56 protein-coding genes (2 of these 56 cut by a window edge) are annotated in these 57,671 nt (G+C 39.6%); 31 read left to right on the top strand and 25 right to left on the bottom strand.

The features are described from left to right. From nanQ to HMPREF3129_RS12295, 5 genes are all read left to right on the top strand, one after another. A protein-coding gene (gene nanQ / locus HMPREF3129_RS12315) for an N-acetylneuraminate anomerase (protein WP_017827144.1) crosses the window boundary here: on the top strand, positions 1 to 345 show its 3' portion. 129 nt of this gene lie to the left of the window's left edge; only the last 345 of its 474 coding nucleotides appear in the window; its start codon lies off the left edge, out of view; it ends in the stop codon at positions 343 to 345. Positions 346 to 535: 190 nt separating this feature from the next. Next, entirely contained in the window at positions 536 to 1,423 is an 888-nt protein-coding gene (locus HMPREF3129_RS12310) for a MurR/RpiR family transcriptional regulator (protein ID WP_004246688.1), read from the top strand. 173 nt (positions 1,424 to 1,596) lie between these two features. Further along, positions 1,597 to 2,490 (top strand): dihydrodipicolinate synthase family protein, encoded by an 894-nt coding sequence (locus tag HMPREF3129_RS12305; RefSeq protein ID WP_004250016.1) that lies wholly within the window; start codon positions 1,597 to 1,599, stop codon positions 2,488 to 2,490. 178 nt (positions 2,491 to 2,668) lie between these two features. Next, positions 2,669 to 3,364, top strand: coding sequence for a hypothetical protein (locus tag HMPREF3129_RS12300; RefSeq protein ID WP_036919340.1), 696 nt, complete (start codon positions 2,669 to 2,671; stop codon positions 3,362 to 3,364). 161 nt (positions 3,365 to 3,525) lie between these two features. Continuing rightward, positions 3,526 to 4,470, top strand: a complete 945-nt coding sequence (locus HMPREF3129_RS12295; protein ID WP_052124575.1) for a DUF3427 domain-containing protein — start codon at positions 3,526 to 3,528, stop codon at positions 4,468 to 4,470. Positions 4,471 to 4,574: 104 nt separating this feature from the next. Here HMPREF3129_RS12295 and HMPREF3129_RS12290 read toward each other — a convergent pair whose 3' ends face one another. Genes HMPREF3129_RS12290 through HMPREF3129_RS12280 form a run of 3 tightly spaced genes read right to left on the bottom strand, consistent with a single transcriptional unit; the run spans position 4,575 to position 7,409 of the window. Then, positions 4,575 to 5,288: an MgtC/SapB family protein gene (locus HMPREF3129_RS12290; RefSeq protein ID WP_004249022.1), complete on the bottom strand. Its 714-nt coding sequence runs from the start codon at positions 5,286 to 5,288 to the stop codon at positions 4,575 to 4,577. A 38-nt stretch (positions 5,289 to 5,326) separates the two neighbouring features. Continuing rightward, a complete protein-coding gene (locus tag HMPREF3129_RS12285; protein WP_004249023.1) occupies positions 5,327 to 6,574 on the bottom strand; it encodes an MFS transporter in 1,248 nt (415 codons plus the stop codon). 13 nt (positions 6,575 to 6,587) lie between these two features. Further along, the gene (locus HMPREF3129_RS12280) at positions 6,588 to 7,409 is read right to left on the bottom strand and encodes an MBL fold metallo-hydrolase (protein WP_004249024.1); all 822 of its coding nucleotides are present in this window, start codon (positions 7,407 to 7,409) and stop codon (positions 6,588 to 6,590) included. A 344-nt stretch (positions 7,410 to 7,753) separates the two neighbouring features. Between HMPREF3129_RS12280 and HMPREF3129_RS12275 the strand changes: the two genes are divergently transcribed. Beyond that, entirely contained in the window at positions 7,754 to 9,955 is a 2,202-nt protein-coding gene (locus tag HMPREF3129_RS12275) for an extracellular solute-binding protein (RefSeq protein WP_036919337.1), read from the top strand. A 71-nt stretch (positions 9,956 to 10,026) separates the two neighbouring features. Here HMPREF3129_RS12275 and HMPREF3129_RS12270 read toward each other — a convergent pair whose 3' ends face one another. From HMPREF3129_RS12270 to HMPREF3129_RS12260, 3 genes are read right to left on the bottom strand one after another with little or no spacing between them, the layout of a single operon-like run. After that, positions 10,027 to 10,926 (bottom strand): dimethyl sulfoxide reductase anchor subunit family protein, encoded by a 900-nt coding sequence (locus tag HMPREF3129_RS12270; protein WP_012368569.1) that lies wholly within the window; start codon positions 10,924 to 10,926, stop codon positions 10,027 to 10,029. Then, complete coding sequence (locus HMPREF3129_RS12265) at positions 10,923 to 11,564, bottom strand: DMSO/selenate family reductase complex B subunit (RefSeq protein WP_004246705.1); 642 nt, start codon at positions 11,562 to 11,564, stop codon at positions 10,923 to 10,925. Before HMPREF3129_RS12265 ends, HMPREF3129_RS12270 begins: the two co-directional genes overlap by 4 nt. Next, entirely contained in the window at positions 11,561 to 13,978 is a 2,418-nt protein-coding gene (locus HMPREF3129_RS12260; protein ID WP_036919334.1) for a DMSO/selenate family reductase complex A subunit, read from the bottom strand. Before HMPREF3129_RS12260 ends, HMPREF3129_RS12265 begins: the two co-directional genes overlap by 4 nt. Positions 13,979 to 14,354: 376 nt before the next feature. Between HMPREF3129_RS12260 and HMPREF3129_RS12255 the strand changes: the two genes are divergently transcribed. Next, a complete protein-coding gene (locus HMPREF3129_RS12255; RefSeq protein ID WP_004246707.1) occupies positions 14,355 to 15,125 on the top strand; it encodes an AraC family transcriptional regulator in 771 nt (256 codons plus the stop codon). Positions 15,126 to 15,149: 24 nt separating this feature from the next. Here HMPREF3129_RS12255 and HMPREF3129_RS12250 read toward each other — a convergent pair whose 3' ends face one another. Further along, complete coding sequence (locus HMPREF3129_RS12250; RefSeq protein WP_004249028.1) at positions 15,150 to 16,649, bottom strand: MFS transporter; 1,500 nt, start codon at positions 16,647 to 16,649, stop codon at positions 15,150 to 15,152. A 91-nt stretch (positions 16,650 to 16,740) separates the two neighbouring features. Between HMPREF3129_RS12250 and HMPREF3129_RS12245 the strand changes: the two genes are divergently transcribed. Further along, on the top strand, positions 16,741 to 17,304 hold the full coding sequence (locus HMPREF3129_RS12245; RefSeq protein ID WP_175437870.1) for a TetR/AcrR family transcriptional regulator: 564 nt from the start codon (positions 16,741 to 16,743) through the stop codon (positions 17,302 to 17,304). A 57-nt stretch (positions 17,305 to 17,361) separates the two neighbouring features. Here HMPREF3129_RS12245 and HMPREF3129_RS12240 read toward each other — a convergent pair whose 3' ends face one another. From HMPREF3129_RS12240 to HMPREF3129_RS12225, 4 genes are read right to left on the bottom strand one after another with little or no spacing between them, the layout of a single operon-like run. Further along, on the bottom strand, positions 17,362 to 18,117 hold the full coding sequence (locus HMPREF3129_RS12240) for an iron ABC transporter ATP-binding protein (RefSeq protein ID WP_004246710.1): 756 nt from the start codon (positions 18,115 to 18,117) through the stop codon (positions 17,362 to 17,364). Position 18,118: 1 nt separating this feature from the next. Beyond that, positions 18,119 to 19,126, bottom strand: a complete 1,008-nt coding sequence (locus HMPREF3129_RS12235; RefSeq protein ID WP_004249038.1) for an iron chelate uptake ABC transporter family permease subunit — start codon at positions 19,124 to 19,126, stop codon at positions 18,119 to 18,121. After that, positions 19,113 to 20,075, bottom strand: a complete 963-nt coding sequence (locus HMPREF3129_RS12230; RefSeq protein WP_004246712.1) for an ABC transporter permease — start codon at positions 20,073 to 20,075, stop codon at positions 19,113 to 19,115. Before HMPREF3129_RS12230 ends, HMPREF3129_RS12235 begins: the two co-directional genes overlap by 14 nt. Before the next feature lie 9 nt (positions 20,076 to 20,084). Beyond that, on the bottom strand, positions 20,085 to 21,044 hold the full coding sequence (locus HMPREF3129_RS12225) for a siderophore ABC transporter substrate-binding protein (protein WP_004249039.1): 960 nt from the start codon (positions 21,042 to 21,044) through the stop codon (positions 20,085 to 20,087). A gap of 453 nt (positions 21,045 to 21,497) precedes the next feature. Here HMPREF3129_RS12225 and HMPREF3129_RS12220 point away from each other — a divergent pair, with 453 nt between their 5' ends. The 6 genes from HMPREF3129_RS12220 (at position 21,498) to chbG (ending at position 26,850) form a co-directional block, all read left to right on the top strand. Further along, a complete protein-coding gene (locus HMPREF3129_RS12220; protein ID WP_004246718.1) occupies positions 21,498 to 21,824 on the top strand; it encodes a PTS sugar transporter subunit IIB in 327 nt (108 codons plus the stop codon). Positions 21,825 to 21,913: 89 nt separating this feature from the next. Beyond that, on the top strand, positions 21,914 to 23,272 hold the full coding sequence (chbC, locus tag HMPREF3129_RS12215; protein WP_070487051.1) for a PTS N,N'-diacetylchitobiose transporter subunit IIC: 1,359 nt from the start codon (positions 21,914 to 21,916) through the stop codon (positions 23,270 to 23,272). Between the two features lie 61 nt (positions 23,273 to 23,333). Next, positions 23,334 to 23,681 (top strand): PTS N,N'-diacetylchitobiose transporter subunit IIA, encoded by a 348-nt coding sequence (gene chbA, locus HMPREF3129_RS12210; protein ID WP_004249042.1) that lies wholly within the window; start codon positions 23,334 to 23,336, stop codon positions 23,679 to 23,681. Positions 23,682 to 23,689: 8 nt separating this feature from the next. Then, complete coding sequence (gene chbR, locus HMPREF3129_RS12205; protein WP_004246722.1) at positions 23,690 to 24,538, top strand: transcriptional regulator ChbR; 849 nt, start codon at positions 23,690 to 23,692, stop codon at positions 24,536 to 24,538. A gap of 160 nt (positions 24,539 to 24,698) precedes the next feature. Continuing rightward, a complete protein-coding gene (locus HMPREF3129_RS12200) occupies positions 24,699 to 26,051 on the top strand; it encodes a 6-phospho-beta-glucosidase (RefSeq protein WP_004246723.1) in 1,353 nt (450 codons plus the stop codon). Between the two features lie 37 nt (positions 26,052 to 26,088). Beyond that, positions 26,089 to 26,850, top strand: coding sequence for a chitin disaccharide deacetylase (chbG, locus tag HMPREF3129_RS12195; RefSeq protein WP_004250027.1), 762 nt, complete (start codon positions 26,089 to 26,091; stop codon positions 26,848 to 26,850). A 107-nt stretch (positions 26,851 to 26,957) separates the two neighbouring features. On the opposite strand, the gene HMPREF3129_RS12190 is transcribed toward chbG, so the two are convergent. Next, positions 26,958 to 27,524: an Ail/Lom family outer membrane beta-barrel protein gene (locus tag HMPREF3129_RS12190; RefSeq protein ID WP_036919324.1), complete on the bottom strand. Its 567-nt coding sequence runs from the start codon at positions 27,522 to 27,524 to the stop codon at positions 26,958 to 26,960. 201 nt (positions 27,525 to 27,725) lie between these two features. Next, entirely contained in the window at positions 27,726 to 28,421 is a 696-nt protein-coding gene (locus HMPREF3129_RS12185) for a hypothetical protein (RefSeq protein ID WP_036919319.1), read from the bottom strand. A gap of 434 nt (positions 28,422 to 28,855) precedes the next feature. Between HMPREF3129_RS12185 and HMPREF3129_RS12180 the strand changes: the two genes are divergently transcribed. The 6 genes from HMPREF3129_RS12180 (at position 28,856) to HMPREF3129_RS12155 (ending at position 34,671) form a co-directional block, all read left to right on the top strand. After that, positions 28,856 to 29,635 carry a class I SAM-dependent methyltransferase gene (locus HMPREF3129_RS12180; protein WP_036919317.1) on the top strand — a complete coding sequence of 260 codons (780 nt, stop codon included), beginning with the start codon at positions 28,856 to 28,858 and terminating at the stop codon, positions 29,633 to 29,635. A 21-nt stretch (positions 29,636 to 29,656) separates the two neighbouring features. Continuing rightward, on the top strand, positions 29,657 to 31,234 hold the full coding sequence (gene nikA / locus HMPREF3129_RS12175) for a nickel ABC transporter substrate-binding protein (RefSeq protein ID WP_004246728.1): 1,578 nt from the start codon (positions 29,657 to 29,659) through the stop codon (positions 31,232 to 31,234). Between the two features lie 62 nt (positions 31,235 to 31,296). Continuing rightward, positions 31,297 to 32,223 carry a nickel/cobalt ABC transporter permease gene (opp1B, locus tag HMPREF3129_RS12170; RefSeq protein ID WP_004249045.1) on the top strand — a complete coding sequence of 309 codons (927 nt, stop codon included), beginning with the start codon at positions 31,297 to 31,299 and terminating at the stop codon, positions 32,221 to 32,223. A gap of 2 nt (positions 32,224 to 32,225) precedes the next feature. Continuing rightward, positions 32,226 to 33,095 (top strand): nickel/cobalt ABC transporter permease, encoded by an 870-nt coding sequence (gene opp1C / locus HMPREF3129_RS12165; RefSeq protein ID WP_004249047.1) that lies wholly within the window; start codon positions 32,226 to 32,228, stop codon positions 33,093 to 33,095. Continuing rightward, positions 33,073 to 33,882 carry an ABC transporter ATP-binding protein gene (locus tag HMPREF3129_RS12160; RefSeq protein WP_004246731.1) on the top strand — a complete coding sequence of 270 codons (810 nt, stop codon included), beginning with the start codon at positions 33,073 to 33,075 and terminating at the stop codon, positions 33,880 to 33,882. The genes opp1C and HMPREF3129_RS12160 overlap by 23 nt, the downstream gene beginning before the upstream one ends. 36 nt (positions 33,883 to 33,918) lie before the next feature. Further along, positions 33,919 to 34,671 carry an ABC transporter ATP-binding protein gene (locus tag HMPREF3129_RS12155; RefSeq protein WP_004246732.1) on the top strand — a complete coding sequence of 251 codons (753 nt, stop codon included), beginning with the start codon at positions 33,919 to 33,921 and terminating at the stop codon, positions 34,669 to 34,671. A gap of 51 nt (positions 34,672 to 34,722) precedes the next feature. Here the strand turns inward: HMPREF3129_RS12155 and HMPREF3129_RS12150 are convergent, their stop codons facing one another. Beyond that, positions 34,723 to 35,151 carry a hypothetical protein gene (locus tag HMPREF3129_RS12150; protein WP_004249048.1) on the bottom strand — a complete coding sequence of 143 codons (429 nt, stop codon included), beginning with the start codon at positions 35,149 to 35,151 and terminating at the stop codon, positions 34,723 to 34,725. A 436-nt stretch (positions 35,152 to 35,587) separates the two neighbouring features. Between HMPREF3129_RS12150 and HMPREF3129_RS12145 the strand changes: the two genes are divergently transcribed. From HMPREF3129_RS12145 to HMPREF3129_RS12105, 9 genes are all read left to right on the top strand, one after another. After that, positions 35,588 to 37,174 (top strand): FGGY-family carbohydrate kinase, encoded by a 1,587-nt coding sequence (locus tag HMPREF3129_RS12145; RefSeq protein ID WP_004249050.1) that lies wholly within the window; start codon positions 35,588 to 35,590, stop codon positions 37,172 to 37,174. A gap of 50 nt (positions 37,175 to 37,224) precedes the next feature. Beyond that, a complete protein-coding gene (locus HMPREF3129_RS12140; protein ID WP_036919315.1) occupies positions 37,225 to 38,871 on the top strand; it encodes a signal transduction protein in 1,647 nt (548 codons plus the stop codon). Positions 38,872 to 38,881: 10 nt separating this feature from the next. Continuing rightward, positions 38,882 to 39,811 (top strand): dihydrodipicolinate synthase family protein, encoded by a 930-nt coding sequence (locus HMPREF3129_RS12135; protein ID WP_004249052.1) that lies wholly within the window; start codon positions 38,882 to 38,884, stop codon positions 39,809 to 39,811. Between the two features lie 22 nt (positions 39,812 to 39,833). Then, the gene (locus HMPREF3129_RS12130; RefSeq protein ID WP_036919313.1) at positions 39,834 to 40,886 is read left to right on the top strand and encodes a sialidase family protein; all 1,053 of its coding nucleotides are present in this window, start codon (positions 39,834 to 39,836) and stop codon (positions 40,884 to 40,886) included. Positions 40,887 to 40,906: 20 nt separating this feature from the next. Further along, positions 40,907 to 41,881: a tripartite tricarboxylate transporter substrate binding protein gene (locus HMPREF3129_RS12125; RefSeq protein WP_004249054.1), complete on the top strand. Its 975-nt coding sequence runs from the start codon at positions 40,907 to 40,909 to the stop codon at positions 41,879 to 41,881. Positions 41,882 to 41,938: 57 nt separating this feature from the next. Next, positions 41,939 to 42,400 (top strand): tripartite tricarboxylate transporter TctB family protein, encoded by a 462-nt coding sequence (locus tag HMPREF3129_RS12120; RefSeq protein ID WP_004246739.1) that lies wholly within the window; start codon positions 41,939 to 41,941, stop codon positions 42,398 to 42,400. Positions 42,401 to 42,419: 19 nt separating this feature from the next. Continuing rightward, entirely contained in the window at positions 42,420 to 43,934 is a 1,515-nt protein-coding gene (locus HMPREF3129_RS12115) for a tripartite tricarboxylate transporter permease (RefSeq protein WP_004246740.1), read from the top strand. A 60-nt stretch (positions 43,935 to 43,994) separates the two neighbouring features. Then, on the top strand, positions 43,995 to 44,999 hold the full coding sequence (locus HMPREF3129_RS12110) for a LacI family DNA-binding transcriptional regulator (protein ID WP_004249055.1): 1,005 nt from the start codon (positions 43,995 to 43,997) through the stop codon (positions 44,997 to 44,999). 690 nt (positions 45,000 to 45,689) lie between these two features. Beyond that, positions 45,690 to 46,280: a DUF4291 domain-containing protein gene (locus tag HMPREF3129_RS12105; RefSeq protein ID WP_004246743.1), complete on the top strand. Its 591-nt coding sequence runs from the start codon at positions 45,690 to 45,692 to the stop codon at positions 46,278 to 46,280. A gap of 48 nt (positions 46,281 to 46,328) precedes the next feature. On the opposite strand, the gene metF is transcribed toward HMPREF3129_RS12105, so the two are convergent. Next, positions 46,329 to 47,228 (bottom strand): methylenetetrahydrofolate reductase, encoded by a 900-nt coding sequence (metF, locus tag HMPREF3129_RS12100; RefSeq protein WP_004246744.1) that lies wholly within the window; start codon positions 47,226 to 47,228, stop codon positions 46,329 to 46,331. A gap of 287 nt (positions 47,229 to 47,515) precedes the next feature. Between metF and HMPREF3129_RS12095 the strand changes: the two genes are divergently transcribed. Then, complete coding sequence (locus tag HMPREF3129_RS12095; protein ID WP_004249056.1) at positions 47,516 to 47,872, top strand: DUF488 domain-containing protein; 357 nt, start codon at positions 47,516 to 47,518, stop codon at positions 47,870 to 47,872. Between the two features lie 132 nt (positions 47,873 to 48,004). Here HMPREF3129_RS12095 and glpD read toward each other — a convergent pair whose 3' ends face one another. The 6 genes from glpD to HMPREF3129_RS12065 all read right to left on the bottom strand — a co-directional run bounded on the left by glpD (position 48,005) and on the right by HMPREF3129_RS12065 (position 53,289). After that, complete coding sequence (gene glpD / locus HMPREF3129_RS12090; protein ID WP_004246748.1) at positions 48,005 to 49,498, bottom strand: glycerol-3-phosphate dehydrogenase; 1,494 nt, start codon at positions 49,496 to 49,498, stop codon at positions 48,005 to 48,007. Positions 49,499 to 49,795: 297 nt separating this feature from the next. Further along, complete coding sequence (locus HMPREF3129_RS12085) at positions 49,796 to 50,554, bottom strand: DeoR/GlpR family transcriptional regulator (protein ID WP_004246753.1); 759 nt, start codon at positions 50,552 to 50,554, stop codon at positions 49,796 to 49,798. A gap of 38 nt (positions 50,555 to 50,592) precedes the next feature. Further along, positions 50,593 to 51,432, bottom strand: a complete 840-nt coding sequence (glpG, locus tag HMPREF3129_RS12080) for a rhomboid family intramembrane serine protease GlpG (protein WP_004246754.1) — start codon at positions 51,430 to 51,432, stop codon at positions 50,593 to 50,595. 18 nt (positions 51,433 to 51,450) lie between these two features. Continuing rightward, complete coding sequence (gene glpE, locus HMPREF3129_RS12075; protein ID WP_004246755.1) at positions 51,451 to 51,777, bottom strand: thiosulfate sulfurtransferase GlpE; 327 nt, start codon at positions 51,775 to 51,777, stop codon at positions 51,451 to 51,453. 180 nt (positions 51,778 to 51,957) lie between these two features. Beyond that, positions 51,958 to 52,536, bottom strand: a complete 579-nt coding sequence (gene nfuA / locus HMPREF3129_RS12070) for a Fe-S biogenesis protein NfuA (RefSeq protein WP_036919309.1) — start codon at positions 52,534 to 52,536, stop codon at positions 51,958 to 51,960. Between the two features lie 60 nt (positions 52,537 to 52,596). Next, complete coding sequence (locus HMPREF3129_RS12065; RefSeq protein WP_017827133.1) at positions 52,597 to 53,289, bottom strand: DNA utilization protein GntX; 693 nt, start codon at positions 53,287 to 53,289, stop codon at positions 52,597 to 52,599. A gap of 39 nt (positions 53,290 to 53,328) precedes the next feature. Between HMPREF3129_RS12065 and bioH the strand changes: the two genes are divergently transcribed. Then, positions 53,329 to 54,114, top strand: coding sequence for a pimeloyl-ACP methyl ester esterase BioH (gene bioH, locus HMPREF3129_RS12060; protein ID WP_036919306.1), 786 nt, complete (start codon positions 53,329 to 53,331; stop codon positions 54,112 to 54,114). Positions 54,115 to 54,139: 25 nt separating this feature from the next. Here the strand turns inward: bioH and HMPREF3129_RS12055 are convergent, their stop codons facing one another. The 4 genes from HMPREF3129_RS12055 to feoA all read right to left on the bottom strand — a co-directional run. Then, a complete protein-coding gene (locus HMPREF3129_RS12055; protein ID WP_004246759.1) occupies positions 54,140 to 54,586 on the bottom strand; it encodes an OsmC family protein in 447 nt (148 codons plus the stop codon). A gap of 217 nt (positions 54,587 to 54,803) precedes the next feature. Further along, on the bottom strand, positions 54,804 to 55,037 hold the full coding sequence (locus HMPREF3129_RS12050) for a FeoC-like transcriptional regulator (protein ID WP_004246761.1): 234 nt from the start codon (positions 55,035 to 55,037) through the stop codon (positions 54,804 to 54,806). A gap of 20 nt (positions 55,038 to 55,057) precedes the next feature. Beyond that, positions 55,058 to 57,388 (bottom strand): Fe(2+) transporter permease subunit FeoB, encoded by a 2,331-nt coding sequence (feoB, locus tag HMPREF3129_RS12045; protein ID WP_012368551.1) that lies wholly within the window; start codon positions 57,386 to 57,388, stop codon positions 55,058 to 55,060. A 49-nt stretch (positions 57,389 to 57,437) separates the two neighbouring features. Next, on the bottom strand, positions 57,438 to 57,671 hold the 3' portion of the coding sequence (gene feoA / locus HMPREF3129_RS12040) for a ferrous iron transporter A (RefSeq protein ID WP_004246763.1). It continues 3 nt past the right edge of the window; only the last 234 of its 237 coding nucleotides appear in the window; its start codon lies off the right edge, out of view; its stop codon occupies positions 57,438 to 57,440.

The raw sequence follows: 57,671 nt of genomic DNA, 5'->3' as shown, positions 1-57,671 counted from the left end.
GAGACGTTGTTTATGAATGTTATGACTTTTGAAACCGTGCCTCGTGAGCAAAAACAAGCCGAATTGCATCAGCGCTATATCGATATTCAGATCTTACTATCAGGTGAAGAGACAATTGATTTTGGAATACAAGGTTCGGCACAAGATGTGACACCTTATAATGAAACGGATGATTATCAGTTGACTGATAACATCATACATCGTCAAACATTATCCCTTACACCAAATATGTTCGCCATTTTTATGCCTTATGAGCCACATAAGCCAGGTATTGCGCCGAAAAATGAGGCCAGTACATTAAAGAAAGTGGTTATTAAACTAGATGTTGCCGCGTTAACTCACTAATCATTATTATTTAATAAAACGCTTTATTTCTCATGTATCAGTTAGTTGGAGTTATAGTGATACTGAGAATAAGGCGTTTTGTTATTATCACATTATTGTCTTAACAAGGCTTTTTTTAACCTGTTGGAATTGGTACTCTTGTGGGCAAAATTCTATTCTCGTGTATTTGCTGCAAGCAAGGATAATGTCCATGACAGAACAGGCAACAACTCGATTAAAGCCGGGTAAAATACTTGATACGCTAGGCGCTATGAAAAATAGTTTAACTCGCGTATCGCAACGTATTGCAGACTATATCCTGTTCCATCCTACGGAAGTGACTCAGTTGTCTATTGCCCAACTCTCTCAAGCAACCAAAGCAGGTGAAGCGACGGTTGTCCGCTTTTGTCGGACATTGGGTTATAAAGGTTTTCAAGACTTTAAAATGGATTTGGCGATTGAAATGGCAACATCAGATAATGATGAATCGCCAATCCTTGATGCAGAAGTCAGTCACCAAGATGATATCCATACTATTGGCTTAAAATTGCAAGCAACAATAAATAATGTGTTATCAGAAACATTAAATTTACTCGATATGCAGCAAGTGCAAGGGGCGGTCAATGCACTATTATCAGCAAACTATGTTTTTATCTGCGGCGTTGGCTCTTCGGGGATCACTGCGGAAGATCTGAAAAATAAACTTATGCGTATTGGTTATCGTGTTGATGCCGTAACTAATAACCACTTTATGTATATGCAAGCCTCATTATTAAAATCTGGTGATGTCGCTATCGGTATTAGTCACTCGGGTAATTCATTAGAAACGGTTCATGCATTGAAATTGGCTAAAGAAGCGGGCGCAAGCACGATTGCATTGACGCATAATTTAGGCTCACAAATTATGGAATATGCAGATCACCATTTAATTAATGGTAATCGACAAGGGAAATTACAAGGCGATTCTATTGGTACAAAAACAGCACAACTTTTTGTTTTAGATTTGCTTTATACCTTGTTAGTTCAGGCTAAGCCTGAAACAGTAAAAGAGCAGAAATTACGTACTCTCAATGCGTTAAAACAGACGCATTCAGCATAAGTTTATTGCTATTTTAAAGCATCTTGAGCAGAAAGTAGCTAAAGATCACAATTTCACCTTTCTCTTTCCTTCAGAGCTATTTTCGTTATTGCGTTATGACTAGTCGCTCTCTAATATAGAGTTAAACTCCATAAGTTAATTAATAAAGAAATTAATCTCCATAGGAAGTGATCATGAACAAACTCTCTGGACTGATTGCCGCGCCTCATACTCCTTTTGCTGCGGACGGTAGTGTTAATTACCCTGTTATTGATGATATTGCTAAGCACCTAATTACGACTGGGGTAACAGGGGCTTATGTCTTAGGTACTACTGGTGAAGGTATACATTGCTCGGTTGAAGAGCGTAAAAAAGTCGCTGAACGTTGGGTTACAGCGAGTCAGGGACAACTCGATCTTATTATTCATACTGGTGCATTAAGTATTGCTGATACGTTAGAACTTGCTCGTCATGCTGAAACATTAGATATTAAAGCCACATCAGTGATTGGCCCTTGCTTCTTTAAACCTAGTCATGTTGATGATTTAGTAGAATATTGTCGTTTAGCGGCGGCAAGTGCACCTTCAAAAGGTTTCTACTATTATCATTCCACCATGTCAGGATTAAGCATTGATATGGAAAAGTTTTTACAAGCAGCAGGTAAAGTGATCCCCAATTTATCTGGCATGAAATTTAACTCCCCTGATATGTATGAATTTCAGCGTTGCTTACGGGTAGAGGGAGGCAAATATGATATTCCATTTGGCGTTGATGAATTTATTCCGGCAGGATTAGCTTGCGGTGCATTAAGCGCTGTAGGTAGCACCTATAACTACGCTGCACCGTTATATCTTGAGTTAATTGAGAAATTTAATCAGGGTGATCATCAAGGTGTGGCAGATTGCATGGATAAAGTTATCGCTATTATTCGAGTTTTAGTCGAATACGGTGGCGTTGCTGCAGGCAAAGTAGCAATGCAATTGCATGGTATTGATGTTGGCGCTCCTCGTCGTCCTTTACGCCCACTGACTGCTGAACAAAAAGCAGATGCACTGGCGAAATTTAAGGCGGCAAATTTCTTATCATAAATTGCGTTTTGCTTAGAGCATAACATTGTAGATAAACCTATCCTTTAACATCTCCCCCATTGGATGTGACAGTGGCTTTCGCTTGAGAGCCACTTTTTTATTATCTACTTTATGACTTGATTTTAAGTACCATTCAATTCAATGTATTAATAACAATCTTCGTTACCGAGGTTTATCGATGGCCTATTCATTTTTAACCCAAGCAACAGTTAAAAAATTATCGCGCAATGAAAAGTGGTTACAACAGATTAATAATGAAGATATTATCGATTTGAGTTTAAATGCGGGGCAGCTCATTATTGATAAACCAAAGGTGGATGAGGATTTTATCCCTTTTAGCCAACAATTAGATGTTTATTGTCAGCAAATTGCTCAGCAATTTCCTTTTATAGCGGTGACTCCACAATTACAACTTCATTGCACTTTGTTGACCATTTTTAATCAACCTATAGCGTTATTTGAGCCTCAGAAATTAATGTTACTGGCTTGGTGTCAAAAAATAACGAATATCTTTAATAAGATAGGAAAGATTGAGATCCTATTTAATGATATTATTTTAACGACTAATGGAAGCGTGATATTAATAGGTGTATCAAAAACATTAACGCAGTTTAGACAACAGGTTTACCAGCAAATCCCTATTGATCATCATCTGCATAAAAATATTATTCACATTACGCTTGGGCGCTTACAGGAAAGTGTGTCATCAGAAAAAATAACACCACTTTTTCAATTTTTAGCACATAATCGATTATCACTTCCAATCAATATTAAAACCAGCATTAACTATCCTAAATTTGTGGTGAGCAAAGGCTCACTATCGTCTGAGATATTGTTAAATAAGACGATAGAGTTTAATCAACAGTGCTTCTAGAGAGCTTGGTATCTTGTATACAAGATTGTGTGATTTAACTTTGATGATGTTGAAATCATAATATATCTAAATTTTCTATAAATGTTTGCTGTCTTATTTGGATAAATAATAGTTTTTAGCTAATATAATTAGCTATGTAATTTAGCGAATAAGGCCTTATGATGAAACGGAAAGATGAAGAATTTAATTACACTAATCTAATTGTTGGAAATTCATATAGTAAAAATGAAGCTTTAGTAACAGCTAATGTAGAACTACTAAAAAATAATAAAGAGATAACAGGAATTACAAGTTTTAAAAATTGTATTGTTCTATTTGTAACTTTAGATAAAAGAAGCAAAGAAGATAGCCATAAATACAATGATGTATTTGTTGATAACGGTAAGAAATTTCATTGGGAATCACAAAATAAGAATACAACGGAAACTTCTCATATAAAAAGAATACTTACTGGTGAGACCGTTATTTTATTTGTTCGAATACATGAAAAAATTAAAAGTAGAAGTCAACCCTTTATTTATGTTGGTCGACTATCTTATATAGAATATAACAGTAACAGACCGGTTCAAGTTTTATATAATGTGCTTGATTATCAGGATAAACCTAATAAAGAACTAAGTGCCATTTATGCTTGGGAAAAAATAGAGACTTTAGATCTTGATAACAACTTACCTTTGATATTGAAAAAAGAAAAAACAAGTTATCAAGGTCGAGTTACTGACATTAAAAAGAGAAAGGCAATAGAGCTGTATGCAATGAATAAAGCAAAAGAAGATTATAAAAAACAAGGTTTTAAAGTAATTGATACTTCTTCTAATAGTCCTTATGATTTAGAATGCCATAAAAATAATACATTTAGGCGTGTCGAGGTTAAAGGTACGACGACAGAAGGTGATGCGGTTTATGTTACTCGTAATGAGGTTTTATCCGCTCATTCAGCCGAGTGTGAAACTGATTTATATATTGTAAATAACATAGATATTTTTCTACAAAAAGATGGTAATTATTATGCTAATGGTGGTTTAGTTAATATTATTAAAAACTGGAAACCAGAAGAAAAATGTTTAGAAGCGACAGTCTATCGTTACCACCTTAGTAAAAGATAGTTTATGGATAAAATACGGACAACATAAATTAATACGCAAATAGATAAGTAAAATAAAAATAGTGTTGTCATTTAAATTAAAATGCATTTTTGCTTTTAAATACACTAGTGATCTATCGAAACAGAATGTACATGCTGTAATTGTTTTAATGAGCAATAAAACTCTGGTAAGGTTATTTTTTGTCGCACAAGTAGTTTTAAGTTAACTTCAACGCGCTCCTTTTTAATATCACGAATAGTCAGGTTTTCAATAACGTTTTTGTTGCTTTTTAAATAGTCAATTAAAAGAGGAACACCACTTTCATGAGTGAATAGCATTCGCACTTTAATTTTACCTAAGCGTTGATTATTCATTTGAAACAGCACTACTTGTGGGCTTAGTTTAATAGCCATAAAAAAGAGGAAAGTCACAACGATAGCATGCCAATAAAAGCCGGAGCCACAGGCGATACCCACTCCCGCAGATGCCCAAACAATGGCCGCAGTCGTTAATCCTGAAATGGCATCATCTCGTCGATGTAAAATAACACCGGCGCCCAGAAAGCCGACCCCACTGATAATTTGTGCAGCTAACCGCATGGGATCACTGCGAATATTGTCAGAAATATTGGCGTAATATTCGGCTGATTGGATAGAGACAATGGTTAATAAACAACTGGCAACAGCAATAATGACACAAGTTTTAAAACCAACTGGTTTTCCCTTTGATTCACGCTCTAAGCCAATAAGACCGCCTAAGATAAAGGCGGCCAGTAATTTAGCAATACTTGATAGTGATAATGGGCCAATAGTGTCAACAAACTGTATTAATGCATCCATGGTTTGCTCCTGACGTTGGCTTATTTTTTATTTTAAAATTAAGGTGCTGTAATTCCTCGTGATGTTTCTTTATTTTCACTATTTCTTTTTTTAGAAACATCATCTTTAAAGAAGAAAATAAAGAATAGGGTTACCACCGCCGCTACAATGGCAGGATAGACCCAGAATGTTGACCATTGTGGTAATGCTGCATCACCTGTTTCAGTTACGGTTGTGTTAAAGATTTGACCACAAATAGTGGAAGCAAATAGTAAGCCGAAACCATTAGAGACAATAAAGCGCAGACCTTGTGCTTGTGCACGAATTTCAGGTTTTGCTTTGCGATCGACATAGATATCTCCTGCAGTAAAGAAGAAATCCCAACATAATCCCTGTAGCATTAATCCGATGACGATAAAGTAAAGCTCTGTATTTACTGCAGCATAAGAGAAAAACATAGAGCGTATGATCCAGCTCACGGCTCCTAGCAGTAGTGTAATTTTGAAGCCAAATTTCATTAAGAAGAATGACAAAACAAACATAAACAGAACTTCGCAAGCGATCCCTATTTGCATAATAGAAGCCGCATTATCAAAGCCTAATGCTTTAATAAAGACAGGAATATAAGCAGAATAAGCTGTTTTGGGGATCATTAAAATAAAGATGCTAAACATCAAAATAGCAAAGTAGCGATCTTTAAATAAAGACAATGCATCTAAACATAAAATATCGCGTAGTGAGAAAGGCTGGCCTTTCGCTTTAGGTGGCGTATTAGGTAATGTAAAACAATAGAAACCGAGTAATACACCAACTGCAGAAGCGATATACCAAGTCATTGTGCTACCAGAGAAGCCCATTTCACCCAATATAAAACCAATTGCCATAAAACCAAACGTACCAAATACGCGAATAATTGGGAAATATTTAACCCCATTAATATGGGAGAAACTAATGCTATTAGATAGCGCAGTGGTTGGATAAAACAATAAGCCAATAATAAAAATTAAAAATAATGTCATGCCACTGTTTTGTGCTTCAATAAATTGGGGAACACAGAGAATAACGACGGCATTAATTAAATGAAGTATCCCCATGACTTTTTGTGAAGCAAAGAAACGATCTGCGACCATACCAATAAATAAGGGGGAGATAATTGTCGCGACACCTAATAAGGCATAAGCATTGCCGATAATACTTGCCATACCATAACTACTTAATACGAGTCCCATGGTCATATTCCATGCTCCTTGCATGAAATATTGCACAAACATCATAATAAGTAGGCGAGAAGTTATTTTCATATCCATTGTCGTACCCCTCTTAATTGGTTTCTAACGTTAATCCGTCGTAGGCAACACGGATATGATGAGGAGCACAAACCGTTTCTAATTCATGATGCAGTAATTTACCGCTATGTGAGATATGCGAAACGACAATTTGTGTAGCTTGATGCAAACAGCCTTGTTGTTGCAGTTTTTCTTTGGCGGCAAAAACCGTTTCTAAGCTCATATGATTATCTGTACGATCTTTTCCATTTAAGCCATAAGTACACTCAAAAACAACAATATCAAGCGGTTTGTTTTCTAACCATTGCCAAGTTAATTCTGGGAACCAACCCGAATCATGTCCATAGAAAATAGCTTTGCCGTCTTTTTCAATATGATATACATAACAAAGTTCCCATTTCGCATGATTAGCAAGCAGCGGCGTAATTTTATAACCATTTCTTTCGACCGTAACGAAAGGGATTAAGCAATGAAATGCAAATCGCTCTTTCGTATAACCTGGTAATACTTCAATACAGCCATTGATAGCGCGATCGTTACCGAAAATATGTAAAGGATGGTTAATTTCAAAACCATAGCCTTCCATTCTGCTAAATAGTTCACCAACGTTAAAATGATCAGGATGAGTATGAGTAAATAGCAAACTTTCAAAATGTGTTGCGTCCATACCATCACGCATCAGTTGGTAACTAAAAGTGGGGGAGACATCGATCAACATAATGTCATCCACAATAGCAGAAGAGTGCGTTCTAATATCTTTACCGGCTAATTTTCTTGCTTTCAGACAGTGTTCACAACGGCAGAAGGGATTCGGTATGCCTTCTGAGGCAGCCGTCCCTAAAAAATGAAGCTTCATAATAAATCCCCTTATCTTATTGTTTATTAGTATTTTATTAATTTTCTGGTGTTGGCTATTTGTAGGTTACAAACAAATTTGAACGTTCCAATAATAAAATGACATGTGTTATTTGCCAATAAATGAAGATCAGATCAGTGATCTTATTCAAATATTATTTACTAATATGTTGATTAGTATATATATTTATTTTAATTGGTATTGATAATTATTTATTATCTTTAATTTTTAATAGATTGATTTATCAGCTAATTGTAAGTGGAACGTTCAAATCAATTATCAGTAGTCGTGATAAATAATTCAGGTATGCTAGTGAAGGTGGAAATAGAGGTGAAAGAAGAGAAATGGCGACGATCAAGGACATTGCAAAACTAGCGGGTGTTTCGCATGGTACGGTATCTAACGTATTGAATAAACGTGGAAATGTAAGTGTTGAAAAAATTGAAGCAGTCTATCAAGCTGCTAAACAGATGGGCTATCAATTAAATACACAAGCCCAACTACTAAGAACCAATAGAAGCCATAAAATTGCGATCTTATTACCCCAACTGGTTTCTGAAAAATATGCGATCTTCTTTAATGCTTTTAGACAGTCGATCGTTAATTTCCCAGAGATCAGCTACGATCTTTTTTTAACAGATCTTCTTGAGACCACTGAGCGTGATTTGCTACAAAAAATTGCTGCAGGTGGCTATAAGCAAGTAGTCACCGTAAGTTGTCTTAAAGATGCTAAATACTATTTTGACACGTTAAAACTTCCACCTTCACAAATTATCTTTATTTATCACAAACCCCTCAATGCACAACGTTTTTTTACGTTAGATTTTGTACAAGCGGCGGAGTCAATTTGCCAGCAAGTGGCACAAACAGCTGGCAAGGTGGTGGGGATTTTTGGCGATAATCAAGATGAATTAAATAGTCAGGTTTTTGCTAATCAATTGCAAATACGGCTTTCTCAAACTGCACCCGATAAAAAATGTGTCATACTTAGCGCTTCTGATGAAGAGAGTTATAAAATTGCTTTTGATTTCTTTTCTATGGAGCAAGTCCCCGATATCTTTGTCACACAAGATATTGAGAAAGCTCGCTATTTAACACAAGCAAGCTATTTTGGCAGTTCTTCAGATTGTCCTATTATCTTTGCTCTAAGTGATAATATTCCGCCGGTAATAAAAGGGTTATATTGTTTTCCAATGAACTATGCTCAGCTTGGTTTGGAAGTCGCTGAGGCACTATTAATCGCAGAGCCGCATGAGTATAAAAATAATAATGTATCTGTCGCAAATCGAAGTTCATATCTGTATACGGCAACACCAGCAGTAATGAGTGATGATAAATCACAAATTAGTCTTAATTTACTAACGTTGCCAAGCCCTTCAACAACGGCATTAAAAAAACTACTTCCTCATTTTTATCGTCAAACTGGTATCAAGGTGAATTTAGCTATTCATCCTTATGATGAAGTCTATCAAATTTTAAGCCAACTTCATTTACACCCTTATTATGATCTGTTGCGTATTGATATGGCGTGTTTTCCATGGTTTGCTGAGCGAATATTGCGACCATTAGATAAAATTGGTGATGGATTAACTGATTTATTGAGTCACTTTTCCTTACCTACGCAACAAAAATTTGGTTTGGTTAATGATGTCGCTTATGCAATGCCGTTCGATGCTAGCGCTCAATTACTGTTTTATCGTAAAGATCTGTTTGAAGATACTATTTTAAAAAGAATGTATTACGAAAAAACAGGTAATGAATTAACTGTGCCGACAACCTTTGAAGAGTACGATAATGTGACTCAGTTTTTTACTGAGTTGCATCAAGCCGGGCAAGCTCATTGTCCGATGGGAGCTTCAACCACATTAGGAAGTGCGGGATTAATCGCAACTGAATACTTATTACGTTATTACGCTAAAGGTGGGCGTTTAATCGGTAGTGATAATATTCCGCGCTTAGCGATGCCCTTGGCCGCTGAGGTATTAGCAGATTATTTGCATCAGTTGTCGATCACCGAAAATATCAACCATAAATGGTGGAGTGGCTCTGTCAGACAATTTGAGCAAGGTCATCTGGCAATGCTTATCTCTTATATGAATTTATTTAATGATGTCGCACATAGCGATATTTTACCTAAAATTGGTTTTGCTCCCGTTCCGGGTGGTGTACCACAATTAGGGGGTGGGGTACTTGGGGTGTCGCGTTACAGTAGAAAATCATCTTACGCTGCACTGTTTTATCGTTGGCTTTATTCTCCTGTTGTGATGGATCACTTAATTTTATTGGGTGGAAATAGTAACCATGAAAATTTTAGTCATAACCAAGAAATTAGCCACCGTTATCCATGGATGACACTAGCTTATCAGGAAATTAATCAAGGAATACGAGAATCATCAGTGCCGAATGGTAAATTATTTAACTTAAGGCAAGCTGAGATTATTATTGGTCAGGGTATTACTAATGTGATTAATCATATTATGACAATAGAAGAAACGATTGATTATATTAATCAACGTCTATTGATTGATACTCAGGGTGAACGATGATCTTTGATAAAAAATCAGGGGCTAATAATTCCCCTGATAATTGTCATCTTCAATAACTGGCTGATCGTGATTTAGTGAATTGAATAAAACACATAACGCAAAGCAAATTCTGCAATAATTGCCATGATACCGCCATAGACAAAAATGGACTCCGTTGATTTTTGCTGAGTTTGGCCCATCAAATATTTTACTAAACTATAGCCACACACCAATACAGCCAAAGTTGCTAAGATCCAACTGGTCATACGTAATGGGCCAATGGAGTAATAGACTTCAATAGGTGATAACGGAAAGGTTACCGATGTTTGGCTATAGAGCGTACGAGTTAAATAATGTTCATAAAAAGGTTGATAGAGTAATCGGCCAATTAAACTAAATGCCATGATCCCCCACAATTGCCATTTCCAACGGATAGGGAAAGGGGCTGATGGTATTTCTATCCCTAATTTATTGCCTATACGCTGCAATATCTTTAGCAGCAAAAAGAATATTGTTGCCCCTAATGTGAGCATCGCGCCAAAAAACATCACATAAGTGTTGTTATCCATCCATGTTAAAATGGAAGTATGGCGATAAATGGATGCCATGCAATAAATGTCAAACAGACCAATCAGAAGGCTTGCACCAAATAGCAGCATCGAAAATTTACTGGTACGCCATAGCCATAAAAAGGTGATCCCTAAACATCCTACAAAAATGGCAGTGACAGCAACTTCGCGACTTAACCAAGCTGAAAAGACATTTCTAATGGCATTCGGAGCATTTAACGGCACGCCTAAGTGAGTAATGGAGGCAATAGAGCCTAAACCGGCTAATCCACAAATCACCAATAAGGTTAGTAACATAAAGCGATAATAGCTTTCAGCACTGAGATAATGTGCAAGACGACGTGCAAAAAGGCCTGTTATGAGTGTTAAGCCAATAGTGGCATTCATCATAAAGGTGAAAATCAATAATGACCATTCATTCATTTTATTTCTCCTTTATTATTTATAGTGTCATTATTTGCCCCTTGGTGAGGGTTGATCACTAGGTTTGGATGAGTTATTTCAGGAGAAGGCAAACCAGTGACATAATTAACTTCACCATAGCGTTCACGTAGTTCATCAATTGGACCAAATTGAATGGCCCCAAGTGGGCAGGTCGCAACGCAGACAGGCTGTTCACCTTTTTGTTGTAAGTCGATACAAAAATCGCATTTTGACATCTGCTTGGTTTCAGGATCCATTTGCGGTGCGCCATAAGGACAAGACCACGCACAGGCGCCACAACCAACACATTTGTCAGTATCTACCATCACAATGCCATCACCTTCGCGTTTATGCATCGCGGTAGTTGGGCAGTTTTTAACACAAATGGGATCATCGCAATGATTGCAAGAGATAGATAAAGTGTAAGCAAAGACATTATTAATTAATGCACCGTTAGTATTACGGCTATAACCACCACCAGTGATTTCATATACACGGCGAAATTTGCGGCCAACATCGAGGTTATTTTTATCTTTACAAGCAACCTGACACGCCTTGCAGCCCGAACAGCGAGCACTGTCGATATAAAACCCTAGCTGTTTACTGCTTACTGCGGGATAAACGATAAATTTACTCATGCTTTTACTACCTCGACCAATAAAGTTTGGTGAGCATTACCGTGTGCCATTGCGGTGCTACGGGATGAGGTTAAGACGTTGGCACATCCCCCTTGATCGATACCTTGTTTATCTGGTTGCCACCAAGCACCTGCTTGTAAAGCAACGACACCAGGCATAATGCGTTGTGTGAGTTTGACGGGAACTAAGGTGATCCCACGGTCGTTATAGACTTTGACTTTATCGCCTTGTTTGATATTTCTATCTTCGGCATCTAATGGGTTGATCCATAATTCTTGACGTTGTACTTCTTGCAGCCAAGGATTAGCAAATTGTGTTGAGTTTGCGCGGTTACGTCCTTTCCACGTGATGAGTTGTAGTGGAAATTTATCTGTTAACGTATCTTCGGGCCCTTCAATGGCAGGCACATAATGAGAAAGTGCGGGGATCTCGCTATTATTCATCTCATATAAGCGTTTAGAGAAGATCTCAATCTTTCCTGATGGGGTTGGAAATGGATTATTTTCTATATCTTGAATATTTTTCTCAAACGCAACATTTTGGGTATGAGGGCGATGTTTTAGCAGATGACGACGTTTAACCAATAATTCATCAAAGGTAGGAATACCATCTTCAGGACGTTTAATACTGGCATCATTGACTAAATATTCAATCCAGTCGCGATCAGTGGCTTTACCTTCGCTAAATTGTTCACCGACCCCCAGTTTATCAGCCACTTCACGTAACCAATCGTAGTCGGTACGACGTTCAAACTCTGGCTCTATCACTTTTTCGGACAGAATAATATAATCGCCATAACTCCATGTGCCTCCAATATTCCAGCGCTCTAAAAAGCTGGTTTCAGGCAGTAAGATATCCGCATATTTGGCGCTAGGTGTTAAATAGAGGTCGCTACAGACGATAAATTCAACTTTTGATTCATCTTCAAGCACTTTAGCGGCATGAAGAATATCGGTATTTTGATTCACCATATAATTACCCGCCATTGAGAAAATCATCTTGATTTCAGTATCAAGTTTCTCGGCATTGAGTAAGCCATTTTGTGGTGTGACCAAATTTTTATCTTCGCACGCTTGCACCCAATTGGTGATATTGATTTTTGCTTTAACGGGATTGGTCAATAAACTTGGGCCGGCAATGGTTTTACGTAACTCAGAGTTTAATGCCATGCCATAGCCTGCCGCCCAGCCACCGCGTACACCAACGTTGCCGGTAATAGTCGCTAACAGTGTCGCACCGCGTGCCGTCCGTTCACCACAAATATGACGTTGTGGTCCCCAACCTTGGATTAATGCTGCCGGTTTTGTAGAAGCATATTCACGGGCTAATTGACGAATAGTATCTGCGGGTACTTTAGTGATAGGCTCCGCCCATTCAGGGGTTTTCTTGATCCCGTCTTTCTTCCCCATTAAATAGGCAACTAAAGACTCATTTTCACCAACGCCTTCTGGCATCTGATGCTCATCGAAACCAAGGGTGTATTTGTCGATAAAGGCCTGATCATGCAGGTTTTCACTGACAATGACATACATCATGGCATCCATCATCGCGTTATCAGTGGTCGGTAACAGCGGGATCCACTGGTCAGCTAAAGAAGAGGCAGTATCGGAATAACGTGGATCAACGACAATAAATTTAGTGCCGTTTTTTTTCATTTTTTGGAAGTAATGATTGGAATGCCCAAAAATAGTTTCATTAGGATTATGTCCCCATAGAATAACTAAAGGGGTATTTGCTAATGTATCTAATGTACTTCCGCTAGCGGCTGTACCGTAAGTATAAGGGGTAACGGCAAGGGTGTTACCATTACTCACGGAGTGATAATTCTCCAGAAAGCCGCCGGTTAGGTTAAACAGACGGCGTAGCATATTAGCACCAGAAAAAATGCCACCAGTCACCCCAGTGCTTAAACTGACAAAACGTGAGGCAGGGCCATATTGCTTGGTAATGCGTTGCATATTTTGTGCAATAAGCGTCGTAGCTTCTTCCCAAGTGATGCGCTCAAATCGACCTTCACCACGCTTACCTACTCGCTTCATGGGATATTTTAATCGATCAGGATGATAGACAAATTTACGATAACCACGACCCCGTACACAGGCTCGCATGATAGGCATCTCTTCATCTAAATCGGCGTCAGGTCGAGTGCTAATACGTGTCACTTTGCCATCTTTAACGTGCGCGCGAATATCACATTTTCCGCCACAGTCAAAACTACTACAGGTAGAGACAACACGCTCACTCTCTTTGGCGTCAATCGTTTTTTCAGCTATTGCATGATCTTGTGTTGCCGCCATCGTGTTGGAGGAAAAAAAGGGCAGTGTGACTAATGCCGAACTCGCTTGAATAAAATGGCGACGACTTATATCACCGGAAATTGGCTTAATACTATGATGATCGGACTGATTGCTCATATAAATGCTACCTTAGACATAATAAGCGGAAGCCAATTTACCCGATACTTGATATAAAGATGTGTATGCGTTTTCTAGACTATTGATATGGGGATATCTGGTTTCCGCTGCATTATTATTGAATGCATACCGCGTTGCAGAGCGCCTGAAACAACCTCTGCAAGAGGGATAGTAGAGGATTAATCGCTTTCCAACATGCCAAGATCAGACAATGACATTAGAATTTCGGCCTATTTATTGACAGTGTTAATAATAAGTTTTATAGCTGTTAACGGGATAGGGTGGCTAAATAGCGAAAGGGGTTAATTCGCCATCTTGCAATGTGATAGTGACCAGATTTGCTCATCAGCAAGAAAGATAAAAAAGTAGGTTTAATGTGAGAAATGTGCCGTTAGAAAGTGTTGATCTCCTTGAGAGAGATGTGATTGCGCTGGGTACAGATTATCTGCCTAATACGCTATTAGAAACGCATCGACATCGACGAGCGCAATTTTTATATCCCGCTACCGGATTGATTGAAGTGAGCACAAATGATGGGGAATGGGTTATCCCTCCCTCTTGTGGTGTGTGGATCCCTCCTCAGACGGGGCATGAAACACGCATGTTAGATGTGAGTACCAGAAGTTTATATATTGAGCCAGCAGCTGCTCCTCGTCAGAGTCAACAGTGTGAAGTGTTAAGAGTGTCACCGCTTTTACGTCAATTACTTCTTGAAGCCGTTGATGTGCCTGCGCAATATGATAAAAAAGGGCGCGATGGTATTTTAATGCAACTTATCTTATATGAGTTAGCGAAAGCAGAACCTTTGCCTTTCTTTGTTCCTATTCCACAGGACAGTAAATTAGCTAAATTATGTCGCGATTTTATTCGTCAGCCCAAAATTGACGCTCTACCTCAGCAGTGGGCCGAGAAATTACATAAAAGTGAACGCTCGTTTAGCCGTTTTTTCCGCCAACAGACGGGAATGGCATTTTCACAATGGCGTCAGCAAGTCTGTCTTTTAAACTCACTCACGCAAATTTTATCAGGGCATAGCATTACCGCTGTGGCTTTTGATTTGGGCTATAACAGTGCTAGCTCTTTTTCTACTATGTTTAAAAAGCAGATGGGACAATCACCTTCTGATTTTGTGAGAAACGCGCCATAACGGCGCGTTTTCTATGAGCTTGAATTAGTGGCTGGGCTTGTTTTCTCTTACCGCATTACGCAAGCAATAAGGGAGTGCAATTAAGCTTATTGTAGTCACAATGGCTGTGGCGATCAGAACGATAGAAAAGGCATATTCAAACGCACTATTAGCCTGTGCGATTAAGAGGGTTGCCGCTGCTTCGGGAAGCTTTTCAGCGACAATAAGTGCTTCATCTAAACTATCATAAACGACACTATTGACGTTAAGCGTATCCGGTAAAGTTAGTTTTAAGGTATAGAGAGTGCTCATTAAACTCCCCATAAATGTCACGCCAATCACGCTACCCAACTCATAGGCGATATCTTCAATAGAAGCGGCCATACCTGCTTGTTTATCGTCGACACTTAGCATAATAGAGGTCGATGCGGTGGTAAAAATAATGCCTAAACCAAAGCCAATCAAAAAGAGGCTACCCATTAGCATTATCGGTGAGTTTGAAATGGCAATTAACCATAAGTTACCCATTAATGTTAGGGCGAATCCGATAATAATTAAGCGCACTGCACCTAAACGCGCTAGCCAAAACCCAGCCAAAGGAGAGGCTAATACTGAGCCGATAGGGATAGGTAAAATCACTAAAGCTGCATTCAGTGGTGTAAAGCCGGCGACTAACTGTAAGCGTTGGCTTAGCAGAAATTCAATACCCACGATGATCACCATAGAAAGAGTCGACATTGCCACACCGACACTGAAATAGCGCTTTTTAAATAGGCTAAAATCAATCATTGGATGCGTTTGACGACGTTGGCGCCGCGCAAATAGTGTGAGAAAAATAATGGCAATAAGGGTGGCGATGATCACTTCATTCCATTGTGTATAAGCCTTACCTATCTCTTTTAAGGTATAAATAGCGCTGACTAAGCCAATCAAAATAAGTATTGAGCTTAAATAATCAATTTTATGCTGCCGTTGTCCCGAAAAGTGAGGAATTAGCCAAATCGAGAAAGGAAGCACAAGTAGTACAATAGGGACATTGATCAAAAAGACTGAGCCCCACCAGAAATGGTTTAATAGCAACCCACCAATTAAAGGCCCTAATGCCGCGCCACCAGAAGCAACAGCAGACCAAATACCGATGGCGACGGCACGCTCTTGTGGATGAGTAAATACTTGTCTCACAATAGACAACGTTGCAGGCATGCTCATAGCAGCACCGACGGCCAAGAAACCACGAGAAATAATTAAGCTGGTGGCGCTAGGGGAATAAGCCGCGCATAATGAGGCGATGGCAAAAAGGGGTAATCCGCTAATAAATAACGTCTTATGGCCTATTCTATCAGTAAGCATACCTGCTGCTGGCAACAGCCCTGCGACAATCAGCGGATAGGCATTCATGATCCATAGTTTTTCTGAGGCGCTCGCATTGAGATCATGAGTTAAACGCGGTAGTGCGGTATAAAGTACGGTAACATCAACAACAATCAGAAACAGCATACTTGATACTAAAAGTAAGACTATCCAACGCTTATAATCTTTTATCATATAAAGTCTCAGTGGTTATCTTAGGTGTTATATTTAGCTAGGAATAATAATTTTAAATCCATACGGTCGTATTGAAAAGAGGTTTTTTTAAATGGGACGCCAAAGAACGATTGATAGAGAAAAGTTACTTGAGGCTATTTTTGACATCGTGATGGAGCAAGGGGCTGCCGCTCTGACTATCGATACGGTGGCCAAAAAAATGGGGATTTCCAAAGGTGGTGTCCAATATTGCTTTAATAGTAAAGAAGCGATGATTGATGCCATGTTTGAACATTGGGAAGGAGGATATGAAGCGCGATTTAATCAGGTGGTTGCCAATGATAACTCAGCCAATAATCGCGTTAGAGCACATATTCATGCAACTCATGATCACGATAAGCTCTCTTTTGCCAAAGGAGCCAGCTTAATGGCTGCGTTACTGCAAACGCCAGAATATTTGCAAAGTACTAAAGCGTGGTATCAGCAAAGATTAGCGGGTGTCGATACCACAACAGTAGAGGGAAAACGGGCGAGACTGGCTTTTTTAGCCACCGAGGGGGCTTTCTTGCTACGGTATTTTGGTTTAATGGATATTGATGATAATGAGTGGGAGAGTGGGAAGAGATTTTTAGCGATATCGATTCTGAACTGGTTACAGTGGCTACGAAGTAATTAAACAGCATATTGTTTAAAAGTAACAATATGCTGTTTGGCTTTTGGTGAAATAGCAATATTAGTAATACATCGCGATAAGCTTATCATCCAACTCTTTAACGTCGACGGGAGTATCGAAAATATCTTCGATAATATCGGATTTCATGATCTCTTTAGGTGAGCCATGATAGTAAAGTTGCCCGTTGCGCATAGCTAAAATGTAGTCGGAATACACAGAGGCGAAATTGATATCATGAATGACGATGATAATGGTTTTTCCTAGCTCATCGGCGGCTTTACGCAGTAATTTCATCATAATGACCGCGTGTTTCATATCAAGATTGTTAAGCGGTTCATCAAGCATCACGTATTCAGTATCTTGACATAATACCATTGCAACATAAGTACGCTGGCGTTGCCCACCAGATAATTCATCAAGATAACGGTGACGAAATTCAGTCAAATTAAGAAAATCGAGTGATTCATCAATCACTTTCTTATCTTCTAGCGTTAAGCGTCCTTTACTATAAGGGTAGCGACCAAAACCGACTAACTCTTCAACAGTTAAGCGACTCACAAACTGATTTTCTTGGCGTAGTATGGAAAGGTTTTTGGCTAATACATCACTCTCTGTGGCCGCAACATCCATGCCATTTACACTGACCATACCGCTTTCTGGCATCAGTAGACGGCCTATTACAGAAAGTAAGGTGGATTTACCCGCACCATTAGGTCCGATGATTGAAGTAATACCGCCACGTTGAATGGTTGTTGTAATATTATCAAGCACCGTTGTGTCTTGATAACGTTTTGATATCTTACTGATTTCAATCATATTAAAGTCTTCTTAATACCAAATAAATAAAGAACATACCACCAATAAACTCAATCACAACAGAGAGAGTACCTGTCATTTTTAAGCCATACTCTAAAATCAATTGTCCGCCAATCAGTGCGATAGTGCCTAATAAGAATGCCACAGGCATTAAAAAGCGGTGCTGACTGCTACCACTAATATGATAAGCCAGATTAGCAACAATTAAGCCTAAAAATGTCAACGGCCCTACTAATGCTGTTGATACCGCAACCAGAACAGAAATAAGTAATAGAATATAAGTCGTTTGCTTACGATAATTAATACCAAGATTAATCGCATTCGCCTGGCCTAAGGCCATCACATCAAAACTATAACGCATACGCCAAAGTAATACGCCGACGACGACAATAATGGCTAATGCACATAAGATAAGATCAGGAGTGGCTCGAGTAAATGTCGCAAACATACGGCTTTGTAAGACAGAAAACTCATTTGGGTCCATGAGGCGTTGTAATAGCGTTGCACTGCTACGAAATAGGGTGCCTAAAATAATACCAATCATAAGGACTAAATTGATATTAAAGCGCACTGAACTAAATAGCCAACGATATAGAACCACCGAAAATAACACTAATAAGGCCGACTCTAAAAAGAACTTCGTCAGATTGGCCATCCAAGAGGCGGGCATATCCCCTTCAAAAAAGATAAAGAGCGTTTGTAGCAATACAAACAGAGCTTCTAAGCCCATTAATGAAGGAGTAAGAATGCGGTTATTGGCGATAGTCTGAAACAGTATAGTAGAAACGCCTGCCGCAAAGGCGACGATGATCATCGTCAGAATAATATAAGCGCGGTGTGTCAGAATATAAGAGATATTACCGTTTAGGTTGATCGTCATAAACAGCACAATGGCTAATAATGAGACGCCAAGTAAGAGCCAAATACGCGCCATAGGTGAGAGGCGCACTTTCTTAGGTTGAACAGCGCCAGTATATTTGCTAATCATGGATGAATTAACTTTTTGCATAACGTTGCTGCTTCAGTAGTAAGAAAAGGAAGATCACAGCACCTACCGCCCCTAAAATGACACTTGCGGGGATCTCAAATGGATAACGGATCAGGCGACCAATCACATCACAGAGTAAAACAATGGCTCCACCGCTTAAGCATACCCACGGGATGGTTTTGCGAATATTATCTCCCATCACTAGGCTAACTAAATTTGGCACGATCAAACCAAGGAAAGGTAAAGCACCAACAACAGACACCACCACACCACTAATTAAAGCGATAATAGATAAACCGATAATCATCACTTTACGATAGTTAAGTCCAACGTTGATGGAAAATTCACGTCCCATACCTGCCACGGTAAAGCTATCCGCGACCCAACACGCCATTAATGCAAGGGCACCGACAAGCCATAGCAGCTCATAACGACCTTGTAAGACACTGGAGAAGTCTCCGCTAGTCCACGCATCTAGTGATTGTAGTAAATCAAAATAGACGGCAAGAAAGATGGTTAGAGCACCTATCACTGCACTTAGCATAATACCGACAAGTGGCACGATTAATGCGGTCTTTAAGGCAATTCTCTGTAGCAACAACATAAATAACACAGTGCCTAAAAGTGCAAAAACAGTGGCTACCATCATTTTGGTGAAAATGCCTGCCGCGGGGAAAAGCAACATCACGACTAGTAAACCGAGACTGGCTGATTGTGTTGTACCTGCAAGAGAAGGCTCAACAAAGCGGTTTTGCGTGAGCAGTTGCATGATTAAACCAGCAACACTAATTGCGCCCCCAGCAAGTAATAATGACAGGGTTCTTGGTACGCGACTAATAAAGAAGATATCGCGCATATCGGGATCAGTAAAAAGCGAAGCAGGAGTGATATCTCCTGCGCCGATAAATAGACTGATCATTGAGAGGATAGCGATAAGTCCTATCCCCAATGATAAATGGAACGTTTTCATTCAGTTACTTTATTTTTTTTGATCCAACGCCTGATTAATTGTATCCATTAAGCGAGAGTAAGTTTGTATCCCACCGGAGATATAAATCGAGCTGGCATCAAGATAGATAATTTGGTCTTTATTCCATGCATTAACCTTTCTAACTAGGGCATTATCAAGCACTTGTTTTGCAGGTTGTGAATCTTCACGACCAATTGCCGCATCACGGTCAATGACAAACATCCAATCTGGATTAAGTTTTAGCAGTAGTTCTGAGTTAACAATATTACCGTGAGAGCCTGGGCTATCGAAAGTATATGCAGGTTCAAAGCCCAATACATCGTAGATAAAACCAAAGCGAGAGCCTGGGCCATAAGCGGAAATTTTACCGCCACTGACTAATACGACCATTGCTTTACCCGCATCTGGGGTTTTTGCTTTTACCGTATCAATTTTGCTATTGAAGTCAGCTAATAATTTTTTAGCTTGTTCTTCTTTACCAAAAATTTGACCTAAAGTCGTTGTACGCTCAGTGAGGCTGTCAATAAAGCGTGTGCTGTCGATATCCATAGAAATGGATGGTGCGATTTCACTTAATTTGGCATATGCATCGCGAGCACGACTACCCGTTAAAATCAGATCAGGGGCAGTAGTACTGAGTTTTTCGTAGTTTGGTTCAAACAGGCCACCTTCGTTGATGTACTCATTTTCGTTGGTGTATTTCTCTAGAAATTTAGGTAAGTGGACGTTTGTTTGTGGTAGGCCAACAACAGGTACGCCAAGAGCATCAACAATATCAAGTGTTTCCATGTTCATCACAACCACTTTTTGTGGGTGAGCAGGGATCTCAGTGGTGCCTTGAGCATGTTCGATAGTGAGAGTTTGTTTCTCTGTGGATTGCGTTGTTGAGGTATCTTGTGCGTTATCACAACCTGCGATAACCAGAGAAGACAGCAATAAGAACAGTGGGCTTAATGATTTTTTAAACATTCTCTTTCCCATATTGTTGCGATATGAAATAGCACAGTTTACTAGCTGTGACCTAATAATGAGCTTCACAAAGGAAACAATGATTATACCAAAAAACTAAAGAGTAATGATACTAATTCACATTCTCACAATAATAAAGGATTAACTTATATTATTGTGCTGAATCTTTGCATCAGATCATGTGAAGAGAAGAATAGACAAATTTTGTAACGCGAAACAATGCTAAAGATTTTTTGCTTAATTTGTGAAGAGGGTCAATACGCTAGGTCAATCAGAGACAATTATGAGTCAGTAAAAAATATCGTTAGTGAGTATCATTGCGTATACTTTATTCAATCAGAAACAATCTTAATTGCTAAATTTTACTTTAATTCTGTACTGACATCTTAATCAATGCACATGAGAAAGTAGCATTATCTCTAGGGCAGAGTGTGGCCAATTTGAGAGGGTTTTATGCAAAAGAAATATATTTATCTATTTTGTTCTGCTGGCATGTCAACATCTCTGTTAGTGACAAAAATGCGTGCACAAGCAGAAAAATATGATGTACCCGTTATTATTGAAGCTTTTCCAGAAACATTAGCAGAGCAAAAAGGCCAAGAAGCGGATGTCGTTTTATTGGGGCCACAAATTGGTTGGATGCTCGCTGATATTCAAAAATTATTACCCAATAAACCTGTCGAAGTCATTGATTCATTGTTATATGGGAAAGTGGATGGATTAGGTGTATTAAAAGCAGCAGTAGCTGCCATTAAGAAAGCATCAGCAACAACTAATTAATTTTTTTATTGTTATTTTTATTTATTCCAGTCAAAGAGTGAATTTTTCAGCTAGCCGAGCAATTAGCGGCATTTTAAGGGTATTTTTCTATGAGTAAGGTCATTGGTTCACTTGAAAAGGTACTCCTTCCTTTTGCGGTTAAAATTGGAAAGCAACCTCATGTTAATGCGATAAAAAATGGTTTTATCCGTTTAATGCCATTAACACTTGCCGGGGCAATGTTTGTACTTATCAATAATGTTTTTCTCAGTTTTGGTGAGGGCTCCTTTTTTTACTCCCTTGGTATTCGTTTAGATGCCTCAACAATTGAAACACTTAATGGTTTAAAAGTCATAGGTGGTAATGTCTATAACGGTACGTTGGGAATAATGTCATTGATGGCGCCGTTCTTTATTGGTATGGCGCTAGCGGAAGAGAGAAAAGTCGACCCTATTGCGGCGGGATTACTTTCTATCGCCGCCTTTATGACGGTAACACCTTATGACGCTGGTGGCGCTTATGCTGTGGGGGCGAACTGGTTAGGAGGTGCCAATATTATCTCAGGGATTATTATTGGCCTTGTGGTTGCCGAAATGTTTACCTTTATAGTGCGTCGTAATTGGGTTATCCGTTTGCCCGATAGTGTACCTGCCTCCGTTTCGCGCTCTTTTTCTGCCTTAATTCCTGGTTTTATTATTTTATCAATTATGGGAATTATCTCTTGGGGATTAGCGCATTACGGTACACATTTCCATCAAATCATTTTAGATTCTATTTCAACGCCATTGGCTTCGTTAGGATCGGTTGTCGGGTGGGCTTACGTTATTTTTACCTCTTTGCTGTGGTTCTTTGGTATTCATGGTTCATTGGCGCTGGCGGCACTTGATAGCGGTATTATGACACCTTGGGCATTAGAAAACGTCTCTATTTATACCGAGTATGGTTCAGTTGAAGCGGCACTTGCAGCAGGCAAAACGTTCCATCTTTGGGCAAAACCGATGCTAGATTCGTTTATCTTCTTAGGAGGAACAGGGGCGACGTTAGGTCTGATATTAGCTATCTTTATTGCATCGCGTCGAGCAGATCACCGTCAAGTGGCGAAGTTAGCATTACCTGCGGGTCTATTCCAAATTAATGAACCTATTATTTTTGGTTTACCTGTGATTATGAATCCAGTGATGTTTATTCCTTTTATTCTTATTCAGCCAATCCTTGCTGCTATTACCGTAACCGCTTATTACCTTGGGATTATTCCGCCGGTCACAAATATTGCACCTTGGACGATGCCAACAGGGTTAGGGGCATTTTTTAATACCAATGGCAGTATTGCCGCACTGTTATTAGCACTCTTTAACTTAGCTGTTGCAACACTGATTTATCTGCCTTTTGTGATTATTTCTAATAAAGCACAAACCGAAATTGATAAAGAAGAAAGTGAAGAAGATATTGCTAATGCATTGAAATTTTAACGAATAGACAATGGCTGTGCAGTGCTTATTTTGCACAGCTAAGCACCAAAGAGGGGGAATGATGTTAGATATTGAGAATTGCGTTGATAGCTCAGCGACAGATGATGAATTTGAAGAAATTATCATGGGGTTAATTATTAATTCAGGGCAAGCACGAAGTATCGCTTATGCAGCGTTAAAAAAAGCGAAGCAAGGTGATTTTGCACAAGCCAAGAAAATGATGGAACAATCTCGAACAGCATTAAATGAAGCTCATAAAATACAGACCCGCTTAATTGGTGATGATCAAGGATTGGGTAAAACGAAAGTGAGCTTGGTACTGGTACATGCTCAAGATCATTTAATGACATCTATGTTAGCCAGAGAGCTTGTCACAGAGCTTATCGAGTTACATGAAAAAATAAAGTAAGGCGAATGATGATGCACTCATTAAAAGCGCAAGCTGAAATACGCATGGTATATGAAAACCAATTATTTAATGGTAAGAATTTTCATGTGTTTATTTATAACAAAACAGAAAGCGTCAGTGGGTTGCATCAGCATGATTATTATGAATTTACTATTGTTTTAACAGGGCGCTATTATCAAGAAATTAACGGTAAAAAGGTGTTATTAGAGCGTGGTGATTTTGTCTTTATTCCTATTGGCTCGCATCATCAAAGTTTTTATGACTTTGGTGTAACTCGTATTTTAAATGTGGGAATAAGCAAAGCTTTTTTTGATAAACATTATCTTCCTTTATTGCCCGCTTATTTTGTTGCTTCTCAAGTTTATGCATTAAAAAATGAGTTTCTTTCTTATATTGAATCCGTGATTAGCTCATTAAATTTCAGACATACAGAATTTAATGAATTTATTGAAATTGTCACCTTTAATGTGGTGAATAGATTACGACATTATAGAGATGATGGTATTGAAGATGATATTCCCTTATGGCTAAAAGACGCCATTGATGGAATGCATGATAAAAGCCGATTTGGGGAGAATGCATTAGCAAATATGGTGCAATTATCAGGAAAATCGCAAGAGTATTTAACTCGAGCAACTCGCCGTTATTATGATAAAACGCCGATGCAAATTATTCATGATATTCGAATTAATTTTGCTAAAAAACAATTAGAAATTACGAATTACTCCGTTACCGATATTGCTTTTGATGCAGGTTATAGTAGCCCGAGCTTATTTATTAAGACTTTTAAGAAGATAACATCGCTGACACCAAATAGTTATAGAAAGAATTTATACAGTATTAAAGAGACTAACTAATTTATAATTAAGCGTAAAAAGCAATCAATAATATCAATTGATTTTTATTAAATAGAGAGAGAAAGAAGAAAATAACGTTATTTTCTTTAGGGATTTTTACGCCTTAATTTTGCCATTAATAGACAAATAACAGCATGATTGTGCTGTATGGGAGTATTTTATGAGTCATAAGTTAAAAGTGGTCACCATTGGTGGAGGAAGTAGTTATACACCTGAATTATTAGAAGGATTTATTAAACGTTATCATGAATTGCCGATCACGGAATTATGGTTGGTTGATGTTGAAGAAGGCAAAGAAAAACTGGATATTATTTTTGCGCTTTGCCAGCGTATGATAAAAAAAGCGGGTATCCCTTTAACCATTTATAAAACACTTGATCGTCGTGAGGCATTAAAAGAGGCTGATTTCGTCACTACACAGTTGCGAGTTGGTCAATTAAAAGCAAGAGAATTGGATGAAGCCATTCCGTTAAGCCATGGTTATTTAGGCCAAGAGACCAATGGTGCCGGTGGGCTATTTAAAGGATTACGTACTATTCCGGTTATTTTTGATATTATTAAAGATGTTGAAGAAATTTGCCCTAATGCGTGGATCATAAACTTTACTAACCCTGCAGGTATGGTGACGGAAGCGGTTTATCGCCATACCAATTTTAAGAAATTTATTGGTGTTTGTAATATTCCTATCGGTATGAAAATGTTTATTACTGATGTGCTTAAGCTAACGGAGCAAGATACGCTTTCTATTGATCTGTTTGGCTTAAATCATATGGTGTTTATTAAAGATGTGATTGTTAACGGTCAATCCCGTTTCCCTGAATTATTAGAAGGAGTCGCTTCGGGGACGTTAACCGCAGGATCGGTGAAAAATATTTTTGATTTACCTTTTAGTGAGGGGCTAATTCGTTCTCTTAATCTGTTGCCATGCTCTTATTTACTCTACTACTTTAAACAAAAAGAGATGTTAGCCATTGAAATGGGGGAATACTATAAAGGTGGCGCTAGGGCTAAGGTTGTTCAGCAAGTCGAAAAACAACTGTTTGAATTGTATAAAGATCCACATTTAAATATTAAACCTAAAGAGTTGGAATTACGTGGAGGGGCTTATTATTCTGATGCCGCTTGTGAAGTGATTAATGCGATTTATAACGATAAACAGGCGGAGCATTACGTCAATATTCCTCATCACGGTCATATTGATAATATCCCTGCAGACTGGGCAATTGAAGTGACGGCTATTTTAGGTAAAGACGGAGCCAAACCACATCCACGTTTAACCCATTTTGATGAAAAAGTGCTGGGGCTTATTCATACTATCAAAGGGTTTGAGATCGCAGCCAGTCAAGCGGCTATTAGTGGTGAGTTTAATGATGCATTACTTGCGATGAATTTAACGCCGCTGGTACTTTCCGATAAAGATGCTGAAGTACTGACTCGTGAGATGTTATTAGCACACAAAGCGCACTTACCTAATTTTGCTCATGCGATTGCACAATTAGCAGCATCAAACTAAGTGATTTAGACTCAATAAATCATAAAAAGGAGACAGAATGGCACATTTGTTAATTGTCAATGCCGATGATTTTGGGCTGAGTAGAGGGCAAAATTATGGCATTGTTGAATGTCATCGTCATGGCATAGTGACATCAACGACAGCGTTGGTGAATGCTGAAGGTATTGAGCATGCTGCACAATTATGCAAGGAGCTACCTCATCTTGGTGTCGGGCTTCATTTTACATTGACTATGGGACAGCCGCTGTCTCCTATCCCTTCTTTAACGCGTAATGGGGTGTTAGGTAAATGGCTATGGCAAATGGCAGAGCAAGAGCAGTTACCTTTAGATGAGATACGAGTGGAGCTTAATGCACAATATCAGCGCTTTGTTGAGTTGTTTGGTTGTCCCCCCGACCATATAGACAGCCATCATCATGTGCATATGTTTAAACAAATTTTCCCCATCGTGGCAGAGTTTGCACAACAAAAAGCATTACCGATACGTGTTGATAGACTGTTGGCACAAAAAGAAAATCTTAATACTCAAGGGGTTATTAGTAGTGATGGTTTTGATAGTCAATTCTATGGTGATGAAATCAGCCAAGCCTTGTTTTTAAAGACACTGGATGACGCTAAAGCACGTGGTGAACAATCGCTTGAAGTGATGACACATCCTGCTTTTATTGATAATCCTTTACGTGCGAGTGGTTACTGTTTCCAACGTTTAACGGAATTAGAGGTGTTGACGCAATCATCGTTAAAACAAGCGATTGCTGAGCGTGGATATCAATTAGGTACTTATCAAGATTTAATTTAATAATATTATCTCGTATTTTAAAAATATCCCAGAGTGGGTCTGTGAAATAATTTGCCTCTGTTATTGATAATGACAGAGGCTTTTTTATAATTTAATTAAATCAATAATTAGAAGCTATAACCAATATTTGCAATAAAGCCATCAATAATTAATTTATTATCACTTAATTTATTCATTTTATAACGGCTGTTTTCATAGCCAACGGAAACAGAAAGCATATCGATAGGGTTAATGGTAACACCGGCTCCCCAGCTAAAAGCATTTTTCTTGATTATACTTTCAGGTACTTGTCTAGTATCTAAACCTTTAAATTCGATTTGAGCCATACCTGCCACACCATATACACTAATATAGTCATTGAGGCGTAGGGTTGGTCCCGCCATCACTGAATAATAGCGGGCATCAACATCTTTTATTAATTGTTTTATAGGCTTATTAAAATCATATTCATTTTGCGCATAGGTAGCAATTGCCATAATACCTAGCTGTTGATTGAATTCTTGACGTATTGAGAGATTACCACCGCGCATAATACCTGATTGGCCGGCAATTTTTATTTGTGCATAACCTGCAGAAATTGTTGTTTTATCTAATGAGGTATTTTCATGTGCTTGAACGGTAGAAATAGAAAATATTCCACTGATAAATAATGCTGATAATAGTTGTTTTTTCATTTTTAATATTCCATTTACTTACTATTTAGAATGGTGAATTATAGTAATGACAATTGTTTAAATTGGAATAAAAAAAGATAAGTGAGATGAAATAGATTTTTTTTATACAAAAATAATAATTTATTGGCGTGTTTGTTTTTATAAATAAATAGCGTTTATATCAATATAAAACGCTATTTTTAATTTTATTTAATACCTAAATTATTTATTTGTTGTTAGGTTATCTTGTTTATTAGTCGTATTAGTTGTAACTGTCATCGTTGAGGTAGAGTGAGTTGCGACAGCGGTCGCAGAAGTATCATTGATAGAAGGCGTTGTATTGATATCAAAACATCCTCTTAACCATGAGACTAAGGCAATTAAAACCAATAATAATACCAGTAACCAACGTAACCAACGGTGGCGAGTTTTTGGTGATATTTTTGCAAGCGCCGCTCCGGCAGCCGCTGCACTAGAGCCAGCAGTGACTTGTGCAACAGTCGGCGCTAAAGGTGTGGTACGAGGCCACCAAGTAATAATGGGTTTTCCATTAATGATATAGATGCTCTCTGCATCGGGTAGGGTTGAGGCGGTATCAAGCAGATGGCGCTCTTCATCGGTAATGCGTTGCTGTGAAGCAAGTAATGCCGTTTGCTCTTTAAGATTTTTTAAATCATCATCGAGAGCATCTCTTATCTCTTGGCGTTGTTGCTCTGACAATGCATTTAATGCCACTGGCTGACCGGATATTTCACCATACCATTCAATAGTATCTTCTGCAGTTTTTTGCGGGGTTGCAAACAAGGTGTGATATTTAGCAGGAAAGTGTTGTATCAGTAACTGTATTAATTGCTGTTGATGAGCTAAGGCAAAATCAGCACGAGTGGTATTGGTTGTTAATCGTGAAATGAGATCCATATGAGAGTGCCTTTATTGATAGCGAAAAGAAAATTATCAATCAACATGACTATCTAATCACTATAGCGCTTTTGTGTGCAAGAAGAAATCAAGGCCGCTATTTTTTATCCTTAATAAGAACGCTATTTGGGCGACGTAATAGCGGTTATTAAGCTATCTGCGCAAATTGTTTCTAGATCTTCTCTATCGTCAGTATTAGCCTAAATTCTGTTTGCTTGGTATCCATTTTACACCTTACGATAATGCGTTTCGGTAAAAATCGATGTGAGTCAACGAAAGCCAGCTTGCCTTTGGAGAGCTAAAAATCATTGATATAGCACATGGAGGATCTCGAAACTAAAAGGTAAGGTGGCTGACGAAGACACACAATCCCCTTCTTTTTCTCGTTTAGGGAATTTTTACCTCTCTTATGTTGATACAACAGCAGGTTTTTGATGACAAATAAAATCGATAATAACCAATTACTTCATGATGTGACCCGTTACTGGAATATTCGCGCTGAAAGCTATAGTGCTGCCAACCAGCAAGAGTTATTAAGTGAAAAACAGCAAAAATGGCGTCAGTTATTGTTAAGCCATGTCAAAGAAGGGGAGACATTAAAGGTTCTTGATATCGGTACGGGGCCGGGATTCTTTGCTATTTTATTAGCGTTGTCGGGCCACCAAGTCACTGCAATTGACGCCACGCCTGGGATGTTGCTTGAGGCTAAAAATAACGCCAGCCAACATAATGTTTCTATTAACTTTGTTTGTGGTGATGTGCAAGATCTTCCCTTTGGCGATGAACAATTTGATTTGGTCGTCAGCCGTAATGTGACATGGAATTTAAAATCACCCAGTGAGGCTTATCAAGAGTGGTTTCGCGTATTAAAACCAGGGGGAAGCTTAATTAATTTTGATGCCAATTGGTATTTACATCTGTTTGATGATGAATATTGGCAAGGTTTTCTTGCTGATAGAGAGCGAGCGGCGCAAAAGCAAGTTGCTGATCACTATGTTAATACTGATACAAAAGAGATGGAAAGAATTGCTCGCCAATTACCATTAAGCCAAGTTAAGCGTCCACAGTGGGATATTAATACACTACTAGATATCGGTTTTATTCGTTATAGCGTGGATATTCGTATTGGTGATCACGTTTGGGATGAAGAAGAAAAAATTAATTACGGCTCAACCCCTATGTTTATGATCCATGCTCAGAAAAATAATCGATGAGAATGATAAAAGGAAAATAATGTGAAACCTCTATTTACAGTTATTCCTACACTATTATTAACATTGGCGTGCGTATTTCCTGCTTTTGCCAATCAAAGTAATAATATATTGGATTATGCCAGTACAAAAGATATCCGTGATATTAACCCCCATCTTTATTCCGGTGAAATGGCCGCACAAAACATGGTATTTGAACCTTTGGTTTTAAATACCGATAAGGGGGTTGCACCTTATTTAGCACAACGCTGGGAAATTTCTCCGGATGGTAAAAGTTATACCTTTTTCTTGCGCCAAGACGTTACATTTAGTGATGGCGAACCTTTTAATGCGCAAGCGGTAAAACTTAATATTGAGGCTGTATTAGATAATTATCAGCGTCATGCATGGCTAGAATTGGTACGTCAAATCGACAGTGTCGAGGTTATCGATCAGTATACTGTTAAGCTAAATTTAAAAAATCCCTATTATCCAACCTTAACTGAACTTGGCTTAACTCGCCCATTTCGTTTTATTTCACCTAAATCATTTATTAACGGTAAAACTAAAACAGGGGTGAGTCATTATATTGGTACGGGGCCTTGGGTGCTCACGGAACATAAAAAAGATCAATATGCTGAATTTAAGGTTAACCCTCATTATTGGGGGCAAAAACCAGCATTAACTGGGGTGATGTGGCGAGTGATCCCCGATAGACAAACAATGCTATTATCCTTACAAAAAGGAGATATTCAGCTAATTTTTGGTGCAGATGGCGACATGTTAGATATGGACTCTTTTGACGCATTAATGGCATCTGATAAATTTAAAACACAAATGAGTGCACCTATTGCTTCTCGTGCTATTGTGCTCAACAGTAGTCGCCCTATTACTTCAAGCCAAAAAGTACGCCAAGCATTAGAGTATGCCGTTGATAAAGAAGGGATTGCTCAAGGTATTTTAGCGGGAAGTGAAAAAGTCGCTGATACATTAATGGCAAGAAGTGTACCTTATTGCGATTTTGATTCACCAACTTATATTTATCAACCGGAAAAAGCTGCCTCGTTATTAGAAGAGGAAGGCTGGCTATTACCTGCGGGTAAAACAGTGCGTGAAAAACAGGGAAAACCGTTGCAGTTATTGCTCTCTTATAATGTGAATAATGCGGTTGAAAAAGAGATAGCCGAACTATTGCAAGATGATTTTAAGAAAATTGGCGTTGCACTGACGGTATTAGGGGAAGAGAAACAGGCCTTTTTAGATAGACAGAAAAGTGGTGATTTCGATTTACAGTATTCTCTTTCGTGGGGAACACCTTACGATCCCGCCTCTTTTGTCTCATCCTTTAGAATTCCAGCTCATGCTGATTACCAGGGACAGAAAGGGTTAGCCAATAAAGCACAATTAGATGCGATGATTGGCGAGTTGTTGATTACGCCAGATGAACATCGCCGTCAGACATTATATCAACGCTTATTTACCTCATTAGCGGAGCAAGCCGTCTATATACCATTAACCTATTCGCGTACTAAAGCGATTTACCGTAGTGAATTGGAAAACGTTGGTTTTAATCCATCTCAATATGAAATACCTTTTGAAAAGATGCGTTTTAAAGCCGAATAACCGATTAATTTAAGAGGTTACTTCAATATGGCACTGATCCGGTGCCATATTGGTTAAAGCAGATGTTACGTTATCTATGTTGGCGCCTATTGGCGATATTGCCGCTAGTGTTGATTATTTCGTTTATTGCCTTTGTTTTGCTGAATTTAGCACCGTCTGATCCGGCAGAAGTGGCTTTGCGTGTTAACGAAATTGTACCGACGCCCGAAGCGATTGAAGGTATGCGCCGTGAGCTTGGTTTAGATAAGCCTTTTTTCACACGCTACTTTTTATGGCTTGTAGCGGGATTTCAACTGGATTTTGGCACCTCTTTTTTGACCCGAAAACCGGTGATACAAGAGATGTTAACTGCTCTCCCCCCCACGCTTTGGTTAGCGGCTACCGCATTATTATTTACGCTTATTATCGCGTTACCTTTAGCCTTATGGTGTGTGGCAAAACCACATAGCTTGATAGACAAAAGTATTCGGCTGATTGTTTTTGTGTTAACCGCAATTCCTAATTATTGGTTAGGGTTGTTGTTAATTTGGGCGGTGGCGGTTCATTTAGATTGGTTACCTGTCAGTGGTATGTTGACACCACAATCGGTCATTTTACCGGCATTTGCACTCTCTTTAGGTTATATCGGTACTTATTTACGTTTGTTACGGGGCGCAATGCTTAATCAATGGCATCAGCCTTATGTATTTTATGCCCGAACAAGAGGATTACCTGATAAGCTGATTTTGCGTCGCCATATATTACGTAATTCACTCGCTTCTGCGCTGACGGCGCTAGGAATGAGTATTCCGAAACTTATCGCGGGCACGGTCGTGATCGAGAATATTTTTGCATGGCCTGGGGTGGGGCGGCTGTGTATTAGTGCCATATTTGGACGCGATTATCCGATGATACAAGCTTATATTTTAATGATGTCATTGTTATTTCTCTTTTTTAACTTTCTGATAGATATCATTCAGATGAAAGTCGATCCTCGTCTAAGGCGGTAACAATGTGGCGGTTATTCTGGCAACGACTTGCGCAAGATAAAAGTGCACAACTCTGTTTATTGGTGATAGTGATGATTACCATCGCCGGAATAGGCGCACCTTGGTTTGCACCTCATGATCCCACTTTAACATCGATACGCTTAAAATTTCAGCCAATCAGCTTTCACTATCCACTGGGTACAGACAATTTAGGACGTTGTGTATTTTCACGTTTACTCTTTGGTATTCGAACCACCGTTTTTTATGCCATTTATGCGATGAGTATAACACTGCTGATCGGTTGGCTAATGGGGATGTTGGCGGGCTATTTTCACGGTAAAACGGATACAGTGATTATGCGTTTATGTGATGTGGTATTGTCATTTCCTGCGGAAATTATGATCTTAGCCTTAGTGGGCATAATGGGGCCTGGAATAGGTAACATCTTGATTGCGGTGATCTTGGTTAAATGGGCTTGGTACGCCAGAATGATACGAGGCATTGTTCGACAATATTCACATCGTCACTATATTGCTTATGCTCAAGTGATTGGCGCACCACCAACACATATTTTACGACGCCATTTATTACCCGTGACATTAGCTGAAACTATCGTTTTAGCCTCAAGTGATATTGGGAGTGTTATTTTAATGATCTCTGCTCTTTCATTTCTGGGGTTAGGGGTACAGCCACCCACCCCAGAATGGGGCAATATGCTGAGTGAAGCAAAAAATGTCATGGTATTACATCCCGAACAAATGCTACCTGCGGGGATAGCGATTACGGTTGTTGTTACTGCATTTAACTTTTGGGGCGATTTTTTACGTGATGTGTTCGACCCCGATAATCGTCAATCAGTCGGGGATAAATATGAACAATTTACTGACGCTTAATCAAGTCTCAATCTATGATCCTCACAGCGAAAAAAAGCGGGTAGATAATCTCTCCTTTAGCCTTAAACAGGGGCGAACGTTAGCTATTGTCGGTGAGAGTGGTAGTGGTAAAAGCTTAATCAGTAAAGCCATTATTGGCTTACTTCCAAGTACACTTGCACTATCGGGAGAAATTTTTTTTGATGAAAAGCCCCTTCATTTATATTCAGAGCAACAACGGCGTGCCCTATTAGGGACATCGCTAGGTATGATTGTGCAAAACGGTATGAGTGCTTTTGATCCGTTGATAAAAATAGGCAAGCAAGTTAGCCAAACTTTAATTTACCATTTTTCTTATACTAAATTGCAAGCATTCAATGCCACTAAACAAGCATTGGACGAGGTATTTGAGCATCAATCTTTAATGATTATGCAGGCATTTCCTCACCAATTAAGTGGGGGGCAATTACAACGTGTGATGATTGCCATGGCTTTGGCGTTATCACCAAGGTTATTAATTGCTGATGAACCTACTACCGCATTAGACGCTCCCTTGCGCAGAGAAATATTACAGCTATTGCAACGTATCACGATATCTAAAAACACCACCTTAATTTTTATCTCTCATGATCTAGGATTAGTCAGTCAGATTGCTGATGATATTTTAGTGATGAAAGAGGGAAAATTAATTGAGTTTGGTGACAAAAACAGCGTATTAGATACACCTAAGCAAGCCTATACCCGTTATTTAATTGAGGCTAGAGCTAAGCTTTCCCAACGTTTTGCACAGGTGCTTTATGCTCGGTGATCAGCATGAAACGGCGATAAATAACAAGAGGATCGAATGCTATTACGAGTAGACAACGTCAGCAAATATTATTATCAAAAAGGGGCGCGCTTTTTTAAAGAAAAAGTGACTATTCTCGATGCGCTCTCTTTTAATATACAAAAGGGTGAAGCTTTCGGGTTAGTTGGAGAAAGTGGCAGTGGAAAAAGTACCCTTGCACGGTTAATCAGTGGCTTAGAATTACCTGATCAAGGGGCTATTTATTTAAATGATAAGCCAGTGACGAAACGATGTTATCGACAAGGGGTAATAAGTATTGTGTTTCAGGATCATATCGCTTCAGTCAATCCGACTTTTACAGTGGGTGAAATGATTGCTGAACCTATTAAACTGATTAATCCGACTCTTCGTCATAACGAGTTAGAAACAATTATTTTTTCTTTTTTAGAGAAGGTGCAATTACCTAAAAGTTGTTATCAGCGTTATATTTTTGAATTGTCTGGTGGGCAAGCTCAACGAGTTTGCTTATGTCGTGCGTTAGCATCTTACCCACAACTAATTATTTTAGATGAGGCAATAAGCTCTCTCGATATACCTACACAAGTTGAAATATTGGATTTATTAAAATTATTAAAAGAGGAACTCCAATTATCCTATCTTTTTATTAGTCATGATATTCAAACAGTGACTTATTTTTGCGATAAAGTCATGTTCATTTTACAAGGTCAACAAATTGAATTATGCGAGATAAATAAATTAAGTACTGTTACTCATCCTTATGCTAAAAAACTAATTCAATCTGTTATTTAATCAACAAGCAATAATGTATTATCGCATCATTGCTTGCTATATTTACTCTATTTAGAGATTATTCATTAAATGCGTTTGAATAGCGTTGGCATCATTTGCAGCATTAAAATCAATACCAAAATTCAGTGTCCCATCTTTAAGTTCAATACTACGAGGTGACGCTTTAGAGCAGGTAATATTCTGTATTTTCTCTTTTACGGTTTCTTGTGCTATTTTCGAGCTTTCACAGGTATTAATGACACCTTTTAACCCTTCACTGCAATAACCATCAATACCTGTTGTTTTTAGATCCTCAACAGTAAATGCCGACCAATCAAACGCAACTTTTATATTAGCATCACAGCTTTTATTTAAGTCTACAACACGGGATTGAATATTTTCTTCAAATTTCTGTTGTAATTCTCTTTCTGCCAGTGTGGCTGAAAAAGCCGAAGAAGTGATAAGAAGTAAAGAAAGACTGATAGCAATATTTTTCAACATAATTTAATACTCCAAAAATGAATATATAACTAAAGATTAGTCTATTAAAAATAAAATGATTGAATATGATAAAAATAGAAAAATGGTTGTTTTTAACATATTACTCTTTTTAAAAATAAATTTTACTATTAGTTAGGTATATTTTAATAACATCCTATATTGATAGTGATATTAATATGTTAACCACGGTTTTTATTCTCATTGATAGCTAAATGTTCGTTTGTTTTATAACGAACATAATCGTTTCAGTTCGCTATTAAAATGGTGAACAAAGTGAAATAAATAAATTTCTTTCTAAATCAATGTATTAAATTATTGATGTAGATCTGCATCACAAACCAATCCTATTGTGATTGTTTTTTCTCCATGCTCGAATTAACTTGCTAACTCGAAGTAGCAAAAATTAGCATAGCGTTAGCAAATGATGAGGGTTCGCATGGAACAACAATATTTTATTGGCGTTGATGTTGGCTCAGCCAGTGTCCGTGCAGCAGTATTTGATAGCTTTGGAAAGCGTTTGGGCTTTTCAGTGCGTCCAATTGCACAATTTCGCCCGAAAACGGATTTTGTCGAGCAATCTTCCGCTGATATTTGGCAACAAGTATGCACCACTGTAAAAGAGTCGGTGAAATTATCAGCCATCGATCCTCTCCATGTGAAGTCTATTGGTTTTGATGCCACCTGCTCTTTAGTGGCCGTTGGTAAAGAAGGACAAGCACTTTCGGTTTCACCCAGTAATAAACCTGAGCAGGATATTATTATGTGGATGGATCACCGGGCAGTACAAGAAACAGTGACCATTAATCTGACTAACGATCCCGTTTTGCGGTATGTCGGGGGCGAAGTGAGCATTGAAATGGAATTGCCTAAAATTCTATGGTTAAAAAATCACTATCCGGAGCGTTATAAACATGTCTGGCGATTCTTTGACTTAGCTGATTTTTTAGTGTGGAAAGCAACCACTGCTGATGTTGCCAGTATCTGTACATTAACGTGTAAATGGAACTATTTGGCACACCAAGGGCATTTTAGTGAAAGCTTGTTAGCTGATGTAGGTTTGGATGAATTATTAGAAAAAGTACCACAAACCATTTTGGCTTTAGGTGAATCGGCCGGATGTTTAACGACCTCTGTGGCTGAGGCTTTTGGATTACATACTGGCGTCATAGTTGCTAGTGGCATTATTGATGCTCATGCGGGTGGGTTGGCGTTAACCGCATCACAACCTGAGGGAAGTTTGGCCATCATCAGTGGTACATCTAACTGCCATATGATTGTCAGCCAATACCCGATTATGGTGCCTGGGGTGTGGGGGCCTTACTTTGGCGCAATGTTACCAGAGTTATGGCTAAACGAAGGGGGGCAAAGTGCTGCCGGTGCGCTCGTTGAATGGTCTATCCGCCGCCATGAGTCATGGGCTGAGTTAGAACAAGAAGCGAAAGAAAAAGGTGTTAGTTACTATACCTTATTAAACCAAGCTGTCGCTGAATTGGAAGAAAATGAACCTTATCCAACAGCACAATTTCATGTTTTAGCTGACCATCATGGCAATCGCTCTCCACGTGCTAATCCTGCCGCCAAGGGAATGGTCAGCGGATTAACCCTTGAAAGTGGTCGAGTTGCCTTGGCTCGTTATTATCTTGCGACATTGCAGTCTATTGCCTATGGCACTCGCCATATTATTGACACCCTTGAAGATGCTGGGCACCAAATTAATCGCCTTGTTATGTGTGGGGGAGCGACCAAAAATCCACTGTGGTTACGTGAATATGCCAATGCAACAGGTCGTGAGATCCATTTAGCGCAAGAAGAAGATGCGGTGAATCTAGGAGCTGCTTTATTAGGCGCCGTGGCATGTAAAGCCTTTGATAATTTTTCTCAAGCAGCAAATACCATGGTACGAGAAGGCGGCGTTATTACACCTGATAGTGACACCTTTGCTTTCCATCAAGCGAAATACCAAGTTTATTTACAGATGTATCAAGATCAGCAGCGCTATAACGACATGATGGCAGATTGCTGACCATAAATTTTTCCGATTATGAATCGAGTTTACCTTACCAGGGATATCTTATGTTGAACTTAAATCTACCAAAATTACCGGACGTTATCAGTGCAGAAGCTAATGAGATCCTGATGGTTACTAATGCAGACTTACGTGAGTCTGCAAACGTAACATGCTGGCCTGTACAGAAAAAATTTGAAGATAAGCTAGCCGCTGCATTAAAAGCACAAGGTTACACCATGAAACGTGCACATAAAATTGATGAAGCACGAGGCCATGGTTTTATCAGTAGTCAGCGTGAAGGTTGTGACATGTTTGCGGCTATCGATCCTGATGCACCCGTTATTGTGCTATTAACCGCATGGCAATACTCACACCATATTGCCTCTTCGTTAGCGCATCATCGCGGGCCAATTCTGTTGCTGGCTAATTTTGATGGTACATGGCCGGGGCTAGTTGGCATGTTGTGTTTAGCGGGGACGTTAACCAGTTTAGGTAAAAATTATTCACGCTTATGGTCAGAAAATTTTGACGATACATTTTTTATTGATGGCTTAGCTACATGGTTGAAATATGGTTATGTAAATCATCAGCTTAGCTATCTTAAAGAAGTTGCGCCAACACACAGGGTAATGGCGACAGAAGCTGGCGAAGTGGGTCGAAAAGTCGGCGAATATATAATTAAAAATAAAGAAATAATAGGTTTGTTCGATACATTCTGTATGGGAATGATTAATGGGGTCTTCCCACAACAGGCAATGATCGATATTGGTATGCCCATTGAATCACTCTCTCAATCTGCATTATTGGTCGAAATGGCAAAAGTACCTGATGCATTAAGAGAAGAGTGTGTGCAATGGTACGAAAATAATGGCATGACGTTTAAGTTTGGTACAGATGATAAAACTGAACTGACTCGTGAACAGGTGAAAGAGCAGTGTGCCATGATGATTGCAATGGCGCGTTTTGTTAAACGCTTTGGCTTAACCGCTGTAGGCGTGCAATATCAGCAAGGATTAAAAGATTGTTGCCCTGCCTCTGATTTTGCCGAAGGTGCAATTGGGTCAACGGCACGCTTCCCGTTACCGGATGAAAATGGCGACATTATCAGCCCTAACACACCGATCCCTTGTATCAACGAAGTCGATATGGGTACAGCTATTCCACAAACGATGTTATGGCGTTTATTAACCTCGTTAGGCTTGCCTGCAGAAACAACATTACACGATATTCGTTGGGGGAGTGAGTATCAGGGAACCTTCTACTGGGATATGGAAATTTCCGGCTCTGTGCCTTTTGAACACCTTAAAGGTGGGATCAAAGGCGCAACAGGTTACCGTCAGCCACCTATGTTTTTCCCTAAAGGGGGATCAACTATAGCGGGTCAAGGTAAAGCAGGGCGTTTGTTATGGGCACGTGCACACTATCAAGGTACAGATGTGATTATGCATATTGGTACAGGTATGGCGGTGGAATTACCGGAGGCAGAGTTTGAACGTCGCCGTCGAGCCACTAACTACGAATGGCCATTACTCAACTGTACTTTAGATGGTGTAACTCGTGATGATCTTATGGCGGGACATCAAAGTAACCATATTACAGTGGCTTATGTTGATGACGATAAATTGGCGTTTGTGCTACAAGCCTTTGTTGCTCAAGCACTGACTCAAGGTATTCAAGTGAAAGTGGCAGGTGATGCCATTAACTTACTGTAAGGAATTTATAATGAGTCAGCAAAAATACGTTGGTGTTTGGCCTGTGATGCTCACTCCTTTTGATACTAAAGGAGAGATTGATTGGGCGTCATTAGAGCGCCTTGTCGATTGGTATATCGATGCAGGTGTACATGGGTTATTTGCCGCCTGTCAATCAAGCGAAATGTTTTATTTGAGTGATGAAGAAACACAAGCACTCACCCGCTTTATCGTTGAAAAAGCGGATGGAAGAGTACCTGTTGTTGCTTCTGGTCATACGGCAACGGCCTTAAGCCAGCAAAAAGAACAATTGCAGGCAATGGCGAGTACCGGCGTTGATGGCGTTATTATGATCAGTAATCGCTTAGCGCAAGTGGGTGAGTCTGATGATAAGGCGCTGGAAACACTACAATCCTTAACTCATGCTGTACCTAAAGAGATTGATTTGGGTATTTATGAATGCCCTTATCCTTACAAACGCTTGTTATCTGAAGAGATAGTAGAATGGTGCGCACAAAGTAATCGCTTTACCTTTATTAAAGATACTTGCTGTTCTCTTCCTCTCATAGAACGTCGCTTAGCATTATCAAAAGGAAGTCGTTTGCATCTAGCCAATGCTAATAGTCAAACCTTATTAGCGTCATTCCAAGCAGGATGCCAAGCATATAGTGGTGTTATGGCTAACTTCCACCCCGAACTTTATGTCTGGCTGTATGAAAATTGGCAGGATAAACCAGAGCAAGCTGCGCTATTAGCTGATTATTTATCAACAGCTGCGATGACTGAAACGCTGGATTATCCTGCCTGCGCTAAATATCATCAGCGCCTGATCGGCAATTTCGCGACACTGGTTTGCCGCTCTCGTAATAGTAGTCAGTTTGAAAACTCATTTTTCCCTTCTGCTGTTAATAGCATGACGGCATTGGGTGAAAATATGAAGAAGTGGCTTTCGTTAAATTAATTTAGGACACAGGAGTAGGAATATGCCTTTCGTGATGAAGGAAACCCAGTTTGTGCTGGATAATGCACATTCACTTTTTAATCACTGCCATGCTTCAACGATTGTGCGTGTGCCTAACTCTGAGCGTTTATTAACCGCTTTTTTTGCTGGCGATAAAGAAGGTAGCGGTAATACCGCTATCTGGTTGGCGATAAAAGAGGGAAATGATTGGCAACCCGCTCAACCTGTGGTTAAAAATCCAGGTGTTGCGCACTGGAATCCAGTTTTACATGTTGACCCATCAACAGGTAATATCTGGCTGTTTTATAAAACGGGTCCTGATGTACATAGTTGGACGACCCAATACGTTATCTCGAAGGATAGCGGAAATAGCTGGAGTTTACCAAGTGAATTGGTTTCGGGTGATGTAACACCTAGAGGTCCTGTGAAAAACAAAGTATTAGTGATGTCAAACGGCGAGTGGTTAGCTCCGGGATCGGTGGAGGATGATCGATACTGGGATGCGTTTGTCGATATTTCTAGCGACAATGGTCAACACTGGCAGCGAGTGGATATTCCGATTGCTCATCATCAAGGAGGGCAAGCGGAGCATGAAATCTGGCAAGGGCTAAAGGACGATGCCTTGTGGGAGACTGATCTACAACGTGTTTTTCAATGGGATGGCGTGATACAACCAACACTATGGGGATCTCAGCCTGGACATGTGCATGCCATGATGCGCAGTACGCGCGGTAAAATTTATCGTAGCGATTCAACGGATTATGGGCGCAGTTGGTGTCCGGCTTATGCAACAACCTTACCAAATAATAATAGCGGCATTGATGTCGTCTCCTTCGCAGATGGTCTGTTGGCATTGGTATATAACCCGAATTCAGGCAACTGGAGTCGTCGTTATCCTATCTCTGTCAGTCTTTCATCCGATAATGGCAGTACTTGGTCTGAACCATTCGATTTACTCGATGGGGAAGGCGAATTTTCATATCCGGCTATTATTGCTGAAAACAATACCCTACATGTGACTTTTACTTGGAACAGAAAAAACATTGTTTATCAGCAGTTAATAGCTACTCAATAAAAATGTGGAGAAAGGGTTTTATGAAAAAGAGTCTACTCGCAGCGTTGGCGCTTACGATGACATTGGGCATGGGGAATGCTGTAGCCCAACAGTTAACGTATCCTACTAAAAATATTGATGTGGTTATCCCAAAAAACCCGGGGGGAGGTACTGATACTTCTGCACGGACTATCATTGAATTTGCTAAAGATGTGATGCCAGCAGGGCGTATCTTTGTACCGGTTAATAAACCCGCAGGTAATGGTTTAACTGGGTTAATTGAAGTGGCAAATGCGCGTCCTGATGGCACTAAATTAGTCATGACGACGGTTGAATTAGCGATGTTCCCACATCAAGGTAAGTCACCCGTGACCTATAAAGACTTTACCCCGATTGCGACAACGATTGCTGATCCGGTTGTGCTCGTGGTGAATGCTAATTCACCTTATAAAACATTGGAAGAATTTATTGCCGGAGCAAAAGCGAACCCTGGTAAATTAAAAATTGGTAACTCAGGTATGGGAGCTATTTATCACCTCGCGGGGGTGAATATCGAACGTACTACGGGAACTAAGTTTAATCATATACCTTATAATGAAGGTACAGGCCCCTCTATTGCGGCATTAGTGGGCGATCATATCGATGGCGTATTAACCACACCCGGTGCGGTTAAATCACAAGTTGATGCGGGTATTTTGCGTGTTCTCGGTGTGATGGATGAACGTCGTTTCCCTCTTATTCCGGATGTTCCAACCTTTAAAGAAGCCTTAAATCTCGATACCAACGTGAAAATGCGCGCATGGGCTGTATTAGCCACAACAGCAGGTGTGCCTGATAACGTTAAAAATGAGTTAGTGGGGGCATTTTCAGAAGTGGTTCAAAAACCAGAATATCAAGAAGCATTGAAAAAACAAGGTATTATGCCAGTATTTATCGTCGGTGACGATGCGTATCAAATGATGAAAGAAGATCATGAGATGTATGCTGAATTAATCTCAGCCACCCTAAAAAAATAACCTTTCTATAATAAACCACCCTATCCGCAAGTCGGATAGGGTCGGGGAGATCCCGACATGACTAAAATCAATACAATCATCGGTGCGATTTCAGTAGCTTTTGGGCTACTTATTATCTATCTCTCCCGTGATATGAGTATGTTTGATGAATATGGTGTACCTGGGGAGCGTTTTTGGCCTTACGGTTTAGCCATCTTATTTATTTTACTGGGGATTTTTCAATGGATAGGTGTCGTGGTTGATAAAATTAAACATGTACACCAGTCCGTAGATTTAAGTTCGACCGCAGTTAAGCGTGCTTATGGCTTAGGCATTTTTATGCTGCTATATGCAACAGGTTTATATCTATTTGGCTTTATTGTTCCATCATTGCTTCTTATCCCAATCATTATGTGGTTGATGAATGAGAGGAAACCTATTGCCATGGTGGTGATCCCAATTGTGATTGTAGCCGCGGTTTATGTTTTCTTTGACATTATTTTTAATTCACCTCTGCCAACCTCTGTCTTTTTTGAGTAAGCGGTAAAGGAGCCTTGGTATGGAAATTTTAGATGCTTTAATGGTCGTTTTTAGTTTAGAAACGATAACAATGATCCTGTTAGGGGTTTTCGCGGGGATTATTATCGGCGCATTACCGGGTTTAACAGTGAATATGGGCATTGCACTGTTACTCCCACTGACTTACTCCTTTCAAGGAATGACGGGGATCTTATTATTATTGGGAATGTATTGTGGGGCTGTTTATGGTGGCTCCATTACCGCAATATTAATTAGTACACCGGGCACACCTGCATCTGCAGCCACCGTCTTAGATGGCTATCCGATGGCTAAAAAAGGTGAAGCAGGGCGAGCATTAGGCTTATCAACCATGGGGTCGATGTTTGGTGGTGTATTTAGTACTATCGCTTTAATTGTTATTGCTCCTCAATTGGCAAAAGTGGCGACGGGATTCTCTGCTGCTGAATATTTTGCTCTTGCGGTATTTGGCATAAGTATTATTACCAGTGTATCATCGCAATCGATTGTGAAAGGATTAATGGGGGGCGCGATTGGTCTTGCAATTGCTACTATCGGGCTTGATCCTATGACAGCAGGGCCACGTTTTACGTTTGATACCGTGTATCTTATGGGGGGCGTCTCGTTTATTCCAATCCTCGTGGGACTCTTTGCATTTTCTCAAGGCTTGATTAGCTTTGAAGAAGAGTATCGTGAGCGCAAGCAGAAGAAAAGCGAGAAAATTAATGCCCGTATTCATCGTGTATTACCTACGTGGCTCGATTTTAAACGTGTTTTACCTACCTATTTTCGTTCATCAGCGATAGGAACGGCTATTGGTGCTATTCCTGGGACTGGGGGAGATATTTCATCTTTTATCTCGTATAACGAAGCCAAACGTTGGTCAAAACACCCTGAAGAATTTGGAAAAGGATCACCCGAAGGGGTTTCAGCACCGGAAGCGGGGGCTAACTCGGTGACGGGTGGCACCATGGTACCTCTAATGACTTTAGGTATTCCCGGTGATGGCGCAACGGCGATTATTATGGGGGCTTTTATGGTGCAAGGATTAGCGCTAGGGCCACAGTTATTTACGGATAATCCCGTTGAAGTGAACAGTATTTTTATCGGCTTAATGATGGCGAATATTTTTCTCGGTATCTTAGGCTTCTTGTGTATGAAACTGTTTGTACGTGTGATGGATGTACCAAGAAGAGTATTAGTACCCATTATCTTTGTGTTGTGTAGTGTGGGGGCTTATTCAGTTAACCATAGCATCATTGATGTTTTTGTGATGATGGGGGCAGGATTACTGGCTTATATTATGATTAAGCTCGATTTTTCGATGTCTCCGGTGGTGATAGGTATTATCCTTGGGCCGATGGCAGAGTCTAACTTACGCCGTGCTTTAATGATGTCTCAAGGGGATTTATCGATTCTCTATACACGACCTATTACTGCGACATTCCTCGCTATTGCACTATTAACACTGCTGTTACCTATTGTCGGACCTGGGTTAAAATCAATGTGGAAAAAATGGCGTAGTCAATCTGCTTAATAAAGGTTAATCCGCCCTCATTGTTAGCAAAATGAGGGCAATATCAATGACGGAACATTAATGGCAAAAACAGTTGAACAAATTGCAAATGATCTGAATTTATCTATCACCACAGTACGATTAGTACTCAATGGTAAAGGTGATCAATATCGGATCAGTGCAAAAACCCAGAAAAAAATTGCTGATTATGTCGAAGTTTTTGGTTATACCGTTAACCATGCGGCAAGAAGCTTAAAACTCAATAAAACAGATACCTATGGTCTGGTTATTCCTCGGCTGTCCAACCCCTTCTTTGCTGCTTTAGCGGAAAAGTTAGAGATGCATTGTCACCAGATTGGTTGCCAGCTGATGATAAGTTGTACCTATGGTGATATTAAAAATGAAAATAAGCTCGTAAAGTCTATGGATGAGCGTAATGTTGATGGGATTTTTATTGTTTCAGCGAGTCGAAAAAATCAGCAACATCACGTTAAACATCGTCAAAAGCCTTTAGTGTTCTTAGATAGAGATTTTTCTGTTAGTAATGCAATTTGCGTGGCGTCTGATAACTGTGATAGTGGTGCACAATTAACGAAAGCGATGATACAGCAAGATGCGCCAATCCACTTTTTTGCCGGTGATGCTCTTCTTCCTACTATTGCAGCTCGTTTGCGCGGTTATGTTCAGGCGATCAAAGCCCATTATGGTGATGAAAGCCATGTAACCGTTTCCTATGCAGAACATAACACCACCAAAGATGGTGAACAGATGATGAAGCAATATCTTGAACAACATCGGCAGATCCCCAGTCATTTTATTGCCTCATCACTGCCCATTTTAGAAGGCGTATTAAGTGCTATTCGCCAAACAGAAGGTGTTATTCCCGCACATATCAATATAGGTACTTTTGATGATCACGTTATGTTAAGTTTTTTACCTAATAATGTCTGGTCAATGAAGCAAGATGAAACCTTATTGGTAGAAAAAGCCTTTGAAATCATGACGGCTAAGATAGCAGGTAACGTAGTGAAAGCGCCTCCATTAATTAAAACACAACTTATCAAACGCCTAATTGCAGGAGCATGAGTCAAATATCGTGATTATTCGCCTCACTTTGTGAGTAGAATAAGCTTTCTATTCGCCTCATTGGGGGGATGTATGTGGTTAATGGCTACCCATTCTCTTCTGATATGATGAATGTTATATCATCAGATATGCGACTTTAATGTAGGCTATATATGAAAAAATATTTTCTTTTTTTTTAAAAGACCTTAAACAATCCTTAATATTAAGCATTATTGCTATTTTTTTTGTCCTTTATAGTGTTTTGATTGTTCGGTTTTTTCCCTATTTCTATGGTCGAATACTATTAGTATCATTTGTGATTATTTGCTTAATATTTTCCTTTCTTCCTATAAAGAAAGAAGGAAAGAGAAAATAATTATTTAGTCAGCGCTAGTGATCAGAAAATAAAAGAGAACTTAATGTAAATTTCGTGATCGAGTCGTTTTGATAATCAGTACAATGTATTGAGCACCTTTGGCGCTGGTGGACGTAGTGTAAGATATATTTTGCAAGATTAAATTTTTTATTATTGCAGCGATAATGGCCATTTTAATTTATGCGCTTTATGATCATTCTTTTGTATGGCTTGTCACGGTGTCATATTCTATTAAATCCCTAATGAAAATAGGGGCTCTTGATTATCTCTGGTTAGAGGCTCATAATTTAAGCAGATAGCTCCATTTTATTAATATAAAAGGATATTAAAGAAAGATGAACGATGATGTTGACCGATGTCCTGAGTGTCAAGTAAGGGCATACTATACGGATGATTTTGTCCGTGTTTACCAAGCCTATTCTACTACTATCGCTCAGAGCGCAGTCGCAAATGGTACTTTTGTTTCTCCCCCTTTTAGTATGACCCGTATGACTTGGGTAAAACCCTCCTTTCTTTGGATGATGTATCGCTCAGGGTGGGGGCGCAAAGATCCCAATCAAGCGTCTATTTTGGCTGTTGATATTACCCATGAAGGCTTTCAGCAGATGCTAACACAAGGTGTGGTCAGTCATTTCGATCCAGACCACTATGTGAGTGCCAAAGAATGGCAAGAAGCAACAGAAACCAGTGATATTCGTATTCAGTGGGATCCTGAACGAGATATTTATCTTAATCGCTTAAGTTATCGCACTATTCAAATAGGGTTACGTAATCAAGCTGTAGAAAAATATTGCAATGAGTGGATTGTTAATATTACCGATATTACTGATAAAGTGCGTAAAATAGATACTTGTATTACTAATGGCGATCTAGATACTGCATATAGCTTACTTCCTATCGAGCAACCTTATCATTTTGCTAAATAATCTCGCCTAGAAAAACCCCGCCAATAGACTATGGGCGGGGTGATAAGACTAAACCTTCGCAAGTTGTGGGCGAACACCTAATGTATGGCAAATGGCGTAGGTTAATTCAGAGCGGTTAAGAGTATAAAAATGGAAATCTTTCACGCCCTCACGGCTTAAAATCTTCACCATATCAATAGCGATAGAAGCACCAACCAGTGCGCGAGTTTCTGGATCGTTGTCTAAGCCATCAAACATTTTATGCATCCAACCGGGGATCTTCACATTGGTTAATCCGGCAAAACGTTTTAACTGTTTAAAATTGGTGACAGGTAAAATACCTGGAACAATTTCTACATCAATACCCGTTGAAACACAGCGATCACGAAAGCGTAAGTAACTTTCTACATCAAAGAAAAATTGTGTAATGGCTCGATTAGCGCCGGCATCCACTTTCTTTTTTAAATTAATAAGATCAGCCTGTGCGCTTTTAGCTTCGGGGTGCACTTCTGGATAAGCAGCAACCGAAATATCAAAATCTCCTACATCTTTCAGTAAATGAACCAGATCAACGGCATACATATCTGGCTTCTGGCTGTTATCAGGTAAATCTCCCCGTAGCGCCACAATATGACGAATGCCACTTTGCCAATAGTCTTGGGCAATATGTTGTAATTCTTCACGACAGGCATCAATGCAGGTTAAATGTGGTGCCGCCTCAAGGCCTGTACGCTCTTTTATATCTTTAATAATGGCATGTGTTCTATCTCGTTCACCTGAATTTGCACCATAAGTGACCGAAACAAAGCTAGGTTTTAAGGTATTTAAACGAGCCAGTGATTGCCAGAGTGTATTTTCCATCTCTTGTGTGCGAGGAGGAAAAAACTCAAAAGAAACTTGGATCTGGCCATCTAATTCAGCAAGATTTTGATTAAGCGCTTCATGCTGGCTTGCGTGATAAAAGCTCATACCTATACCTCATCAATCGTTGTGTCACATGTTGTTATTGTTATTCCGTTAAGTATCGCTACTTATTTACCCATCTAACCATTTAGACGTCTAGATGTAGATTCTCTTAATTCGGTTATTTAGTCAACAGTTATTCACCTTAGTTTCAATGAGGATAATTCAATCGGAAGAAGAGAAAATTTCATGTTGCACGATGACAACCTTAAATAACGTAAAGTCGCAGAAGGGATACGTTTGAAGATTTTCTTCTATAATGAAATTAACTCATTGATTGAATGGGAGTAGAAATGATCACTTGTAAACGTGTCTATGATGATAAAGACGGTAAGCATGAAGGTTATCGTGTATTAGTGGATAGATTATGGCCTAGAGGGGTGAAAAAGAGCGATTTTCATTATGATGAATGGAATAAAGCGCTCGCGCCTTCTACTGAATTAAGAAAATGGTTTCATGAAAATGGCGATTTCACACAATTTACGGCTCGCTATATAAAAGAATTAGAAGCAATACCGGAAAGTTGGCAACCACTATTGAAGGTAGCCAAAGAAAAGCCATTAGTATTACTGTATTCCGCTAAAGATGAGAAACAGAATAATGCCGTAGTTTTAATGGAATTTTTGCAAAAACAGTGCAAAACCAGCTGAAGCAATTATCGATGAGTTTGTCAGGTGTAATGTCAATAGCATCATATGCGGCAATAAAAAAGTGGCGCTATTATCGCGCCACAAAAATTGCTAATAAGAACATTGAACAGAGTCAGAGAATATTTTACTGCATTATGCTGTGTGCGTATTTGCCTCTAACCATTGCGTAATACGTTGTTTTTGTTCATCATTAAGCCACATGCCAAGTTTGGTACGACGCCAAATAGCATCATCAAGCTCAATCACCCACTCATGTTTAACTAAATAACGTAATTCAGCTTCGTAAAGATTATGACCGAAATTTTCGCCCATTCCGGCTAAATCAGTAATTCCTTCTAGCAACACTTCAGTATTGCTACCATAAGTGCGAGCAAAACGTAGTGCTAATGCTTCTGGTAACCAAGGATGACGTTGGCGAATAAGACGTGAATAGCCATCACGATCGTAACCTTCTAAGTTCCCCCCCGGTAATTGACCCTCTTTTGTCCACGCTTGACCCATATTAGGGAAATAAGCATTTAGCTTATCAACCGCGTGTTCACCGAGTTTACGATAAGTCGTTAATTTACCACCAAACACAGAGAGTAGTGGTGTTTTACCATTATCATCATGTACATCTAAGGTATAGTCACGAGTGATAGCTTGTGGCGAATCGGATTCGTCATCACACAATGGACGCACCCCTGAATAATTCCAGACGATATCGTCTTTGGTCAGTTGTTTCTTAAAGTGGTCGTTATAGACTTTTAATAAGTACTCAACTTCATTGTTATCAATAGCCACATCTTTTGGATCACCTTTGTATTCAACATCAGTGGTACCAATAATAGAGAACTCATCCATCCAAGGGATCACGAATACAATGCGATTATCTTCATTTTGTAAGATATAGGCTTGGGGTTCATCGTGAGCACGTGGGATCACAATATGGCTACCTTTGATTAAGCGAATACCATAAGGTGATTTTAATTTTAACCCTTCATCGAATAATGTTTTAACCCAAGGACCGGCTGCATTCACTAATGCTTTTGCTTGGTAGCGAGAAGTTTCACCGGTGCGTAAATCTTGTGCTTCCACCATCCATAAATCGTTTTCACGCCAAGCGCGCGTCACTTTGGTACGAGTACGAACTTCACCGCCACGACGAACGATCTCTTGCGCATTTAATACTACTAAACGAGCATCATCTACCCAACAGTCGGAATATTCAAAACCACGAGTTAATTCAGGTTTTAAGACAGAGTTAGCCCCGAATTTAATACTTTTACTGCCCGGTAAACTGACACGTTTGCCTAGGTGATCATAGAGGAATAAACCAATGCGGATCATCCATGCTGGGCGTAGATGAGGTTGATGCGGTAAACGGAAACGCATCGGAAATGCGATATGAGGTGCTAAACGCAATAAAACTTCACGTTCAGCCAATGCTTCACTGACTAAACGGAATTCGTAATGCTCTAAATAGCGTAAGCCACCATGAATTAATTTTGAGCTAGCGGAAGATGTTGCACTGGCTAAGTCTTGAGCTTCCAGCATTAATACTGAAAGGCCTCGGCCTGCTGCATCCGCCGCAATTCCAGCGCCGTTTATTCCGCCGCCGATGACAATCAAGTCTTTAGTTTCCATAACATCCTCCTAAGAATGCGCGAAACAATTCTTTAATGTTCGTTTTCGCTCATAATTGTAATGAATTTTGTTGGAAATGCCAACTATATAACCGATAAAAAACATTACTGCGTGATATAAATAACAATTTATTATCATATCCCTACATTTAGTGTGCTTATTAACTGAAAAGAACAAATGATGTTATTGATAAGAATAGGAAAGGGAATGAGGTTTGACAAAAGAATAAATAGGTAAAAAAAGCGGAAAATTTTAGGAAAAAGTACCTCGAAAGGTACTTTTTAATAGAGGGTTATCCTAGCAAAGCTCAAGCTGAACGTTATGTTGTTCAATAATTTTTTGAATGCCTGATGGTGGCTCTTGGTCGGTGAAAAGGTAATCAATCAGATTCATATTACCAAGATTGACCATCGCGTTACGGCCAAATTTAGAGTGGTCGGTCACTAGCATAACACAACGAGAATTTTCGATTATGGCACGTTTAGTGCGGACTTCATGGTAGTCAAATTCCAACAAAGATCCGTCCATATCAATACCACTTATCCCTAAGATACCGTAATCAAGGCGGAATTGAGAGATAAAATCCAGGGTGGCTTCACCGACAATACCACCATCACGGGTACGCACTTCGCCACCCGCTAAGATCAAGCGAAAGTCTTCTTTATCCATCAATAAAGTGGCGACATTCAGATTATTAGTGACGATACGCAGATTTTTATGGTTAATCAGTGCATGGGCTACGGCTTCAGGGGTAGTACCAATATCAATAAATAGTGTTGCACCATCAGGAATTAAGCTAGCAACACGTTGGGCAATACGTGATTTTTCATCAGACCACATGATCTTACGGTCGTGGTAAGCGGCATTCACAGAGCTAGAGGGTAATGCAGCGCCTCCATGATGACGTTGGATTTTGTTCTTTTCCGCTAATTCATTTAAATCACGTCGGATAGTCTGTGGGCTGACCTCAAAATGTTCCACCAATTCTTCGGTGCTGACATAGCCTTGTAAGCGTACCAGTTCGATGATGGCATCATGCCGTTGTGTTTGCTTCACAGGTGTCCCCTAAAGTTAAAAATATCATGTTAATTTTATTATGATTGACGAGATAATTGATGTCGATTATCCCACAAAGCCATCAATAAGCCGATAAGGAAGCCGGCAAAATGTGCAGCATTTCCGATAGAATCACCTAAAACGCCCATATAACCCGCGATTATCCACAATATGGAAAAAACAATTAAGCCGGTAGGAACACCGATCCCTTTTTCTGGAGCCCGCAAACCTGTTAAGCCAACATAGCTAATTAGCGCGTAAACAACACCAGAAAGTCCACCAAAGTTGGATTCTGCAAACAGTGATTGTGCCCAATTACTAAATAGCGCAGAAATGAGCATAATGACAAATAATTTGCCTGTACCCAGTTGTTTTTCTGTTTGGCTGGCTAAATACCACCACATCGCTAAATTAAAGGCGATATGCATGAGCGAAAAGTGAACAAATGCTGGGGTGATATAACGCCATAGTTCAAAATCGAGACTAGCATCGTATGGCCATGCAAGATGTAACATGACATTGTAATCGCCCACTATTTGCTGCCAGATAAAGACGAGCACACATAAAATAATGGTCAAAACCGTTAAAGGGCCTGATTGTTGCACCATGCTTTTGATTGAAAAAGCCGGGCGATATTGTAGACCCGTACGTTGAGGCGTACCTGTTTGCCAACTTGCCGCTTGGTAACGAGGGTGAAAAGGTTCACGAAGAAAGGTTTTTAGCTCACTTTCAACCTGATTGAGTTGTTGTTCGTTTTCCAACCAAAGGCTGACTTGTTGATTTTCTGTTTTTGCGTGGATCCGAACACCTTTTGTCGCCATATAATTGACGAACATATCAGCAAGTTGCGGGTTAGATAGTGTGATAATGTGGATCATTGAGAAACTCATCTGTAATTATTGCAGAGAAGTTATCGCTTGAGGAAACTCTCTTAGCCATGCTTCAAAACCGCCATTAATACTATATACGGTTTCAAAGCCCATATTGACCAGATATTGTGCTGCGCCTTGGCTACTATGACCGTGATAACACATCACCATCACAGGAACATCAAAATCAGCATCTTGTAGAAATTGGTTAAGCGTATCATTTGTTAAATGAAAAGCGCCAGTGGCATGACCAAGACGATAACTTTGCGGATCTCTTACATCAACTAAAATAGCCGATTGAGATACCCAAAATTGATAGGCTTGTTCAATACTAAGAAATTGAAAACTATCCATAATTGTCTTATTTATTATATTGTTAATTACATTGTTATGTTCTGAGCGAGAGAACGATATCACTATAATAACGTCAAATCAGTAAAGATGGCGTTACCTTTTGTAAATGATAATGGCATATACACAAATCCCCTAGGATATCTGTGCAGGTGAATATCAAAGGGGATTTGTAATAGAGGATCAGTAGTAGGAGTGATCACCACGTTGGTGTTCGGTTAAATCTTTCACGCCTTTTAACTCATCTGGGAACAGGTTAAGTAGCTCTTTTTCGATACCATCTTTTAAAGTGACATCAATCATGGAGCAGCCATTACAACCACCACCGAATTGTAAGATAGCATAGCCATCTTCAGTGATTTCCATCAAGCTTACGCGGCCACCGTGACTCGCTAACTGTGGGTTGATTTGTGATTGCAGTACATATTCAACACGTTCAATTAAAGGCGCATCGTCAGCCACTTTACGCATTTTTGCATTAGGTGCTTTTAATGTTAATTGTGAGCCTAATTGGTCTGTGACAAAGTCAATTTCTGCATCTTCTAAGAAAGGTGCACTGATGTCATCAACATAAGCAGAAAGTTTTTCAAATTTAATTTCTGTGTCGTTCGGCTCTACTGCATCGGGTGGACAGTAAGAAACGCCACACTCAGCGTTAGGTGTTCCTGGGTTAATGACAAAAACACGGATTTGAGTATTGGGTTCTTGATTAGCCAATAGTTTGGCGAAGTGTGCCTGTGCGGCATCAGTAATAGTAATCATATCGTCTTGCTCAATAGTTGACTGTTCTGGTTGGTTATCATACGCCCAATTGACGGTTAACTACAAGGTTCGGCAAATAGCCCATACCTCAACAGAGCGTGCTCCAGCACGAAATAGCAAAGGTACAATAGCATTGAGCGTCGCGCTTGTGGTGATAACATCATCAATCAGTGCCAGATCCTTGCCTGCCACTGACACTGTGCGATTTACGATAAAGGCATTATCTAAATTTTGTTGCCTTTGTTTGGCATTAAGATGTGTTTGTGCCAGTGTAGCACGAGTTCTTATCAAGGTATTAGGGTGATAAGGACAATTTAACCATCTTGCCAAAGGTTTAGCGATAGCCTCAACTTGGTCGAAGCCTCTACGCCAACGACGATGTCGATGTAGCGGTACGCTAATAATTTGCTCTGGCTTGCGAACTAAATTCTCGCGACGATGAGCAAGCCACCGTAATAAAAAAAGTTTCGCAAGACATAATGCTATCTGAGGGCGAGGATGATATTTATAAAGGTGTAATAATTTATTAAGCGGTGGGCGATAGTCAGTGACTGTCAACATCTGTTTCCAGCGTGGTGGTGATCGCAAACACCGTCCACACAATATCATTGAGTGGGTAGAGGGATACAAACATCCCGGACAACGATTATTTTGTTGTGGCAGATGACGAATACAACTTGAACAAATGCTGTGGTTACCATAACGCAATGGTTGACGACATAACCAGCAATATCCTGCTATTGTTATCAGCATAGTGAACATCCCTGTAAAATAAGAGAAGAGAGCATAACAATGAATAAATTGTATTGGCAGACTTTAGGTGAAGGAAAAACGCATCTTGTGCTGTTGCACGGATGGGGCTTGAATGCTCAGGTTTGGCAATCAATCATTACGCGATTAAGCTCGCATTTTACCCTGCATCTGGTTGATTTACCGGGATATGGCAGAAGCCAAGGTTTTCCTGTGCTAACGCTTAAAGAGATGGCTGATATTGTTTTTTCACAGGCACCTGAAAAAAAAGCCATTTGGCTAGGATGGTCATTAGGGGGATTAGTGGCAAGCCGTATTGCACTTGATAATCCTAATAATGTACGGGCGTTAATTACCGTTGCCTCTTCCCCCTGTTTTGCTGCTCATGAAACATGGCCAGGAATTAAGCCAGACGTGTTAAAAGGTTTCGAGCAACAATTGAGTGATAACTTTCATCGAACGGTTGAGCGCTTTTTAGCCTTGCAAACACTCGGTACTCAAAGTGCTCGTGAAGATACTAAGGCCTTGAAAGCGGTCGTGTTGGCACAACCTTTGCCTTCCGTTGAAACATTAAACGGCGGGCTGGAAATTTTACGTACAGAAGATTTGCGAGAACAGCTTACTACCTTATGTTGTCCTTTTATTCGGCTTTATGGTTATTTAGATGGTTTAGTACCAAGAAAAGTCGCAGCTTTATTAGATGCTCGTTATCCTGACTCTCCTTCGGTTATTTTTCGCCATGCCGCACATGCTCCCTTTATTTCTCATCCGGATGAATTTAGTGAAACCTTGTTAAAGCAGTGTGAGGCCTTATCAATTCTGGCATGAATGAAGAGGTTATAACGCTAATAGACTATTCAAGATGATATAGCGTTTCGCATTCTGGTGGGTTGGTTATGGTATCTAATATAGGGCAGGTTCGTTCAATAAAGGCGATAAAAGCTTCTATTTCTGTTTTACTATTATCTGCTTGGATATAGAAATGCGTCGTTATCTTACTAAAGCCGATTTTAGCCTGTTTATTCTTTCCCATAAAGCCATCGATATCTAGCTCGCCTTTTACCTCAATACGAATATTATGGAGATTAATATGGTGTAGGCGGGCGAAGCTCTTAGCAACAATGCATTTACAAGCACCAAGTGTGCCAAGTAGCGCTTCAACGGGGGTCATCGCGGTGTCGTTTCCACCCAATGAAATAGGCTCATCAAGTAATAATTGAAATTGGCGAGAAGCACATTGCATCTGCAACCCACCTTGTGTACCCGTAGAGATAATGGATGAGAATTCAGTAATCGGCATAATTTATTATCCTAATAAAGGTAAATGTATATAATTTCATTTTGGACATTTAGATGTCTTTATGGCTATTTAAGGATTGGATTATGCGCAGATGGTGGGAAAAGTAAAATGAAGAATAACCAGCAAAAGTTGAAAAAAATTCATTTTGATTATCAGAAAAACCCCCTGTGAGATAGCAGGGGGATATGGAAGGTATATGTTTAAAAGAGACAGTGAGTTAGGAGCGTAACTGATAAACTTTAGTCTGACATGCGGTGGCTTCAGGGCAGCTTTTACAGCTACCCACCAAGCACTCTTCTACATCGACCTCTTGTAATTTACCCATTAACGTAAGCCGCTCTAACATCGCCTTTACCATAGGTTCAGGCATATTAAGCTGATGGCTGACAAGACGAGCATCAGCCCGACCGTTAAGCGCGACACAATCACGAACTTGCATCAAACTTGCCATCTTATTTTTCCTTTTGTGACTTAGTGACAGCTACCTTGTTTACCACAGCACTGTTTCGCTAATGAGCGTTTGTTACTTAAATTAAAACTGAGACGATGACGAGATTTACGTAATAGTACAAAGACAATTAAGTTAAATATCAATACAGCAGCAATGGTGATGGTACTACTTTGTGGATGTTCGCTAAATGTCGCTGTTTGGTAGAATAACGCGGCAAGTGAGTAAGCAATATTTAATCCCCAAAGAATAGAGAATGTCATCCAACCACGACTGGTTTCACGAGCAATAGCCCCCATTACGGAGACACAAGGCACATATAGTAGAACGAAAATTAAGTAGCTATAGGCCGCTATTGCACTACCAAATTTGCTGCCCATGGTACCCATAGTCCCCGTATCCATTTCACCATCACCTTTACTTGCCTCAATAGGGTTGGAAAGCGCGGCGAATGTAAAGGTTTCTTTTAAGCTATCCCAAGTTTCAGCAAAGGCGTCACCAATTTCGCCCCATAGATCAAACTCTTCAGGAACGAAAGGTTCATTAACAATACTTTCTGCGGTGTACAGTGTATTTAATGTTCCCACAACCACTTCTTTTGCCATTGCCCCAGTGACTAAACCAACGGTAGCTTGCCAGTTATCGTTATGCACACCAATAGGTTGCAATAACGGAGTGATCACCTTACTGACGGAAGCGAGGGCAGAATCATTAATACTATCAGCCGCTTTACCGGAAAAAGTGAAGCTATTTAATGCACCAATAAACATACTGGCGATGATAATCACTTTACCCGCGCGGATAACAAAGCCTTTTAAACGTTGCCAAGTTTGTATTAATAAGGTTTTGATATGGGGAACGTGATAAACCGGCAACTCCATGACAAAAGGAGAAGCTTCACCTCGCATAATGGTATGTTTGAGTAGTAAACCCGTCAAAATAGCAACAAGGATCCCTAATAAATAAAGTGAAAAAACCACGCTGGCGCCATTTTTACCAAAGAATGCGGCAGCAAAAACAGCAAATATGGCTAAACGTGCGCCACAAGACATAAAGGGAGCCATTAAGATAGTAATTAATCGCTCTCTTGGGGCGTCTAGAGTACGTGCCCCCATAATGGATGGGACGTTACAACCAAATCCAACAATCAGCGGTACAAAGGATTTACCGGGCAATCCTAGCGCTTGCATTAATCTATCCATCACGAAAGCAGCACGTGCCATATAGCCAGAGTCTTCAAGGATAGATAAAAAGAGATACATCATGCCGATTTGTGGTACCAGAGGGAGTACAGTATTAATACCACCACCAACACCTTGAGCAAGGAAAATAGTTAACCATTCAGGGAAATTGAATGTTGCACCTAGCCATTGGATCCCATGTATAAAGATAGCTTCAGAGCCACCTTCAAAAGCAGGCTGCAATGCTCCACCAATATTGATGGCAAGCACAAACATTAAATACATGACAAACAAGAAGATAGGAACACCTAACCAGCGATTTAATATCACTTTATCGATATTTTGTGTGAGCTGATTGGGCTTGATGGACTCCATATTAATGACTGCATGGCAAATACGCTCAATGTTTTGATAACGTGCATCGGCAATCACTAATTCTGGCTCATTACTATGCTCAGTTTGAATGCGCTGACGAATGGCTTTTATCTCTTGTGAGGTAATTTCAGCACGTTGATGAGTATAGATATCCCCTTCTAAACATTGTAATGCCATCCAACGGCGTTGCTGTAAATTGAATTCATCGTGATTAATTTTTTCAGCTAAAGATTCAACTTCGTTTAATAACCATGTTGGATAAGAAGTTAGTAACTCTTCGGGTTTTCTTTTGGTGGCTGGAAAGCTATCAATAGTGTCTTTCAGTTTATCAATCCCTGATGCCTTGGTTGATACCATAGGGATCACCGGACAACCGAGTTGTTCAGAAAGTGCTTGAATATCAATTTGCATATTTTGGTGTTCAGCAATATCAAGCATATTCAGTGCCACGATACAGGGAATACCGAGTTCAAGCAGTTGTAATGTGAGATAAAGATTACGTTCAAGATTGGAAGCATCTACAACGTTAATCAACATATCCGCTTCATTACTTAAGATGAAGTGACAAGCAATTTGCTCATCCAGAGAGGTCTGTTCTGAAATTGTTGTTAAAGAATAAGTGCCCGGTAAGTCAACTAATTCAATTTTATGATTTTTGGTTGTAAAGCGACCTACCTTACGTTCAACAGTAACACCCGCCCAGTTACCGACACGTTGACGAGAGCCTGTTAACTGATTAAAAAGCGTTGTTTTACCCGCATTAGGATTACCGATAAGACCAATAGTAAGAGGAGTCATAATAGTGATGCCAGTAGTTGTATTGCCTGAGTAGTTGATAAATAAGCTGTTATTTTTCGTTATGAGCGATTTCGCTAAGATTTATCAAAGCGAGATCTTTTTTACGCAAAATTAAAGAGACCCGATGAGTTTCAATTTGGATAGGATCACCTAAAGGTGCGATACGGATCACATTGAAAATAGCGCCTGGCAGCATCCCTAATGATAATAGCTTCTGCCGATAGGCAGGGCTAATTTGCGGGGAATAGCTGAGGATCTTGTAGCTATGATTTGGAATGAGAGA

The sequence above is a fragment of the Proteus sp. HMSC14B05 genome (genome assembly GCF_001808035.1).
Lineage (GTDB): Bacteria > Pseudomonadota > Gammaproteobacteria > Enterobacterales > Enterobacteriaceae > Proteus > Proteus mirabilis.
Note: the sequence above shows the minus strand (reverse complement) of the source record. Positions and strands in the feature narration are given on the sequence as shown.

What these genes read in the sequence shown, in the direction of transcription:
- HMPREF3129_RS12120 (WP_004246739.1), top strand. Translation starts at nt 41,939, where the DNA reads ATGACTAAAATCAATACAATCATCGGTGCGATTTCAGTAGCTTTTGGG.
- HMPREF3129_RS12280 (WP_004249024.1), bottom strand. Translation starts at nt 7,409, where the DNA reads ATGAAGCTTCATTTTTTAGGGACGGCTGCCTCAGAAGGCATACCGAAT.
- HMPREF3129_RS12235 (WP_004249038.1), bottom strand. Translation starts at nt 19,126, where the DNA reads ATGCAAAAAGTTAATTCATCCATGATTAGCAAATATACTGGCGCTGTT.
- HMPREF3129_RS12115 (WP_004246740.1), top strand. Translation starts at nt 42,420, where the DNA reads ATGGAAATTTTAGATGCTTTAATGGTCGTTTTTAGTTTAGAAACGATA.
- HMPREF3129_RS12270 (WP_012368569.1), bottom strand. Translation starts at nt 10,926, where the DNA reads ATGAATGAATGGTCATTATTGATTTTCACCTTTATGATGAATGCCACT.
- HMPREF3129_RS12055 (WP_004246759.1), bottom strand. Translation starts at nt 54,586, where the DNA reads ATGCCGATTACTGAATTCTCATCCATTATCTCTACGGGTACACAAGGT.
- HMPREF3129_RS12065 (WP_017827133.1), bottom strand. Translation starts at nt 53,289, where the DNA reads ATGCTGATAACAATAGCAGGATATTGCTGGTTATGTCGTCAACCATTG.
- HMPREF3129_RS12110 (WP_004249055.1), top strand. Translation starts at nt 43,995, where the DNA reads ATGGCAAAAACAGTTGAACAAATTGCAAATGATCTGAATTTATCTATC.
- HMPREF3129_RS12285 (WP_004249023.1), bottom strand. Translation starts at nt 6,574, where the DNA reads ATGGATATGAAAATAACTTCTCGCCTACTTATTATGATGTTTGTGCAA.
- metF (WP_004246744.1), bottom strand. Translation starts at nt 47,228, where the DNA reads ATGAGCTTTTATCACGCAAGCCAGCATGAAGCGCTTAATCAAAATCTT.
- glpG (WP_004246754.1), bottom strand. Translation starts at nt 51,432, where the DNA reads ATGATCCACATTATCACACTATCTAACCCGCAACTTGCTGATATGTTC.
- feoB (WP_012368551.1), bottom strand. Translation starts at nt 57,388, where the DNA reads ATGACTCCTCTTACTATTGGTCTTATCGGTAATCCTAATGCGGGTAAA.
- HMPREF3129_RS12200 (WP_004246723.1), top strand. Translation starts at nt 24,699, where the DNA reads ATGAGTCATAAGTTAAAAGTGGTCACCATTGGTGGAGGAAGTAGTTAT.
- HMPREF3129_RS12305 (WP_004250016.1), top strand. Translation starts at nt 1,597, where the DNA reads ATGAACAAACTCTCTGGACTGATTGCCGCGCCTCATACTCCTTTTGCT.
- HMPREF3129_RS12185 (WP_036919319.1), bottom strand. Translation starts at nt 28,421, where the DNA reads ATGGATCTCATTTCACGATTAACAACCAATACCACTCGTGCTGATTTT.
- HMPREF3129_RS12190 (WP_036919324.1), bottom strand. Translation starts at nt 27,524, where the DNA reads ATGAAAAAACAACTATTATCAGCATTATTTATCAGTGGAATATTTTCT.
- HMPREF3129_RS12125 (WP_004249054.1), top strand. Translation starts at nt 40,907, where the DNA reads ATGAAAAAGAGTCTACTCGCAGCGTTGGCGCTTACGATGACATTGGGC.
- HMPREF3129_RS12155 (WP_004246732.1), top strand. Translation starts at nt 33,919, where the DNA reads ATGCTATTACGAGTAGACAACGTCAGCAAATATTATTATCAAAAAGGG.
- chbC (WP_070487051.1), top strand. Translation starts at nt 21,914, where the DNA reads ATGAGTAAGGTCATTGGTTCACTTGAAAAGGTACTCCTTCCTTTTGCG.
- HMPREF3129_RS12245 (WP_175437870.1), top strand. Translation starts at nt 16,741, where the DNA reads ATGGGACGCCAAAGAACGATTGATAGAGAAAAGTTACTTGAGGCTATT.
- HMPREF3129_RS12290 (WP_004249022.1), bottom strand. Translation starts at nt 5,288, where the DNA reads ATGGATGCATTAATACAGTTTGTTGACACTATTGGCCCATTATCACTA.
- HMPREF3129_RS12225 (WP_004249039.1), bottom strand. Translation starts at nt 21,044, where the DNA reads ATGTTTAAAAAATCATTAAGCCCACTGTTCTTATTGCTGTCTTCTCTG.
- HMPREF3129_RS12230 (WP_004246712.1), bottom strand. Translation starts at nt 20,075, where the DNA reads ATGAAAACGTTCCATTTATCATTGGGGATAGGACTTATCGCTATCCTC.
- HMPREF3129_RS12050 (WP_004246761.1), bottom strand. Translation starts at nt 55,037, where the DNA reads ATGGCAAGTTTGATGCAAGTTCGTGATTGTGTCGCGCTTAACGGTCGG.
- nfuA (WP_036919309.1), bottom strand. Translation starts at nt 52,536, where the DNA reads ATGATTACTATTACTGATGCCGCACAGGCACACTTCGCCAAACTATTG.
- HMPREF3129_RS12220 (WP_004246718.1), top strand. Translation starts at nt 21,498, where the DNA reads ATGCAAAAGAAATATATTTATCTATTTTGTTCTGCTGGCATGTCAACA.
- glpD (WP_004246748.1), bottom strand. Translation starts at nt 49,498, where the DNA reads ATGGAAACTAAAGACTTGATTGTCATCGGCGGCGGAATAAACGGCGCT.
- HMPREF3129_RS12140 (WP_036919315.1), top strand. Translation starts at nt 37,225, where the DNA reads ATGTTGAACTTAAATCTACCAAAATTACCGGACGTTATCAGTGCAGAA.
- HMPREF3129_RS12135 (WP_004249052.1), top strand. Translation starts at nt 38,882, where the DNA reads ATGAGTCAGCAAAAATACGTTGGTGTTTGGCCTGTGATGCTCACTCCT.
- glpE (WP_004246755.1), bottom strand. Translation starts at nt 51,777, where the DNA reads ATGGATAGTTTTCAATTTCTTAGTATTGAACAAGCCTATCAATTTTGG.
- HMPREF3129_RS12260 (WP_036919334.1), bottom strand. Translation starts at nt 13,978, where the DNA reads ATGAGCAATCAGTCCGATCATCATAGTATTAAGCCAATTTCCGGTGAT.
- HMPREF3129_RS12160 (WP_004246731.1), top strand. Translation starts at nt 33,073, where the DNA reads ATGAACAATTTACTGACGCTTAATCAAGTCTCAATCTATGATCCTCAC.
- opp1B (WP_004249045.1), top strand. Translation starts at nt 31,297, where the DNA reads ATGTTACGTTATCTATGTTGGCGCCTATTGGCGATATTGCCGCTAGTG.
- HMPREF3129_RS12150 (WP_004249048.1), bottom strand. Translation starts at nt 35,151, where the DNA reads ATGTTGAAAAATATTGCTATCAGTCTTTCTTTACTTCTTATCACTTCT.
- HMPREF3129_RS12240 (WP_004246710.1), bottom strand. Translation starts at nt 18,117, where the DNA reads ATGATTGAAATCAGTAAGATATCAAAACGTTATCAAGACACAACGGTG.
- HMPREF3129_RS12180 (WP_036919317.1), top strand. Translation starts at nt 28,856, where the DNA reads ATGACAAATAAAATCGATAATAACCAATTACTTCATGATGTGACCCGT.
- HMPREF3129_RS12095 (WP_004249056.1), top strand. Translation starts at nt 47,516, where the DNA reads ATGATCACTTGTAAACGTGTCTATGATGATAAAGACGGTAAGCATGAA.
- bioH (WP_036919306.1), top strand. Translation starts at nt 53,329, where the DNA reads ATGAATAAATTGTATTGGCAGACTTTAGGTGAAGGAAAAACGCATCTT.
- HMPREF3129_RS12310 (WP_004246688.1), top strand. Translation starts at nt 536, where the DNA reads ATGACAGAACAGGCAACAACTCGATTAAAGCCGGGTAAAATACTTGAT.
- HMPREF3129_RS12295 (WP_052124575.1), top strand. Translation starts at nt 3,526, where the DNA reads ATGAAACGGAAAGATGAAGAATTTAATTACACTAATCTAATTGTTGGA.
- opp1C (WP_004249047.1), top strand. Translation starts at nt 32,226, where the DNA reads ATGTGGCGGTTATTCTGGCAACGACTTGCGCAAGATAAAAGTGCACAA.
- chbR (WP_004246722.1), top strand. Translation starts at nt 23,690, where the DNA reads ATGATGCACTCATTAAAAGCGCAAGCTGAAATACGCATGGTATATGAA.
- HMPREF3129_RS12105 (WP_004246743.1), top strand. Translation starts at nt 45,690, where the DNA reads ATGAACGATGATGTTGACCGATGTCCTGAGTGTCAAGTAAGGGCATAC.
- HMPREF3129_RS12265 (WP_004246705.1), bottom strand. Translation starts at nt 11,564, where the DNA reads ATGAGTAAATTTATCGTTTATCCCGCAGTAAGCAGTAAACAGCTAGGG.
- chbG (WP_004250027.1), top strand. Translation starts at nt 26,089, where the DNA reads ATGGCACATTTGTTAATTGTCAATGCCGATGATTTTGGGCTGAGTAGA.
- HMPREF3129_RS12250 (WP_004249028.1), bottom strand. Translation starts at nt 16,649, where the DNA reads ATGATAAAAGATTATAAGCGTTGGATAGTCTTACTTTTAGTATCAAGT.
- HMPREF3129_RS12145 (WP_004249050.1), top strand. Translation starts at nt 35,588, where the DNA reads ATGGAACAACAATATTTTATTGGCGTTGATGTTGGCTCAGCCAGTGTC.
- chbA (WP_004249042.1), top strand. Translation starts at nt 23,334, where the DNA reads ATGTTAGATATTGAGAATTGCGTTGATAGCTCAGCGACAGATGATGAA.
- HMPREF3129_RS12275 (WP_036919337.1), top strand. Translation starts at nt 7,754, where the DNA reads ATGGCGACGATCAAGGACATTGCAAAACTAGCGGGTGTTTCGCATGGT.
- HMPREF3129_RS12300 (WP_036919340.1), top strand. Translation starts at nt 2,669, where the DNA reads ATGGCCTATTCATTTTTAACCCAAGCAACAGTTAAAAAATTATCGCGC.
- HMPREF3129_RS12130 (WP_036919313.1), top strand. Translation starts at nt 39,834, where the DNA reads ATGCCTTTCGTGATGAAGGAAACCCAGTTTGTGCTGGATAATGCACAT.